The 57,083-nt window shown below is 68.1% G+C and carries 48 protein-coding genes (1 of these 48 running past the window's edge); 20 read left to right on the forward strand and 28 right to left on the reverse strand.

Translation table 11 applies throughout. From position 1 onward, the window contains the following. Nucleotides 1-1,053 (forward strand): electron transfer flavoprotein-ubiquinone oxidoreductase (locus DIE12_RS29760; RefSeq protein WP_148092722.1); only part of this gene is annotated, 1,053 nt, incomplete at its 5' end. 118 nt (nucleotides 1,054-1,171) lie between these two features. Here the strand turns inward: DIE12_RS29760 and DIE12_RS29765 are convergent. The 3 genes from DIE12_RS29765 to rbsK form a co-directional block, all read right to left on the reverse strand. Continuing rightward, nucleotides 1,172-2,119 carry a dihydrodipicolinate synthase family protein gene (locus DIE12_RS29765; protein ID WP_044846060.1) on the reverse strand — a complete coding sequence of 316 codons (948 nt, stop codon included), beginning with the start codon at nucleotides 2,117-2,119 and terminating at the stop codon, nucleotides 1,172-1,174. Nucleotides 2,120-2,164: 45 nt separating this feature from the next. Further along, nucleotides 2,165-3,484, reverse strand: a complete 1,320-nt coding sequence (locus DIE12_RS29770) for an MFS transporter (protein WP_124488978.1) — start codon at nucleotides 3,482-3,484, stop codon at nucleotides 2,165-2,167. A gap of 61 nt (nucleotides 3,485-3,545) precedes the next feature. Continuing rightward, nucleotides 3,546-4,472 carry a ribokinase gene (gene rbsK / locus DIE12_RS29775; protein WP_409333440.1) on the reverse strand — a complete coding sequence of 309 codons (927 nt, stop codon included), beginning with the start codon at nucleotides 4,470-4,472 and terminating at the stop codon, nucleotides 3,546-3,548. 241 nt (nucleotides 4,473-4,713) lie between these two features. On the opposite strand from rbsK, the gene DIE12_RS29780 reads away from it, so the two are divergent. Further along, nucleotides 4,714-5,784: a LacI family DNA-binding transcriptional regulator gene (locus DIE12_RS29780; RefSeq protein WP_124523062.1), complete on the forward strand. Its 1,071-nt coding sequence runs from the start codon at nucleotides 4,714-4,716 to the stop codon at nucleotides 5,782-5,784. A gap of 78 nt (nucleotides 5,785-5,862) precedes the next feature. Here DIE12_RS29780 and aroC read toward each other — a convergent pair whose 3' ends face one another. The 3 genes from aroC to DIE12_RS29795 all read right to left on the reverse strand — a co-directional run bounded on the left by aroC (nucleotide 5,863) and on the right by DIE12_RS29795 (nucleotide 9,755). Next, nucleotides 5,863-6,963, reverse strand: a complete 1,101-nt coding sequence (aroC, locus tag DIE12_RS29785) for a chorismate synthase (RefSeq protein WP_124523060.1) — start codon at nucleotides 6,961-6,963, stop codon at nucleotides 5,863-5,865. Between the two features lie 262 nt (nucleotides 6,964-7,225). Beyond that, the gene (locus tag DIE12_RS29790) at nucleotides 7,226-9,160 is read right to left on the reverse strand and encodes an MFS transporter (protein ID WP_124523058.1); all 1,935 of its coding nucleotides are present in this window, start codon (nucleotides 9,158-9,160) and stop codon (nucleotides 7,226-7,228) included. A 139-nt stretch (nucleotides 9,161-9,299) separates the two neighbouring features. Then, nucleotides 9,300-9,755 carry a CBS domain-containing protein gene (locus DIE12_RS29795; RefSeq protein ID WP_044846066.1) on the reverse strand — a complete coding sequence of 152 codons (456 nt, stop codon included), beginning with the start codon at nucleotides 9,753-9,755 and terminating at the stop codon, nucleotides 9,300-9,302. A gap of 158 nt (nucleotides 9,756-9,913) precedes the next feature. On the opposite strand from DIE12_RS29795, the gene DIE12_RS29800 reads away from it, so the two are divergent. Continuing rightward, nucleotides 9,914-10,231 (forward strand): Mpo1-like protein, encoded by a 318-nt coding sequence (locus DIE12_RS29800; RefSeq protein ID WP_044846067.1) that lies wholly within the window; start codon nucleotides 9,914-9,916, stop codon nucleotides 10,229-10,231. A gap of 18 nt (nucleotides 10,232-10,249) precedes the next feature. Here the strand turns inward: DIE12_RS29800 and DIE12_RS29805 are convergent, their stop codons facing one another. Beyond that, nucleotides 10,250-11,578 (reverse strand): YihY family inner membrane protein, encoded by a 1,329-nt coding sequence (locus DIE12_RS29805; RefSeq protein WP_124523056.1) that lies wholly within the window; start codon nucleotides 11,576-11,578, stop codon nucleotides 10,250-10,252. A 148-nt stretch (nucleotides 11,579-11,726) separates the two neighbouring features. Here DIE12_RS29805 and wrbA point away from each other — a divergent pair, with 148 nt between their 5' ends. Genes wrbA through DIE12_RS29825 form a run of 4 tightly spaced genes read left to right on the forward strand, consistent with a single transcriptional unit; the run spans nucleotide 11,727 to nucleotide 15,038 of the window. Next, nucleotides 11,727-12,347, forward strand: a complete 621-nt coding sequence (gene wrbA, locus DIE12_RS29810; protein ID WP_044846069.1) for an NAD(P)H:quinone oxidoreductase — start codon at nucleotides 11,727-11,729, stop codon at nucleotides 12,345-12,347. Continuing rightward, nucleotides 12,344-12,745 (forward strand): DUF2069 domain-containing protein, encoded by a 402-nt coding sequence (locus DIE12_RS29815; protein WP_044846070.1) that lies wholly within the window; start codon nucleotides 12,344-12,346, stop codon nucleotides 12,743-12,745. Before wrbA ends, DIE12_RS29815 begins: the two co-directional genes overlap by 4 nt. Nucleotides 12,746-12,764: 19 nt before the next feature. After that, nucleotides 12,765-14,186, forward strand: a complete 1,422-nt coding sequence (locus DIE12_RS29820; protein WP_124488970.1) for an FAD-binding oxidoreductase — start codon at nucleotides 12,765-12,767, stop codon at nucleotides 14,184-14,186. Between the two features lie 24 nt (nucleotides 14,187-14,210). After that, on the forward strand, nucleotides 14,211-15,038 hold the full coding sequence (locus tag DIE12_RS29825) for a metallophosphoesterase (protein ID WP_124523054.1): 828 nt from the start codon (nucleotides 14,211-14,213) through the stop codon (nucleotides 15,036-15,038). A gap of 56 nt (nucleotides 15,039-15,094) precedes the next feature. Here DIE12_RS29825 and DIE12_RS38235 read toward each other — a convergent pair whose 3' ends face one another. Together DIE12_RS38235 and DIE12_RS29830 are read right to left on the reverse strand one after the other, a co-directional pair. Then, on the reverse strand, nucleotides 15,095-15,253 hold the full coding sequence (locus tag DIE12_RS38235) for a hypothetical protein (RefSeq protein ID WP_185500318.1): 159 nt from the start codon (nucleotides 15,251-15,253) through the stop codon (nucleotides 15,095-15,097). A 125-nt stretch (nucleotides 15,254-15,378) separates the two neighbouring features. Next, nucleotides 15,379-16,320, reverse strand: a complete 942-nt coding sequence (locus tag DIE12_RS29830; RefSeq protein WP_044846073.1) for a LysR family transcriptional regulator — start codon at nucleotides 16,318-16,320, stop codon at nucleotides 15,379-15,381. A 157-nt stretch (nucleotides 16,321-16,477) separates the two neighbouring features. On the opposite strand from DIE12_RS29830, the gene DIE12_RS29840 reads away from it, so the two are divergent. The 4 genes from DIE12_RS29840 to DIE12_RS29855 are packed head-to-tail and all read left to right on the forward strand — an operon-like array spanning nucleotide 16,478 to nucleotide 21,396. Further along, the gene (locus tag DIE12_RS29840; RefSeq protein ID WP_124488968.1) at nucleotides 16,478-18,091 is read left to right on the forward strand and encodes an efflux transporter outer membrane subunit; all 1,614 of its coding nucleotides are present in this window, start codon (nucleotides 16,478-16,480) and stop codon (nucleotides 18,089-18,091) included. Nucleotides 18,092-18,106: 15 nt separating this feature from the next. Next, a complete protein-coding gene (locus DIE12_RS29845; protein WP_124523052.1) occupies nucleotides 18,107-20,308 on the forward strand; it encodes an FUSC family protein in 2,202 nt (733 codons plus the stop codon). After that, entirely contained in the window at nucleotides 20,305-20,508 is a 204-nt protein-coding gene (locus DIE12_RS29850) for a DUF1656 domain-containing protein (RefSeq protein ID WP_011351756.1), read from the forward strand. Before DIE12_RS29845 ends, DIE12_RS29850 begins: the two co-directional genes overlap by 4 nt. Nucleotides 20,509-20,520: 12 nt before the next feature. Beyond that, complete coding sequence (locus DIE12_RS29855; RefSeq protein WP_044846076.1) at nucleotides 20,521-21,396, forward strand: HlyD family secretion protein; 876 nt, start codon at nucleotides 20,521-20,523, stop codon at nucleotides 21,394-21,396. Nucleotides 21,397-21,414: 18 nt separating this feature from the next. Here the strand turns inward: DIE12_RS29855 and DIE12_RS29860 are convergent, their stop codons facing one another. Beyond that, on the reverse strand, nucleotides 21,415-23,088 hold the full coding sequence (locus DIE12_RS29860; RefSeq protein WP_124488966.1) for a methyl-accepting chemotaxis protein: 1,674 nt from the start codon (nucleotides 23,086-23,088) through the stop codon (nucleotides 21,415-21,417). 410 nt (nucleotides 23,089-23,498) lie between these two features. On the opposite strand from DIE12_RS29860, the gene DIE12_RS29865 reads away from it, so the two are divergent. Then, nucleotides 23,499-24,734, forward strand: coding sequence for an MFS transporter (locus DIE12_RS29865; RefSeq protein WP_124488965.1), 1,236 nt, complete (start codon nucleotides 23,499-23,501; stop codon nucleotides 24,732-24,734). A 71-nt stretch (nucleotides 24,735-24,805) separates the two neighbouring features. On the opposite strand, the gene DIE12_RS29870 is transcribed toward DIE12_RS29865, so the two are convergent. The 3 genes from DIE12_RS29870 to DIE12_RS29880 form a co-directional block, all read right to left on the reverse strand. Beyond that, nucleotides 24,806-25,078 (reverse strand): hypothetical protein, encoded by a 273-nt coding sequence (locus DIE12_RS29870; protein ID WP_124523050.1) that lies wholly within the window; start codon nucleotides 25,076-25,078, stop codon nucleotides 24,806-24,808. 249 nt (nucleotides 25,079-25,327) lie between these two features. Next, on the reverse strand, nucleotides 25,328-26,137 hold the full coding sequence (locus DIE12_RS29875) for a 5'-methylthioadenosine/adenosylhomocysteine nucleosidase (RefSeq protein ID WP_124523048.1): 810 nt from the start codon (nucleotides 26,135-26,137) through the stop codon (nucleotides 25,328-25,330). After that, on the reverse strand, nucleotides 26,134-28,497 hold the full coding sequence (locus DIE12_RS29880) for a UvrD-helicase domain-containing protein (protein WP_124523046.1): 2,364 nt from the start codon (nucleotides 28,495-28,497) through the stop codon (nucleotides 26,134-26,136). Before DIE12_RS29880 ends, DIE12_RS29875 begins: the two co-directional genes overlap by 4 nt. Nucleotides 28,498-28,711: 214 nt before the next feature. On the opposite strand from DIE12_RS29880, the gene DIE12_RS29885 reads away from it, so the two are divergent. Beyond that, nucleotides 28,712-31,579: a valine--tRNA ligase gene (locus DIE12_RS29885; protein WP_124523044.1), complete on the forward strand. Its 2,868-nt coding sequence runs from the start codon at nucleotides 28,712-28,714 to the stop codon at nucleotides 31,577-31,579. 87 nt (nucleotides 31,580-31,666) lie between these two features. Then, nucleotides 31,667-32,551, forward strand: coding sequence for a UTP--glucose-1-phosphate uridylyltransferase GalU (gene galU / locus DIE12_RS29890; protein ID WP_124523042.1), 885 nt, complete (start codon nucleotides 31,667-31,669; stop codon nucleotides 32,549-32,551). 59 nt (nucleotides 32,552-32,610) lie between these two features. Here the strand turns inward: galU and DIE12_RS29895 are convergent, their stop codons facing one another. The 7 genes from DIE12_RS29895 to DIE12_RS29925 form a co-directional block, all read right to left on the reverse strand. Further along, nucleotides 32,611-33,225 (reverse strand): DUF4136 domain-containing protein, encoded by a 615-nt coding sequence (locus DIE12_RS29895; protein ID WP_124523040.1) that lies wholly within the window; start codon nucleotides 33,223-33,225, stop codon nucleotides 32,611-32,613. Between the two features lie 37 nt (nucleotides 33,226-33,262). Beyond that, entirely contained in the window at nucleotides 33,263-35,650 is a 2,388-nt protein-coding gene (locus DIE12_RS29900) for a CHASE2 domain-containing protein (protein ID WP_124523038.1), read from the reverse strand. Between the two features lie 10 nt (nucleotides 35,651-35,660). Next, the gene (locus DIE12_RS29905; RefSeq protein WP_124523036.1) at nucleotides 35,661-37,022 is read right to left on the reverse strand and encodes a FecR domain-containing protein; all 1,362 of its coding nucleotides are present in this window, start codon (nucleotides 37,020-37,022) and stop codon (nucleotides 35,661-35,663) included. Further along, nucleotides 37,019-37,723, reverse strand: a complete 705-nt coding sequence (locus tag DIE12_RS29910; RefSeq protein ID WP_006402120.1) for a response regulator transcription factor — start codon at nucleotides 37,721-37,723, stop codon at nucleotides 37,019-37,021. Before DIE12_RS29910 ends, DIE12_RS29905 begins: the two co-directional genes overlap by 4 nt. 229 nt (nucleotides 37,724-37,952) lie before the next feature. Next, a complete protein-coding gene (locus tag DIE12_RS29915) occupies nucleotides 37,953-38,378 on the reverse strand; it encodes a peptidase (protein WP_124523034.1) in 426 nt (141 codons plus the stop codon). A 290-nt stretch (nucleotides 38,379-38,668) separates the two neighbouring features. Next, complete coding sequence (locus DIE12_RS29920; protein WP_006753156.1) at nucleotides 38,669-38,896, reverse strand: sulfurtransferase TusA family protein; 228 nt, start codon at nucleotides 38,894-38,896, stop codon at nucleotides 38,669-38,671. Between the two features lie 162 nt (nucleotides 38,897-39,058). Further along, nucleotides 39,059-39,994, reverse strand: coding sequence for a LysR family transcriptional regulator (locus DIE12_RS29925; protein ID WP_124523032.1), 936 nt, complete (start codon nucleotides 39,992-39,994; stop codon nucleotides 39,059-39,061). Nucleotides 39,995-40,109: 115 nt separating this feature from the next. On the opposite strand from DIE12_RS29925, the gene DIE12_RS29930 reads away from it, so the two are divergent. After that, nucleotides 40,110-41,630 (forward strand): CoA-acylating methylmalonate-semialdehyde dehydrogenase, encoded by a 1,521-nt coding sequence (locus tag DIE12_RS29930; RefSeq protein WP_124523030.1) that lies wholly within the window; start codon nucleotides 40,110-40,112, stop codon nucleotides 41,628-41,630. Nucleotides 41,631-41,692: 62 nt separating this feature from the next. Here the strand turns inward: DIE12_RS29930 and DIE12_RS29935 are convergent, their stop codons facing one another. The 8 genes from DIE12_RS29935 to DIE12_RS29970 form a co-directional block, all read right to left on the reverse strand. Then, nucleotides 41,693-42,577 carry a MurR/RpiR family transcriptional regulator gene (locus DIE12_RS29935; protein WP_124488956.1) on the reverse strand — a complete coding sequence of 295 codons (885 nt, stop codon included), beginning with the start codon at nucleotides 42,575-42,577 and terminating at the stop codon, nucleotides 41,693-41,695. A 307-nt stretch (nucleotides 42,578-42,884) separates the two neighbouring features. Next, the gene (locus DIE12_RS29940) at nucleotides 42,885-44,057 is read right to left on the reverse strand and encodes a Gfo/Idh/MocA family protein (protein WP_124488955.1); all 1,173 of its coding nucleotides are present in this window, start codon (nucleotides 44,055-44,057) and stop codon (nucleotides 42,885-42,887) included. Between the two features lie 66 nt (nucleotides 44,058-44,123). After that, the gene (locus DIE12_RS29945; protein WP_124488954.1) at nucleotides 44,124-45,050 is read right to left on the reverse strand and encodes a TIM barrel protein; all 927 of its coding nucleotides are present in this window, start codon (nucleotides 45,048-45,050) and stop codon (nucleotides 44,124-44,126) included. Between the two features lie 85 nt (nucleotides 45,051-45,135). Then, entirely contained in the window at nucleotides 45,136-46,149 is a 1,014-nt protein-coding gene (locus tag DIE12_RS29950; RefSeq protein ID WP_124523025.1) for a Gfo/Idh/MocA family protein, read from the reverse strand. Between the two features lie 74 nt (nucleotides 46,150-46,223). Beyond that, on the reverse strand, nucleotides 46,224-47,138 hold the full coding sequence (locus tag DIE12_RS29955; protein WP_124523023.1) for a sugar phosphate isomerase/epimerase family protein: 915 nt from the start codon (nucleotides 47,136-47,138) through the stop codon (nucleotides 46,224-46,226). 37 nt (nucleotides 47,139-47,175) lie between these two features. After that, nucleotides 47,176-48,201, reverse strand: a complete 1,026-nt coding sequence (locus tag DIE12_RS29960; RefSeq protein ID WP_014722872.1) for an ABC transporter permease — start codon at nucleotides 48,199-48,201, stop codon at nucleotides 47,176-47,178. A 27-nt stretch (nucleotides 48,202-48,228) separates the two neighbouring features. Then, nucleotides 48,229-49,803, reverse strand: a complete 1,575-nt coding sequence (locus DIE12_RS29965) for a sugar ABC transporter ATP-binding protein (protein WP_044846094.1) — start codon at nucleotides 49,801-49,803, stop codon at nucleotides 48,229-48,231. A gap of 68 nt (nucleotides 49,804-49,871) precedes the next feature. Continuing rightward, nucleotides 49,872-50,798: a sugar ABC transporter substrate-binding protein gene (locus tag DIE12_RS29970; protein ID WP_044846095.1), complete on the reverse strand. Its 927-nt coding sequence runs from the start codon at nucleotides 50,796-50,798 to the stop codon at nucleotides 49,872-49,874. 317 nt (nucleotides 50,799-51,115) lie between these two features. Here DIE12_RS29970 and iolC point away from each other — a divergent pair, with 317 nt between their 5' ends. The 5 genes from iolC to DIE12_RS29995 all read left to right on the forward strand — a co-directional run. Continuing rightward, on the forward strand, nucleotides 51,116-53,074 hold the full coding sequence (gene iolC, locus DIE12_RS29975; RefSeq protein ID WP_124523021.1) for a bifunctional 5-dehydro-2-deoxygluconokinase/5-dehydro-2-deoxyphosphogluconate aldolase: 1,959 nt from the start codon (nucleotides 51,116-51,118) through the stop codon (nucleotides 53,072-53,074). Nucleotides 53,075-53,120: 46 nt separating this feature from the next. Continuing rightward, entirely contained in the window at nucleotides 53,121-55,004 is a 1,884-nt protein-coding gene (iolD, locus tag DIE12_RS29980) for a 3D-(3,5/4)-trihydroxycyclohexane-1,2-dione acylhydrolase (decyclizing) (protein ID WP_124488951.1), read from the forward strand. A 61-nt stretch (nucleotides 55,005-55,065) separates the two neighbouring features. Next, a complete protein-coding gene (iolE, locus tag DIE12_RS29985) occupies nucleotides 55,066-55,995 on the forward strand; it encodes a myo-inosose-2 dehydratase (RefSeq protein ID WP_124523020.1) in 930 nt (309 codons plus the stop codon). A 31-nt stretch (nucleotides 55,996-56,026) separates the two neighbouring features. Beyond that, on the forward strand, nucleotides 56,027-56,845 hold the full coding sequence (iolB, locus tag DIE12_RS29990) for a 5-deoxy-glucuronate isomerase (protein ID WP_044846099.1): 819 nt from the start codon (nucleotides 56,027-56,029) through the stop codon (nucleotides 56,843-56,845). An 84-nt stretch (nucleotides 56,846-56,929) separates the two neighbouring features. Next, a protein-coding gene (locus DIE12_RS29995) for a heme-degrading domain-containing protein (RefSeq protein ID WP_124488948.1) crosses the window boundary here: on the forward strand, nucleotides 56,930-57,083 show its start. Its footprint extends 341 nt past the window's final position; only the first 154 of its 495 coding nucleotides appear in the window; its start codon is at nucleotides 56,930-56,932; its stop codon lies off the right edge, out of view.

The raw sequence follows: 57,083 nt of genomic DNA on the forward strand, positions 1-57,083 counted from the left end.
TCGAAGTTCAAGCTCGACGCGAACGCCGATCCGCAGGCGTACGGGATCGGCATCAAGGAACTGTGGGAAATCGATCCGGCGAAGCACAAGCCGGGCCTCGTGATCCACACGGCCGGCTGGCCGCTGAAGTCCGATACGTACGGCGGCTCGTTCCTGTATCACATGGACAACAACCAGGTCGTGGTCGGCTTCGTGGTCGGCCTGGGCTACACGAACCCGTACCTGTCGCCGTTCGAGGAGTTCCAGCGCTACAAGACGCACCCGTCGATCCGCGCATTCCTGGAAGGCGGCAAGCGTGTGTCGTACGGCGCGCGGGCGATCACGGCCGGCGGCCTGCTGTCGCTGCCGAAGACGGTGTTCCCGGGCGGCGCGCTGATCGGCGACGACGCGGGCTTCCTGAACGCATCGCGGATCAAGGGCAGCCACGCGGCGATCAAGACCGGCATGCTGGCGGCGGACGCCGCGTTCGACGCGTTGCAGGCCGGTCGCCAGAGCGATGAGCTCAACGCGTATCCGGACGCCTTCAGGCAATCGTGGCTGTACACGGAGCTGTACCGCGCGCGCAACTTCAAGCAGTGGATGGCGAAGGGTCTCTACCTCGGCACGCTGATGGTCGGGCTCGAGCAGAAGTTGATGGGCGGCAACGTGCCGTGGACGCTGCACCACAAGCATGCGGACCACGAGATGCTGAAGCCGGCATCGCAGTGCACGCCGATCGAGTACCCGAAGCCGGACGGCAAGCTGACGTTCGACCGGCTGTCGTCGGTGTTCATCTCGAACACGAACCACGAGGAGAACCAGCCGGCGCACCTGACGCTGAAGGACGCGAGCGTGCCGGTGAACGTGAACCTGCGCACCTACGCGGGACCGGAGGCGCGCTTCTGCCCGGCGGCCGTGTACGAGTTCGTGAAGAACGACGACGGCAGCGACCGCCTCGTGATCAACGCGCAGAACTGCGTGCACTGCAAGACCTGCGACATCAAGGACCCGACGCAGAACATCGTGTGGGTCACGCCGGAAGGCGGCGGCGGGCCGAATTATCCGAACATGTAACTGCCGAAGAACGCCGCCTCGCGCGGCGTTTTTTTTCGTCGGTTCGACGTTCGACATTCGACGCCGCCCGGCTCTCCATCGGGCGCGCGACTCATGCACCGCGCCCGTATCGGCTGCGCTAACGCGCCGCGATCCGCCGACGGAAATGCTCGGTACCGGACACGATCTTGTCGAGCACCGCGTCGAGCGCCCAGAAGCGCTCGCGCACGTCGTAGTCGATCGCACGGCAACGAATCGATCCGAACGTGCCGATCCGTTGGTGATAGATCTTCGCAAGCGCCGGGTAGCCCAGCGCTTCCGACACCGCCGAGAGCACCAGGAACGTCGACAACTCGTCGGCCAGCGCCGGATCCGAGCCGCCCTGCGTGCGCAACCATCGGTACAGGTCGGGATGGAAGTTGGTGAACACGCCGTTGAAACCGGCCGAACCCGCCTTCATCGCATCCCATGCGATCGCGGCGTTCGCATTGAGGATCTTCAGCGGCGACCCCGCGGCGAGTGCGACGCGTCGCTTCACCGTCTCCAGATCGCAGCTCACGTCCTTCAACATCACGAAGCGGCCGGTGTCGATGCACGCACGCAGTTCGTCATCGGACAGCAGTCGCCGATAAGGCGCCGGACATTCGTACAAACCGAGCGGCAGATCCGACGGCAACCGGGCGAGCAGCTTGTGAAGATGGTCGAGAAGCGCCGCGCTGCCCTTGCGCTGCGGATCGAGGCGGTTGGTCACGAGCACGACGCCCTGCGCCCCCGATTCCGCCGCGGCACGCAGCTCGGCGACCTGCGCATCCAGATCGTCGCTGATGTGCCCGGACGCGACGACGGGCACGCGCCCGGCCACCCGCTCGACCACGAAACGCGCGAGTTCCGCACGCTCGGCAAGACTCAGGAATTGCATCTCGCTCGATTGCGCGACCGCGAACAGCGCATCCGAGCCGTGCGCCAGATACCATTCGACGAGTCGCTCGAGGCCCGCGTAGTCGATCGCGCCGGCGTCGTCGAACGGCGTCAGCATCACCGGTACGATCCCCTCGATGGTTGCGCTCGATTGCCGATGTGGTTGCATCTGTTTCTCCTTCCTTCAGTGAATACGGGGGTGTAGCCGACGGACTCAGGCCGGCAGCGGTCCGGGCGCGGCGCTCGCGGACTGCTCGGGAATCGGTTTGCGCACCAGCAGCAGGTAAGCCATCGCGCCGGCGAATGCGATTGCCGCCGCCGTCAGCAGCGCGGGCACGAACGACCACCTCTGCGCGATGACCCCCGTCAGGATCGGCGCGAGCGCACCGCCGATGAAACCGCCGAAATTCTGGATCGCGCCGAGCGATGCGACACGGCTCGGCGGGGCGGCCGCCGTCGCGAGCGCCCACGAGCATGCCGACGCCGCATTGGCGAGAAAGATCACGACCGAGATGCATGCGAGCGCGACCGTGTTGCTCTGCACGAGCGCGGCCGGAATCGTGAACGCGACCATCCCGAGCATCGCGACGACCACCGCGTTGCGCCGGCTCACGACCGGCGAGCGGCTGCGGCGCGTCACCAGATCCGAGAGCCAGCCGGCAACGAGCGAACCGACGAACCCGCACAGGAACGGCACGGATGCCGCAAACCCGGTGCGCACGAGGCTCATGTGACGCTCCATCGTCAGGTACCCCGGCAGCCAGGTCAGGTAGACCCAGTTCAGATACACGGAACCGAAGAATCCGAGCAGCATGCCCCAGGTCGTGCCGTGCGAAAACAGGCTGCGCCAGTCGGCGAAGGTCAGTTTCGGCATCGCGACGGCCGTCTGCGCATCGGTATCGAGATACGCGCGTTCCGCCGCGGTCAATTGCGCGCGCGCCGGATCGCGGTACAACGCAAACCAGACGACGGCGACGACGAGGCCGAGCGCACCCGTCACGACGAATGCCCAGCGCCAGTTGAACGATGCGACGAGCACCGCGAGCAGCAATGGCGCGAGTGCGGTGCCGAGCGGCGACGCCGCGTTGAAGATCCCGGTCGGCGTACCGCGCGCGCGCAACGGAAACCAGTTGCTCACCACCCGCGCCGCCGACGGGAACTGCGGCGCCTCGCCGATGCCCAGCACGATGCGCGCGACGATGAACCAGCCGAAGGTGGACACGATGCCGCCCGATGCCTGCGCGAGCGACCAGACGATCAGCCCGATGCCGAGCAGCCGGCGCGGCCCGATGCGATCGACGAGTCCGCCGACCGGGAACTGGCACAGCGCGTAGCTCCACGAGAACGCCGACAGCAGCAAGCCCATCTGCGAGAGCGACAGCCCGAGATCGCCCCGGATTGCCGAACTCGCGACGGCCAGCGTGCCGCGGTCGAGATAGTTGACGATCCCGCTCGCCATCAGCAGCGCGAGCGCAATACGTTGTCCGCGCCGGATACGTGGCGGCGCAGTCGGAACAGCATGATTCTCGTTCATTGCGTTTGTCTCCATGTCCTGAATGGTTTCCGGGCCTCGGTCTGTTCCGTCTTCGCGGAATCTATGCGGCCCCACGCTCCACTTCCTCGCGTGTCGGAATCGACGTCTGCGCGCCGTGGCGCGTGACGCTGATCGCGGCCGCACGCTGTCCGAACGCGATCGCGTCGTCCATCGACGCGCCGCTCGCCCGGGCGGCCGCGAAGCCGCCGACGAAGGTATCGCCGGCCGCCGTCGTATCGACGGCGACCACCGCCATCGCCCGATGGCGGCCGCTCCCTGCACTTCCGCGCCAGCAGACGCCGCGCGCGCCCAGCGTGACCAGCACGTTGCCGACACCCTTCGCGCGCAGCGCGTCGGCGGCCCGCACCGCCGACGCGTCGTCGCCGACGGCAATGCCGGTCAGCGACTCCGCTTCCGTTTCGTTGACGACGAGATAGTCGATGCGGGCCAGCAATGCGTCGAACAGCGGCCGGGCCGGCGCCGGATTGAGCAGCACCGGCGTGCGATGCGCGATCGCATTGCCGATGGCGCGCGCGACGGTCTCGATCGGCACCTCGAGCTGGCACACCATCAGCGCCGCGCCGGCGATCGCGTCGCGCGCCCGGTCGATCAATTCGGCATCGAGGCGCGCGTTTGCACCGGGCACGACGACGATGCTGTTCGCGCCGTGCGCATCGACCGTGATCGTCGCGACCCCGGTTGCCTCGCCGTCGATCCGGTGCAGATGCGTCACGTCGATGCGCTCCGCCGCCAGCGCGTCGTGCAGACGTGCGCCGAACGCATCGTTGCCGACGCAGCCGATCATCGCGACCGACGCACCGAGGCGCGCGGCGGCCACCGCCTGGTTCGCCCCCTTGCCGCCGTGAACGGTCTGGAACGTGGTGCCGAGCAGCGTTTCGCCCGGCACGGGCAGCCGCGGCGCATGCGTGACGAGGTCGACGTTGACGCTGCCGACGACAGCGATCCAGGGTGGTCTGGTGTGGATCATCATCGAATGTAATCGCTTACATTTTCGACGTACAAAATGGCCTGATCGGCCTTCGTCGACGAAAACTTCACGATGCGGTTGAAATCTGTGTCTGACATAATACGGAGTAGCATCAAGATAGCGCTTACATTCTCACAGGCGAGACCGGGATTGCAAGCGGGACCACGATGAATCGAGGGTAAACGATGGCGTTTTTGACCACGCGCGGAGCCTGCAGGGCAGCCGCGCCCGGGGATAACCGATGAGTACGCCTTCATCCGGCGGTGGCGCGGCTCGCGCGCGCCGCGGCAGCGGCCGGTCGGTGCTCGGCGACGTCGCGAAACTCGCCGGCGTGTCGACCGCGACCGTTTCGCGCGTCTACAACGATCCCGGCAAGGTCTCGGCCGACGTGCAGCAGCGCGTGCGCGACGCGGCACGTGCGCTGAACTGGATTCCCAACGCAGCCGGCCGCGCACTCGCCTCCACGCGCACCCACATCACCGGGGCGATCATTCCGACGCTCGACGACCAGGTGTTCGCATCGCAGGTAGCGGGCATGCAGGCGGTCATGGCCGAGCATGGCATCACCCTGTTCCTGGGCTGCTCGAATTACGATCCGGCGCAAGCGCTCGCGCAGGTGCGCGCGATGCTGTCGCGCGGCGTCGAAGCGGTGTCGCTGGTCGGCGAAGCCTATCCGCCGGAAGTATTCGAACTGCTCGACCTGCATCGGGTGCCGTATGTCGTCACCTATGCTTACCGCGACGACAGCCCGCACTGCTGCATCGGCTTCGACAACCGCGCGGCATTCGCGCGACTGACCACGCACCTGCTCGAGCTCGGGCATCGCGATTTCGCGATCATCATGCAGCCTTCGGCCGACAACGACCGCGTGCAGGCCCGCCTGCGCGGCATTCACGAGACGCTCGCCGCGCGCGGGCTCGCGGTCAGGCCGATCCACCAGCACGAGGGCGCGGCCACGATCGCGTTCGGGCGGGCGAGCCTGCGCGCGATTGCCGACAGCGGCGCGACGCGCCCGACGGCCGTGATCTGCGGCAACGACGCACTCGCGCTCGGCGCCCTGCTCGAGGCCCAGGCACTGGGCCTCGACGTGCCTTCGCAGCTGTCGATCACCGGGTTCGACGATGTCGCGCTGGCTCGCGAAATCCGGCCGGCGCTGACGACGATGTGGGTCGACACCGATGCGATCGGCCGCAAGGCCGCCCGCGCGTTGCTCGACGCACTCGAAAACGGCGCAGCCGGGCCCGGTTGCGCGGTACTGCCGGAGCTGCGGGTACGCGAATCGGCCGCGCCGCCGGATGCGGCGGCCCAATGAAAACGGGGCGCCGCAGGCGCCCCGTTTCGCATCGAATCGGCCAAATCGGTCGAACCGGCGAGTGCCGGCTCCGCTGCATCAGGTCGCGCTGCCCGCGATCTTCGGCGTCGGCGTCTCGACGTCGCCGCACTGTGCGCGATGGCGCAGCGCGTGGTCGATCAGCACCAGCGCGAGCATCGACTCGGCGATCGGCGTCGCGCGAATGCCGACGCACGGGTCGTGGCGGCCGAAGGTTTCGACGGTCGCTTCTTCACCGGACTTCGTGATCGAACGGCGCGGCGTGCGGATGCTCGAGGTCGGCTTGATCGCGATCGACACGGTGATGTCCTGCCCCGTCGAAATCCCGCCGAGCACGCCGCCTGCATGGTTGCCGACGAAACCGGCCGGCGTCAGTTCGTCGCCGTGCACCGAGCCGCGCTGCGCGACGCTGTCGAAGCCCGCGCCGATCTCGACGCCCTTCACCGCGTTGATGCTCATCATCGCCTTCGCGATGTCCGCGTCGAGCCGGTCGAATACCGGTTCACCCCAGCCGACCGGCACGCCCGACGCGACGACGTCGATGCGCGCACCGATCGAATCGCCGTCCTTGCGCAGCGCGTCCATGTAGGCTTCCAGCTCCGGAACGATCGCCGCGTTCGGCGAGAAGAACGGGTTCTCGCGGACGTGCGACCAGTCGACGAACGGGACGTCGATCTCGCCGAGACCGCTCATGTAGCCGCGCACTTCGACGCCGAAGCGCTCGCGCAGCCACTTCTTCGCGACCGCGCCCGCGCCGACGAGCGGCGCGGTCAGGCGCGCGGACGAGCGGCCACCGCCACGGTAGTCGCGGATGCCGTATTTCTGCCAGTAGGTGTAGTCGGCGTGGCCGGGGCGGAACGTCTCGACGATGTTGCCGTAATCCTTGCTGCGCTGGTCGGTGTTGCGGATCAGCAGCGCGATCGGCGTGCCGGTCGTCACGCCTTCGAACACGCCGGAAAGGATCTCGACCTCGTCGGCTTCCTGGCGCTGCGTCACGTGCCGCGACGTGCCGGGCTTGCGGCGATCGAGCTCGACCTGGATGTCGGCTTCGGTCAGCCCCATTCCCGGCGGGCAGCCGTCGATCACGCAGCCGATCGCGGGACCGTGCGATTCGCCGAAGGTCGTGACAGTGAAAAGCGTGCCGAGGGTATTGCCGGACATGATGGAACCGCCCAAAGAGAAATGGACAAACCGATGCGCTGCCGGGGCCGCTGGCAGGCCGATCGTTTGCCGGTCGAGAAAAGAGGTAAACCGCTATTATGCCAGCCGTCCCGGACCCGCGGGCCGCGTGAACCGTTCAGACCATACTGGCCGGCCACGCAGACGGCCCGGCGCGAGAATCGTCGACCTGCGCCGTTCCGGTCGAACCGGCCGGTTTGCAGCCGCCCGCTGCCCGATACGAAGCCGCCGGGGCCCGCCCTGCCTACTTCCGCGCGCCGCGCAGCTCGGTCACCGCCGCCTGCAACGCCTCGGGCGTCGCGACCGAGGCCGCGATCGGCTCGCCGACCGCGAGCGTCAGCCGGCTCATCACGCCGCGCTTGATGGGCCGCGGCATGCGCGCATCGGCATGACGGGAGAAATAGCTGCCCCACAGCCCGCGCAGCGCCATCGGGATCACGGGCGCCGGCGTGCGGCCCAGGATCTCGGTGATGCCGTGGTGGAAGGTGTTGATGTCGCCCGTCTTGGTCAGCTTGCCCTCGGGGAAGATGCACACGAGTTCGCCGTCCTTCAGCGCGGCCTCGCATGCGTCGTACGCGCGCGCGAGCATGTCGGGATCCTCGTGGCGCGGCGCGATCGGAATCGCCTTCGCATGCCGGAACACCCAGCTCGCGAAGCGCGCCTTGAAGATCCGGTGATCCATCACGAACCGGATCGGCCGCGGGCTCGCAGCCGCCAGCACGAGCGCATCGACGTAGCTCACGTGGTTGCATACGAGCACGGCCGCGCCCTCTTCCGGGATCCGCTCCGCATGGACGAGACGAATCCGGTAGAACGTGTGCACCAGCACCCACGCGACGAAACGCAGCAGGAACTCGGGGACGAGCAGGTAGATGTACGTCGCGACCACGACGTTCAGCAGCGCGGTGACGAGGAACAGGCCGGGGATGTCGACCCCGGCCTTGGTCAGCCCCATCGCCATCAGGGCCGACAGGATCATGAACAGCGCGTTCAGGATGTTGTTCGCGGCGATGATCCGCGCACGGTGGGTCGGCGCGCTGCGGCTCTGGATCAGCGCATACAGCGGCACGCTGTAGAAGCCGCCGAACATCGCGAGCAGGAACAGGTCGGCCAGGATGCGCCAGTGACGCGCGCCGCCCAGGAATTCCCCGACCGACAGCAGATGCCCGGGCGATGGCAGCGAGCGGCTCGCGAAATACAGCTCGATCGCGAACACGCTGATGCCGATCGAGCCGAGCGGCACGAGGCCGATCTCGACGCGCCGCTGCGACAGCCGCTCGCAGAGCAGCGAGCCGAGGCCGATCCCGACCGAGAACGTCGCGAGCAGGACCGTGACGACGTCGGGGCTCGCGGACAGCACGTCCTTCGCGAAATTGAAGAACGACGTGAGGAACGTCGCGCCGACGAACCACAGCCACGAGATGCCGAGCAGGCTCAGGAACACGGTGCGGTTCTGCCGCGCGAGCCCGAGGTTGCGCCACGTTTCGCTGAACGGATTCCAGTTGATCACGAGATCGGGCTGCGGCGCGGGCGTCGACGGCACGCGCTGCGCGACGAGCCGCCCCGCGAGCGCGATGACGACGACGCTCACCGCGAGCACGCGCTCGCCGCTGCCTTCGATGCCCGCGGCCGCGCCGCCGATGATCGTCCCGATCAGGATCGCGATGAACGTGCCCATCTCGACGAGGCCGTTGCCGCCGACCAGTTCGTGGTCGCCGAGATGCTGCGGCAGGTACGAATACTTGACGGGGCCGAACAGCGTCGAGTGCATGCCCATCATGAACGTGCACAGATACAGCAGCGTCGCGCTGTGCGTGACGAAACCGGCCGCGCCGACCAGCATCAGCACGATCTCGAAGGACTTCACGAAGCGCGTGAGCGTCGCCTTGTCGTATTTGTCGGCGATCTGGCCGGAGGTGGCCGAGAACAGCACGAACGGCAGGATGAAGATCGCGGAGATCAGGAACGCGGCCGTCTTCGCGTCGACGCCGGAAAAGCGCGCGGTGTGATAGGTGACGAGCGACGTGAAGCCGATCTTGAACACGTTGTCGTTCAGCGCGCCCAGGAACTGGGTCGTGAAGAACGGCGCGAAACGGCGCTGGCGCAACAGGTCGAACTGCGACGCGTGGGCGCGCCGATCGCCGCGCGACGCGGAAGAGACTTGCGTGTGATCGCTCATGCGGAATACGCGCGAATCGTCTGGGCGAAGCTGCGCGGACCTTGGGTTGTTGTCGAAAAAACGGCGGCGCAGGCTGAACCTGCGCCGCCGTACGCCGAATGGCAGCGCCCGCGCGTCATGGCACCGGGCGCGACGCGATTCACGGCTTCTGCGCTTCGGCTTCCGATTCCGGCCAGTCGCGGATGTACGCCTTCAGCATCCGGTTCTCGAAGCTCTGCGCCTCGACGACCGTCTTCGCGACGTCGTAGAACGAAATGACGCCCATCAGCACCTTCTTGTCGAGCACCGGCATGTAGCGCGCGTGGCGCTCGAGCATCATCCGGCGCACTTCGTTGACGTCGGTTTCCGGCGTGCACGTAAGCGGCTCGTCCATCACCTTGCGCACCTGCACGTCGCCGATCGCGCCGCCGTTCACGTGCAGGCGCAGGATGATCTCGCGGAACGTCAGCATCCCGACGAGATCACCGTACTCCATCACGACGAGCGAACCGATATCGTGTTCGGCCATCGTATCGACCGCTTCGCGCAGCGGCTTATCGGGCGTCACCGTAAACAGCGTGTTGCCCTTCACTTTCAGAATATCGCTGACGCGCATCGTAGTCCCCTCATGCTTGAATGCAAAACCTTTTTCGATCCTATCGGAAAGCCTGTCAAAAGGAAAGCTCAGCCCCGCGCGGCGCGGCGGCCGCCGCTTGCGGACCCGGGCCGGCCGCCGCAAAATGACTCCATGGACGGCGGCCCGAGGAGACGGCCATGGCACATACGCATACGGAGCAATTCGCCAGCTTCGCCGATTTCTACCCGTACTACCTGAACGAACACCAGAACCTGACGTCGCGCCGGCTGCACTTCATCGGCTCGCTCGGCGTGATCGGCTGCGTCGCGATGGCGATCGCGACGGGCCACTGGCCGTGGCTGCCGGCGGCGGTCGTGTGCGGCTACGGATTCGCGTGGGTCGGACACTTCTTCTTCGAGAAGAACCGCCCCGCCACGTTCCGGCACCCGATCTACAGCCTGATGGGCGACTGGGTGATGTTCAAGGACATCTGCACCGGCAAGATTCCGCTGTAAGGCCCGCCCGGCACCGCGTCACGCCGTTTTCGGCGGCCGCGCGTGCGGGTCGGGCGCCCCGCCGGGCACCGGCCCGGGCACGGTCGCGGCCGGCGCACCCGCAAGCCGGTGCGCGGCGATCAGCGACGCAAGCGATACTTCGAACCGGTCGTTCGACAGCACCTCGAGCAATGCCGCGCCTTCGACGTGGCTGCTGCGTCGCTGCAGCTGGTACGTCAGTTCGGTGCGGTCGATCACAAGGACGTCGAACAGCTGCGCCAGCGTCAGCTGCTCCGGATTCGCCAGCAGGATGTAGCACGGCGCGCGATCGCCGCTGTCCAGCCGCGCGATCCACTCCCGCTCCTCCATCGTCGACAGCAGCCGCTGCGCGGTTTCCATGTCGCAGCGCAACATGGCCGCAAGCCGCATCGCCGTATAGCCCGCCTTGCCGACCGCGCGCGCCTCGGCCAGCCGCGCGAGCAATTCGAGCGCGTCGAGCAGGTCGCTGCCCGCATAGTGGATGCGATGGAACTGGCCGACGCGGATCGCCGGCAGCGCGGACGCCACCATCGCGCCGAGCAGCGCGATGAACCAGCTCAGATACACCCACAACAGGAACACCGGCAGCGCCGCGAACGCGCCGTAGACGGCCGTATAGGTCGGAATGCGCCGCACGTAATAGCCGAAGCCGCGCTTCGCGAGCTCGAACGCGATGGCCGCGAACAGCCCGCCGATCACCGCGTCGCGCCATGCGACCGTGCAGTTCGGCAGATACACGTACAGCAGCGTGAACGCGAGCACGGTCAGCGGCAGCGACACGAACGCGAGCAGCCATTCGACGATCGACGTCGACGGCGCGGCGCCGGTGAACGCCAGCGATTGCGTAAACAGGTACGACGAGATCGACAGGCTCACGCCGAACAGCAAGGGCCCGAGCGTGATCAGCGCCCAGTACGCGAGCACGCGCTGCGCGAACGGCCGCGGCTTGCGCACCCGCCAGATCAGGTTGAACGCGGACTCGATCGTCATCATCGTCATCACGGACGTGACGACGAGCACGATCAGGCCGGCCGTCGTCAGCCCCTTGGCCTTCGACGCGAACTGGTTCAGGTACTTGAAGATCTGGACGTTGAACTGCGCGGGCATCAGGTGATCCGCGAGGAACCCCTGCAGCGAGATCTGGAACGACGCGAACATCGGGAACGCGGTAAACAGCGCAAACGCGACCGTCACGAGCGGCACGAGTGCCAGCATCGTCGTGAACGTGAGGCTGCCCGCCACTTGCGGGATGCGATCCTCGGCGCTGCGCCGGGCCGCGAACTGCGCGAGGCGCTTGAGGGTGTCGAGATCGACGCTCAACTTCGGCAAACGGCTTCTCCTTCTCTGCTGACGCCGCGCGCCCGACGGCGCGCCGCCGCCGCGCTGCGCGACGACTTCAGCCCCTATAATAGCCGCTCGATCCAGCAGGGGCCGACTGCACCGGGCATCCGCGCGGCCGCATGCGGCCCCGTCGCCCATGAAAGACATCCTCGTCCTCTATTACAGCCGCCACGGCGCCACGCGTGATCTCGCACTCGCAATCGCGAACGGCATCGACAGCGTGCCCGGCATGCAGGCCCGCATCCGTACCGTGCCGCCCGTCTCGACGGTCTGCGAAGCCACCGCCTCCGATATCCCCGACGACGGCCCGCCGTATGCGGAGTTGCGCGATCTCGAGGAGTGCGCGGGCCTCGCGCTCGGCTCGCCGACCCGCTTCGGCAACATGGCCGCCTCGCTCAAGTATTTCCTCGACGGCACGACGCCGCAATGGCTGTCGGGCGCGCTGACCGGCAAGCCGGCCTGCGTGTTCACGTCGACCGGCAGCCTGCACGGCGGCCAGGAGTCGACGCTGCTGTCGATGATGCTGCCGCTGCTGCATCACGGGATGATGATCGTCGGCATCCCGTACACGGAATCCGCGCTCAGCACGACGCGCACCGGCGGCACGCCGTACGGCGCGTCGCACGTGTCGCAGCACGATCGCAGCGGGCCCGCGGGGCTGTCGGCGGACGAAAAGGCGCTCGCGGCCGCGCTTGGCGTGCGGCTCGCGCGTGCGGCAGCGGCCCTCGCCGACGCCCGGGCCGCCGAGGCCGCATGAACGCGCCTGCCCGCCCCGCCCGTCCCCCCGTCGCCGCCCGGCCGCGCTACGCGCTGGCCGCGGCCGCGTGCCTCGTCGCGCTGATCGCGCTGTCGCTCGCGTGGGAACTGTGGCTCGCGCCGCTGCGCCCGGGCGGCTCGGCGCTGATGCTCAAGGCCGTGCCGCTCGCGCTCGCGCTGCCCGGCGTCTGGCGGCGTAACATCTATACGATGCAGTGGGCGAGCATGCTCATCCTCGTCTATTTCGCCGAAGGCATCGTGCGCGGCATGTCCGACCGCGGATTGTCCGCGACGCTCGGCTGGTGCGAGACCGCGCTCGCCGTCGGCTTCTTCGTGGCCGCGCTGGCCTACGTCGCGCCGTTCAAGCGCGCGGCGAAGCAGCAGCGCGCCGCGTCCTGACCCTTACGCGACCGAACGTATGAATTCTTCCGAAGCCTTCGTATCCGCCTGCCGAGACGCGATCGGCGCCACCTACGTGCTGACCGAGCCGCACGACACCGAACCGTTCCTGACCGACTGGCGCCGCCGCTACAAGGGCAGCGCGTGCGCGGTGCTGAAACCGGCCGATACGGCGGAAGTCGCGGCGCTCGTCCGGCTCGCCAACGCGCACGGCGTCGCGCTCGTGCCGCAGGGCGGCAACACGGGGCTCGCCGGCGGCGCGACGCCCGACGCGAGCGGCAGCCAGGCCGTGCTGAGCCTCGCGCGCCTGAACCGCGTGCGGGCCCTCGATCCGCACAACAACACGATCACGGTCGACGCCGGCGTGATCCTCGCCGACGTGCAGGCGCGCGCCCGCGAAGGCGGCCGGCTGTTCGCGCTGAGCCTCGCCGCCGAAGGCAGCTGCACGATCGGCGGCAACCTGTCGACCAACGCGGGCGGCACCGCGGTGCTGCGCTACGGCAACGCACGCGAGCTGTGCCTCGGGCTCGAGGTCGTGACGCCGCAGGGCGAGATCTGGGACGGCCTGCGCGGGCTGCGCAAGGACAACACCGGCTACGACTTGCGCGACCTGTTCATCGGCGCCGAAGGCACGCTCGGGATCATCACGGCCGCCGTGCTGAAGCTGCATCCGCTGCCGGCCGCGCAGGTCACGGCGCTGGCCGCGCTCGAGTCGCCGCACGCGGCGCTCGACTTCCTCGCGCTCGCGCAACGCGCGGCCGGCCCGCTGCTGACCGGCTTCGAGCTGATGTCCGACTTCTGCATGCAGCTGGTCGGCAAGCACTATCCGCAACTGCGCTATCCGTTCGACCGCACGCATGCGCAGACGGTGCTGCTCGAACTGTCGGACAACGAAAGCGAAACGCATGCGCGCACGCTGTTCGAAAAACTGATGGAAGAGGCGTTCGAGGCCGGGCTCGTGGTCGACGCCGTCGTCGCGGAAAATCTCGCGCAATCGCGCGCGTTCTGGGACCTGCGCGAACACATCCCGCTCGCGCAGGCCGACGAGGGTCTCAACATCAAGCACGACATCGCGGTGCCGATCTCGTCGATCGCGCGCTTCATCGACGAAACCGACGCAGCGATCCAGCAGGCCGCGCCGGGCGCGCGGATGGTCACGTTCGGCCATCTCGGCGACGGCAACCTGCACTACAACGTGCAGACGCCCGAAGGCGGCGACCCGAAGGCGTTCCTCGCGGCATTCCAGAAGCCGATCAACCGCATCGTCTACGACAACGTGCACCGTCACCACGGCACGATCAGCGCGGAGCACGGGATCGGCCAGCTGAAGATCGACGACGCGCAGCGCTACAAGTCGCCGGTCGAAACGGCGCTCATGCGCACGCTGAAGACCGCGCTCGACCCGCGCGGGCTGATGAATCCCGGCAAGGTCCTGCACTGAAGCCCCCGTCCCGGAACGATGCCCATGAGAGTCCGCGTCCTGTCCGACCTGCATCTCGAATGCAACCAGCCCGACACGATCGCGCATGCCGACGCGGATCTCGTCGTGCTAGCCGGCGATATCCACAATCACGCGGAAGGCCTGCGCTGGGCCGCGGAGACGTTCGATCCCGACGTGCCGGTGATCTACGTGCCGGGTAATCACGAGTACTACGACGGGGAATTCGGCGCGCTCGAAACCGCGATGCGCGACGCCGCGCACACGATCGACCACGTGCATTACCTGAACAACGGCGTGTACGTCGATCCGGCGCAGCGCTTTCGCGTGCTCGGCACGACGCTGTGGGCCGATTTCTCGCTGTTCGGCGCCGACCAGGCGAGCGTCGCGCGCGCGATCGACGCGGCCATGCGCGTGATGCTCGATTTCAAGGGATTGATCCAGGTGACGTGGCCGCACGATGCGTCCGTGCATGCGGCGGCAGCCCCGGAGCGGGATTTCACGCCGGCCGACGCGATCGCGCTGCACCGGCAAGGCCGCGCGTGGCTGGAAGCACGGCTCGCGACACCGTTCGCGGGCCGCACGATCGTCGTCACGCATCATGCGCCGCACCTGCCCTCGCTGGCGGAGCGTTATGCGGAAGACCTGGCGTCGGCGGGATTCGTCACGGACATGGCGGAACTCGTGCGGCCGCCCGTGGACCTGTGGATCCACGGCCACACGCATACTTCATTCGATTACGTGACCGACAGCGGCACGCGCGTGGTGTGCAACCCGCGCGGCTATATCCGCCGGCGCACCGGCGAACTGGAGAATCCCGCGTTTGCGTGGGACAAGGTGGTCGAGCTCGGCTGAGCGCCACGCCATCGGGCCGCGTGATGCGGCCCTACCCGAGCTGAAAGGCCGCCCGATCAGCGATCGGCGCGGCGCGAGCCGTTCGACGACGGGCGCACCCGCACCGGCACCGGCTTCACCCGCGCCTTCATCGCGCGCAGCAGATCGCGCGTCGCCGCGGCGGCAGCAGCCGCACCAAGCAAAACTCCAAGGCCGATCATCAGTTGCGTATCCATTGCGACTCCGGGTGTGGGCAGTTCCAAATCTCGATGATTGAAACAGTATCAAACTGTCCGCGGTCCGTTGGTAAAAAAATGTTGCGTGAAGGACAAATCTCGTCAGATTGCACTCGACCGCGCGCTCATGTCGCAGCCGTGAACTGCGCGAGCGCGGCCTCGTCGGCTTCCAGCGTGGCCGGCAGCTCGTCGCGCAGGAAATCGACCCAGGTGCGGATTTTCGCGTCGAGGTACTGGCGCGACGGATACAACGCGTAGATGTTCATCACGTGCGACCGGTATTCGGGCATCACGCGCACGATGTGTCCGCTGCGCAGCCCGCCGATCGCCGAATAGAGCGGCAACCCGCCGATTCCCATCCCTTCCCGCACGGCCACCGCGAGCGCCTCGGCGACGTTCACGCGGAACGGCGGCGCCGTGACCGGAACCACCTCGTCGCCGCGCGGCCCCGACAGCGACCATTCGTCGAAGTGAAAGCCCGGCGCGACCATCCCGAGACAGACGTGCTGCTCGAGATCGGCCGGGGTCTGCGGCACGCCGTGAGCGTCGATATAGCCCGGCGACGCGCACACGACGCTGTAGCTCTCGCCGAGCCGCTGCGACACGAGCCCCGAATCCGGCAGGTCGCGGCCGACCACGATCGCGACGTCGTACCCCTCGTCGAGCAGGTCGGGCATCCGCTGCGCGAGCGTCAGCTCGACGTGCACGTCCGGATAGCGCTGCCGATAGCGCGCGATGGCCGGCACGAGGTAGTGCTGCCCGAGGCTCGTGAAGCAATGCACCTTCAGCTTGCCCGACGGCCGCGCGTGCGCGTCGCCCGCTTCGGCTTCGGCCTGGTCGACGTACGCGAGGATCTGCTCGCAGCGCTGCAGGTAGCGCTCGCCCGCTTCGGTCAGCGCGATCCGGCGTGTCGTCCGGTTCAGGAGGCGCGTGCGCAGGTGCGCCTCGAGATCCGACACGGCGCGCGATGCATAGGCGGTGGTCGAATTCATCTGCTGGGCGGCCGCGGTAAAGCTGCCCGCGTCGACCACGCGGACGAAGACCCGCATGTTTTGTAACGTATCCATCCCATTACCCGTATGAATCCGGAGGGATTGTTGCACAGGGGCCAACAAATATTATCTCAGGATTCGTAAAAATGACTTGCACCGTTGTCCATTTATTCAGGAATCACTGAAAAATATAATCGCATCCGACTCATCTATATCCGAAAGGGAGAAAATCGTGCGGTCTCCGGCAACAAAAGGGACGCTGGCACTGGCGGTTCTTGCAGTCTCATTAATAATGGCCGGATGCGCGAGCATGGGCGACAACAAGCCGCAGTCCGCCCGCATCGAAGCGAACACGCTCGACGCCGGCGCCGCGATCCGCGCGGCGGACCACGATGCAGGCTGGCCCGCGTCCGACTGGTGGCGCGCGTACCGCGATCCGCAGCTCGATGCGTGGATTGCCGCCGCGCAGGCCGGCAACCCGAGCCTGGCGGCCGCCGAGGCGCGCGTGCGCGAAGCGCAGGCGATGGCGCGCGTGGCGCGCTCGGCGGAACTGCCGCAGATCAACGGCAATCTGTCGCTGATGCGCCAGCACTGGCCGGACAACGTCTACTACGGCCCGGGGCCGCTCGCCGATACCGACACCTGGAACAACACCGGCACGCTCGGCCTGTCGTACCACCTCGACCTGTGGGGCAAGGACAAGAACGCGACCGAGCGCGCGCTCGACACCGCGCATGCGACCGCGGCCGACGCACGGGCGGCGAAGCTCGAGCTCGAGGTCAACGTCGTGCGCGCGTATGTCGGCATGTCGATGAACTACGCGCTGCTCGACCTTGCGCACGAAACGTTCGAACGCCAGCGCTCGCTGGCCGATCTCGCGCGCAAGCGCCTGCAGGCCGGCCTCGGCACGCAGCTCGAAGTCAGCCAGGCCGAATCGACGCTGCCCGACTACGAGCGCCAGATCGACAGCTACGAAGAAGCGATCCAGCTCGCGCGCCACCAGCTCGCCGCGCTCGCGGGCAAGGGCCCGGGCGCCGGCGACGCGATCAAGCGGCCGAGCCTGTCGCTCGATGCGCCGGCCGGCCTGCCGTCCGCGCTGCCGGCCGACCTGCTCGGGCGCCGCCCGGACGTCGTCGCGGCCCGCTGGACGGTCGACGCGCAGGCTCGCGGCATCGATGTCGCGAAAGCCGCGTTCTACCCGAATATCGATCTGCTCGCGACGGTCGGCGGCTTCGGCGTGACCGCGCCGTTCACCGACTTCCTGCGCGCGATGAATGGCGGCTGGACGGCCGGCCCAGCGCTGTCGCTGCCGATCTTCGAAGGCGGCCGGCTGCGCGCGCAACTCGGCGCGGCCGACGCCGGCTACGACCAGGCGGTCGAACGCTACAACCAGACGGTCGTCGGCGCGCTCAAGGACATCGCCGACCAGGTCGTGCGGATCCGCTCGCTCGACACGCAGAAGAAGGACGCCGCGCGCTCGGTGGCCGCCAACGACCGCAGTTACCAGCTGTCGCGCGAAGGCTTCCGCCGCGGGCTGACCGATTACGTGAACGTGCTGGTCGCGCAACAGCAGCTGCTGCGCGCACAGGAAACGGCGGCCCGCATCGACGCGGAACGCCTCGCCGCACACGCGCAGTTGATGGCCGCGCTCGGCGGCGGCGTCGAGACGGAGACGCAGACGGATGCGGACGTGCGGGGCGGCCATCCGCCGCGCGACGCGTCCGCCGCGGGTGCCGCCGCGCCGGCAGCCGCATCGGGCGCGAAGCCCGCCGCGGCCGTCGCCCGCCCCGCGCAGGTCGCGACGGCCGGTTCGGCGGGTGCAGCCGCCACGCCGGCCGCACGGTAACGCGGAGCGACCGTCATGTCAGCCTCCTCCCCCGCTTCCACGCACGCCGGCGGCGCGCTCGCGGCCTGGTACGCCGCCTTCGGCGACTGGGCCCGCAGCGACGGCGCCGCGTGGCTCTACCTGTTCAAGGCGCTGCTCGCCGCGTTCATCGCGACCGGCGTGTCGATGCGGCTCGACCTGCCGGCCCCGAAGACGGCGATGACCACGGTGTTCATCGTGATGCAGCCGCAAAGCGGCGCGGTGCTCGCGAAGAGCTTCTACCGGGTCGCCGGCACGATCTTCGGGCTGATCGCGACGCTCACGTTCGTCGGGCTGTTCCCGCAGCAGCCGCAGCTGTTCCTCTTGGCCGTCGCGCTGTGGGTCGCGCTGTGCACGGCCGGCGCCGCGCGCAACCGCAATTTCCGCAGCTACGGCTTCCTGCTCGCCGGTTACACGACCGCGCTGATCGGGCTGCCGGCATCGCAACACCCCGACGGCGCGTTCATGAGCGCGATGACGCGGGTCGCCGAGATCATGGTCGGGATCGTGTCGGCAGGCGTCGTCAGCGCGCTGGTGTTTCCGCAGTACACCGGCGAGCAGATGCGCACGACGGTGCGCAAGCGCTTCAGCAGCTTCGTCGACTACGTCGCGGCGGCACTGTCGGGCCAGCTCGACCGCGCGCACATCGAAACCATCCATACGCGCTTCGTCGCGGACGTGGTCGGCTTCGAAGCGGCGCGCAGCATGGCCGTGTTCGAGGATCCGGACACGCGGATGCGCAGCGGCCGTCTCGCGCGCCTGAACAGCGAGTTCATGAGCGTATCGAGCCGCTTCCACGCGCTGCACCAGTTGATGAACCGACTGCGCGCGGCCGGCGCGCAGGCCGCGATCGATGCGATCGAGCCGTACTTCCGCGAAATCGCGCCGCTTCTGACGCGCAACGGCGAGCCGGTGCGCTCGTCGGCCGACGCCGCGCTCGCCGCCGAACAGTTGCTCGCGTGGCGCGACGCGCTGCCGCGCCGCATCCGCGCGACGCGCGCCGCGCTCGAGACGCAGCCGGATTTCCCGCTGCTCGACTTCGACACGGCCACCGAGCTGCTGTACCGCTTCATCACGGACCTGCACGAATACGCGGCGACCTACGCGTCGCTGTCGACCGCGACGCACGAGCGCGAGCGCTGGATCGAGCGCTACGAGCCGCGCACCAACCTGACGGCGATGGTGATCGCCGCGATTCGCACCGCGACCGTGATCCTCGTGCTCGGCGCGTTCTGGATCGCGACCGCGTGGCCGAGCGGCGTGACGCTGACGCTGACGGCGGCGGCCACCTGCGCGCTCGCGTCGTCGACGCCGCGCCCGACCGCGATGTCCGCACAGATGGGCATGGGCACCGCGCTGGCCGTCTGCACGGGCTTCCTGCTGACGTTCGGCATCTACCCGCACATCGACGGCTTCCCGCTGCTGTGCGTGGCCCTCGCGCCGCTGCTCGCGATCGGCATCTTCATGACGCTGAAGCCGAAGCTCGCCGGCTACGGGATGGGCTATCTGATCTTCTTCAGCTTCCTCGCCGGCCCCGACAACATTACGCACTACGACCCGACGAGCTTCATGAACGACGCGCTCGCGCTAGTGCTGTCGATGCTCGTCTCGGCGATCGCGTTCGCGGTGCTGTTCCCGCCGACCGCGCCGTGGCACAAGAAGCGGCTGTTCGCCGACCTGCGCCACCAGGTGGTCGCGGCGTGCCACGCACGGCTCGCCGGCTTGCGCACGCGCTTCGAGAGCGGCGCGCGCGACCTGATGTACCAGGCGCACACGCTGTCGGCCGACCAGCCCGACGTGCAGCGCGACGCGCTGCGCTGGATGTTCGCGGTGCTGGAAACGGGCAATGCCGCGCTCGACCTGCGCGCGGAGCTGGCGACGCTGCCGTCCGACCCGCGCTATGCGCCGACGACACCGTGGCGCCGCGCGATCGAGACGCTGCGCGCCGCGCTGTCCGCGCTGTTCCGCAAGCCGGACGCGGCGCGCTTCGACGCGGCGCTCGCCGCGGTCAACGCCGCGATCGACGCGACCCGGCAAACGCTCGATGCGTTCACGCCGTCGCGCGAGGAGCGCCACCGGCTGCAGCGCATCCTGAGCCATCTGCATTTCGTACGCACGGCGCTGCTCGATCCGGAATCGCCGCTCGAGCCGCTCAACCGCAACCGCCCCGTGCGTCCCCAACAAGGAGCCTCGTCATGATGCCGCGTGAAATCGCCATTCTCGATGCCTACATGCCCACGGTGGTCCTGATGTTCGTCCTGGGCGCGCTTGCGACCTGGGCCGTCGACCGCCTGCTCGCCTACACGGGCCTCTACCGTCTCGTCTGGCACCCGTCGCTGTTCCGCGCGTGCCTTCTCGTCTGCATTTGCGGCGGACTGAGTCTTGCCGTTTACCGTTGATTCCGAACCATCATGATTCTCAGAAAACTCTTCGGCTTCGTCGCGACCGCCATTATCCTTCTCGTCGCGATCCTGATCGGGCGCTCGCTGTGGGTGCACTACATGGACGATCCCTGGACGCGCGACGGGCGCGTCCGTGCCGAAATCGTCAACGTCGCACCGGACGTGTCGGGCGCGATCGTCGAGCTGCCCGTGCATGACAACCAGCTCGTGAAAAAGGGCGACCTGATCATGCAGATCGACCCGTCGCACTACCAGATCGCGGTCGAGCAGGCGCAGGCGGCCGTCGCCGCCCGCCGCGCGGAACTGCAGATGCGCCGCGACGACGCGGCCCGTCGTGCCGACCTCGACGCGCTCGTCGTGTCGAAGGAAAACCGCGAGAACGCGGCGCACAGCGCGTCGAGCGCCGATGCGCAGTACCAGCAGGCGATCGCCGCGCTCGACGCCGCGAAGCTCAACCTCGAACGCACGCGCGTGGTCGCACCGGTCGACGGCTACATCACGAACCTGCAGACGTTCAAGGGCAACTACGCGGTGGCCGGCCAGGCGAAGCTCGCGATCGTCGACAGCCATTCGTTCTGGGTCTACGGCTACTTCGAGGAAACCAAGCTGCCGCGCGTGAAGGTCGGCGCGCCGGCCGAGATGCGGCTGATGAGCGGCGGCGTGATGAAGGGCCACGTCGAGAGCATTTCGCGCGGCATCTACGATCGCGACAACCCGCAAAGCCGCGACCTCGTCGCGGACGTGAACCCGACCTTCAACTGGGTGCGCCTCGCGCAGCGCGTGCCGGTGCGCATCCGCATCGACGAGGTGCCGGCCGACGTGGTGCTGTCGGCGGGCACGACCTGCACGGTCATCATCGATCCGGACCAGCGGAAGAAGTCGTAAGCGCCGACGGCCGGACGCCTACGCCGCGATGCGAAAGCGTCCGACCAGCGACTTGAGCGCCTGCGCCTGTTCGTCGAGCGCATTCGCCGCGGCGGCCGCCTGCTCGACGAGCGCGGCGTTCTGCTGCGTGCCGGCATCCATCTGCGTGACCGCGCGGCCGATCTCGTCGATCCCGGCGCTCTGCTCGTCCGACGCCGCCGAGATCTCGCCGATGATGTCGGTCACGCGCTTGACCGCCCGCACCACGTCGTCCATCGTGCGGCCCGCATCGTGCGCGAGCGCCGCGCCGTTCGCGACGCGCTCGACCGACGCGCCGATCAGCGTACGGATCTCCTTCGCCGCGGTCGCCGCGCGCTGCGCGAGCAGCCGCACCTCGCCCGCGACCACCGAAAAACCGCGCCCCTGCTCACCCGCGCGCGCCGCCTCGACCGCCGCGTTCAACGCGAGAATGTTGGTCTGGAACGCGATCCCCTCGATCGTGCCGATGATGTCGCGAATGTTCTTCGCGCTGTCGTCGATCTCGCTCATCGTCGCGACCACGCGACCGACGACTTCGCCGCCCGCCTCCGCGACGGCCGACGCATTGGCCGCGAGCGCGCTCGCCTGACGCGCGTTCTCGGCGTTCTGCCGCACGGTCGACGTGAGCTCTTCCATGCTGGCCGCGGTGCGCTCGAGCGCGACGGCCTGCTGCTCGGTGCGCCGCGACAGGTCGAGGTTGCCGGTCGAGATCTCGCCGGATGCGGCAGCGATCGCCTCGGCGCTGACGGCGATCTCGCCGACGGTCGCCGCAAGCCCGGACTGCATGTCGGACAGCGCGCGCACCATGCTGTCGCGGTCGTGCCGGCCGAGCGGAATCGGCCGCGTCAGGTCGCCGCGCGCGATGTCGGCGGCGATCGCCTTCGCCTCCGCGGGCTCGCCGCCGAGCTGCGACGCGAGGCGGCGCACGACCCGCTCGGCGATCGCGATCGCCAGCACGATCAGCGCGGCCGTCATCGCCGCGATCATCGCGAACGACGACGAGAAGATCGTTGCGGATGCATCGAGCGTCGCCTTCGACTTCGCGCCGCGCGTCTTCACGAGCATCGCGACGAGCTTCTCGAGCTTGCCGGTCTCGACCAGCAGCGACACGTCCTGCGTGCCGACCTGCCAGTTCATCTGCGACAGGTCGAGCGGCTGCGCCTGCACGAGCGCGACGAAATCGCGCAGATGGCCGCTCCACGTGCCGACCGCCAGCGAGAATGCGCGCAGTCGCGCGGAATCGTCCGCATCGGCCGGATCCGCGTAATGCTGCAGCGTCGCGAGCGCCTGGCCGATCGACGCGAGCCCCGCGCCGACTTCGGCGCCCAGGTCGTCGCGTTCCTTCGCAGTGGTGGCGGTCAGCAGCATCTTCTGCGCGCGGCTCGCGCGCAGCACCTCGGCGCGCACTTCCTCCGCCGCCCGGCTCGCGACGTGCCCCTGCTCGTAGACCGACGCAATCGACGCGTTCAGCCGGCTGATCTGCCACAGCGAGAACACGCCGATCGCGAGCGTGCCGGCCAGCAGGATCGCGAACGCGGCGCGCAGCGTCGCCTTGACGGTCCACGTCCGGCGTTCGCGCCGGGCTGCGCGCGCGTGCCGCGAGGCGGGCCTGGCGGCTGCGTCGGCCGCGGCTGTGGCCGCAACCGGCCGCGGATGCAATGAAGCTGCTTTCATCGATATTTCCCCGTATTGATCGTGCCGCCGGAAAGGTCGGTTCCGGCGGCCGGCATTCCCGCAATGGCCCGTCATGCCGCGCGTCCTGCACCCGTCCGGCTCGTGGCCTGTGCCGGGCGCGGCGCGCCTGTGTTGTCGTTGCGTCTTCTACGGCCTCGATCGGCACGCCTTGAGTCCGGACAAACACCGATCCGGTCCCGCGCGGCGCGACGAAAGGCGGACACGCCGCAGCGTTATACCCGGCCAAAAAAGGGGGCAATGGGTCGAATCGTCGTAGCAATGTCCGAATCGCGACAAAACTTGGCCGGACATTCTCGATACGCCACATTAGACTTCTTTGACGCAACAACGATTCGAACGCGCCGATCCCCATCAGAGCGCGTCCCGTCACCTCAACTCGCTCAGCTCACATGGAAACCAGCCTCGATACGGGCGCCGGCACCGCCGCCGCCCAGCCGTCTGCTCCACGCGCCCCGCGTACCGTCTACCCGGTGCTCGGCGCGATCAGCTTCTCGCACATGCTCAACGACATGATCCAGTCGTTGATCCTCGCGATCTATCCGATGCTCAAGAGCCAGTTCGCGCTGTCGTTCGCGCAGATCGGCCTGATCACGCTGACCTACCAGATCACCGCGTCGCTGCTGCAGCCGCTCGTCGGCCTGTATACGGACAAGCGGCCGAAGCCGTATTCGCTGCCGGTCGGGATGGGCTTCACGCTCGCGGGGCTGCTGCTGATGTCGGCCGCGCCGAACTTCGCGACGCTGCTGGCGGCGGCGGCGCTGGTCGGCTGCGGCTCGTCGGTGTTCCATCCGGAATCGTCGCGCGTCGCGCGGATGGCGTCGGGCGGCCAGCACGGGCTCGCGCAGTCGCTGTTCCAGGTCGGCGGCAACGCCGGTTCGGCACTCGGGCCGCTGCTCGCCGCGCTCGTGATCATCCCGCACGGCCAGCACAGCATCGCGTGGTTCTCGGCGGCCGCGCTCGTCGCGATGGTCGTGCTCACGCAGATCGGCCACTGGTACAAGAAGCATCCGTCGATGAAGAAGAAGGCGGCGCCGGCCGGCCATCCGACGCTGTCGCCGGGCCGCGTGCTCGCCGCGATCGGCGTGCTGGTGCTGCTGGTGTTCTCGAAGTACTTCTATCTCGCGAGCATCAACAGCTATTTCACGTTCTACCTGATCGACAAGTTCCACCTGTCGGTGCAGGCCGCGCAGATCCACCTGTTCGTGTTCCTCGCGGCGGTCGCGGCCGGCACGCTGATCGGCGGGCCGGTCGGCGACCGGATCGGCCGCAAGTACGTGATCTGGGTGTCGATCCTCGGCGTCGCGCCGTTCACGCTGCTGCTGCCGTACGCGAACCTGTTCTGGACGAGCGTGCTGAGCGTGATCATCGGCGTCGTGCTGGCGTCGGCGTTCGCCGCGATCCTCGTCTATGCGACGGAGCTGATGCCCGGCAAGGTCGGGATGGTCGCGGGTCTGTTCTTCGGCTTCGCGTTCGGCCTGGGCGGCGTGGGCGCCGCCGTGCTCGGCCAGCTCGCCGACGCGACGAGCATCACGTTCGTCTACAAGGTGTGCTCGTTCCTGCCGCTGATCGGCGTGCTGACGGTGTTCCTGCCGAACCTCGAAAGCAGCCGGCGCAAGAAGGCGTGACGAAACGGCCGCGGCTTGGGTGCCGCGGCCGTTGGCTCAACAACTTTGCGAAACGTTTCGTCGAGCGGTTATCAGTGCCGGGGTTCTCGTGTGCCGCGACCGAACATTCGCGCACCCAGCCAGACGAGCGCGATCGCGATCACGAAGCTGACGCCGAGCATGGTGCTGATCAGGATGTCGCCCTGGCCGTGAACACCGAGCGTTTCGAACACGCGGAACAGCGGCTCGAACGCTCGCCACCCCGCCCCGCTTTGAAACCATTCATCCAGCGGGGAATTCGCCAGGCCGAGATAGACCGGGATCGTCAAGACGATCGCTGCAAGCAGGCGGACAAGCACTTTCATTGGACGATCACTCGACCGTAGTACTTCATCCCGGTGCCCGGAATCGTGCCGCCGCTCTGCGACTTCAGGAACCTGCGAAGCGCATTGAATTGGGTCGACAGGCATTCGGGGCCTCTCATTTTCGTTATTTTTTGATACGACTGCGTGCAGCACGCTGTCGTCCCCGCTGCTACGACACCCCGGCAGCCGCGAAAGCTCAAGCCATCACGGCCTCGTCGTCATCGCAGTGCCCGTGCCCGACATACTTGGCTACACGATGGCTGCACCATTCTCCGTCGCATGCAACGTCAGGAACCGCTTGAGGATGCCGGACGAATAGCTGCTCGCGATCGCCGACAGGAAGTGCGAGAACGACTGCGTCGCGTGATCGTCGGCCGTATCGGAGATCGTGCGCACGATGGCGAACGGCACGTCGTGTTCGGCGCATACCTGCGCGATCGCCGCGCCTTCCATCTCGACCGCGAGCGCGTCCGGCAGCGCGTCGCGCAGCGCGACGACTTCCCGCTCGCTCGACACGAAGCGGTCGCCGCTGATGATCAGCCCGCCATGCAGCGTCCCGCCGGCGAGCCCGAAACGCGCGGCGAACTGCGCGCCCTCCTCGGCGACGAACAGCGTGCACGCGGCCTTCAGGCGGGCCGTCAGCGCCGCGTCGGTCGTGAACCGCGTGATGCCGAGCAGCGGCACCTCGTAGCGCGGAAACAGCGGCGACGCATCGAGATCGTGCTGCAGCAGCGTATCGGCGACGACGACGTCGCCGATACGCACCGTGCGCGACACGCCACCGGCGACACCGGTGAACACGACGCCGGACACGCCGAACACATGGATCAGCGCACTGACGGTGGCGGAGGCCGCGACCTTGCCGACCCGCGCGAGCGTGACGACGCAGGCCGCGCCGTGCACGGTGCCGACGTGGTAATCGCGGCGGCCGAGCGTGATCGTCTTCATCACGCCGTCGGCGCGCATCGCGGCGATCAGGTCGCCGAGCTCCTCGGGCAGCGCGGCCAGAATGCCGAGCGGACGCGTCGATACCGTTTCAACCATGTCGATGCTCATCATTCCACCGCCTGCAGTTTCGCGACCGCCAGCGCGAGCCACTTCTCGCCGTGCCGCTTGAACTTCACCTGCGCCTTCGCATCGGCGCCGTTGCCTTCGAGCGCGGTGACCGTGCCCTCGCCGAACTTGGTATGGAAGACCTGCTGGCCGACGCGGAACCCGGTGTCGGCCGCGCGCTGCTTGTTCGCGAAGGCCGGCAGCGGCGCGGTGACCGCCGCGTCGACCACCTGCTCGCGGCTGCCGCCGCCCGGCCGCGCGAACCAGTCGCGCCCCCAGCCGGCGTTGTCCGAGCGGCCGCCCCAGCGCGAGCCGGCCTCGACCTTCGGCGTGAGCCACTTCAGCACGTGCTCCGGCAGTTCGTCGAAGAAGCGCGAGCGCACGTTGTAGCGCGTCTGGCCGTGCAGCATCCGGCTCTGCGCGAACGACAGGTAGAGCCGCTCCTTCGCGCGCGTGATCGCGACGTACATCAGCCGGCGCTCTTCCTCGAGGCCGTCCGATTCGAGCACGCTGTTCTCGTGCGGGAACAGCCCTTCCTCGAGGCCGGTGATGAACACGGCCGAGAATTCGAGGCCCTTCGCCGCGTGCACCGTCATCAGCTGCACCGCGTCCTGACCGGCCTGTGCCTGGTTGTCGCCGGCCTCCAGCGATGCGTGCGACAGGAAACCCGCGAGCGGCGTCATCGTGTCGGGATTCTGCGCGGGGTCGCCGAGCGGCGCCGGGTCGAGCACGTCGACCGACGGATCGCCTGCGTCCACGCCGAGCTCCGGCGCCGCGATCGCACCCGCGCGCAGCGGAATCGAGCGGGCCGGTGCGTCGAGCCCGTAGCCTTCCTCGCTGACGAACGCGGTGGCCGCGTTCACCAGTTCCTGCAGGTTCTCGAGGCGGTCCTGGCCTTCGCGCTCGCCCTGGTAGAAATCGGCGAGGCCGCTCGCGCGCACGACGTATTCGACCGTCTCAGGCAGGCTCATCTGCTGCGTCTCGGCGCGCATCTTCGCGATCAGCGTTGCGAACGCGCCGAGGCTCGTGCCGGCCTTGCCGGTCACGTACGGAATCGCGGCGGCCATCGAGCAGTCGTACAGGCGCGCGGCGTCCGCGAGCTGCTCGATCGAGCGCGCGCCGATCCCGCGCGTCGGGAAATTCACGACGCGCACGAACGCGGTGTCGTCGTTCGGATTGTCGATCAGCCGCAGGTACGCGAGCGCGTGCTTCACTTCCTGGCGCTCGAAGAAGCGCAGGCCGCCGTACACGCGATACGGAATGCCCGACGTCATCAGCGTGTGCTCGATCGCGCGCGACTGCGCGTTGCTGCGATACAGGACGGCCACCTCGCTGCGCGACATCCCGGTGTTGATCAGCGAGCGGATCTCCTCGACGATCCAGCCGGCTTCCTGCGCATCGGTGCTCGCCTCGTACACGCGCACGGGCTCGCCATGGCCGGCGTCGGTGCGCAGGTTCTTGCCGAGGCGATGCGCGTTGTTCGAGATCAGCTGGTTCGCCGCATCGAGGATGTTGCCGTGCGACCGGTAGTTCTGCTCGAGCTTGATCAGGTTGCGCACGCGGAATTCGTCTTCGAAGTCGCGCATGTTGCCGACGTTCGCGCCGCGGAACGCGTAGATCGACTGGTCGTCGTCGCCGACCGCGAAGATCGCGTTCTCGCCGCCCGCGAGCATCTTGAGCCACGCGTACTGCAGCTTGTTGGTGTCCTGGAACTCGTCGACGAGGATGTGCCTGAAACGCGCCTGGTAGTGCGCGCGCAGCGGCGCGTTGTACGCGAGCAGCTCGTAGCAGCGCAGCAGCAGCTCGGGGAAATCGACGACGCCCTCGCGCTGGCACTGCTGGTCGTACGCCTGGTACAGCTCGACGAACTTGCGGTTGAAGTTGTCGGACGCGTCGACCTTGTCGGGCCGCAGCCCCTGCTCCTTCGCGTTGTTGATGAAGTACTGGACGTTCTTCGGCGGGTATTTCTCGTCGTCGACGTTCGCCGCCTTCATCAGCCGCTTGATCGCCGACAGCTGGTCGGCCGTGTCGAGGATCTGGAAGGTCTGCGGCAGGCCGGCGTCGCGCCAGTGCGTGCGCAGCATCCGGTTGCACAGCCCGTGGAACGTGCCGATCCACATCCCGCGCGTGTCGATCGGCATCATCGCCGACAGCCGCGCCATCATCTCGCGCGCGGCCTTGTTCGTGAAGGTGACGGCGAGCACGGTGGCCGGCGATGCGTAGCCCTGCTGGATCAGCCACGCGATACGCGTGATCAGCACGCGGGTCTTGCCGCTGCCCGCCCCCGCGAGGATCAGCGCCGGTTCGTTCGGCAGCGTGACGGCGGCGTATTGTTCAGGGTTCAGATTGGCGAGCAGATCGGGCATGGAGCGGCAGCGGACGTGCGAGAAAAATGCGGACCCGCCATTATAAGTCGGCCGCGCGGTGCCGTTTCCGATCCGTTGTGCCGCGGGCCGTCGCCCGTGCTGCACGCCCCTTGCGACCCGCCCGCGCGGGCAAGCGATGGCTGGCCGATGTGCATCCATTTATAATTGTCAGATTCGGCATCCAATTCACGCATTTTTCGGCAGATTTCCAACCATGAGCGACAGCACGCTTGCGAAGAGTTTCGAGCCCCACACCATCGAGTCCCAATGGGGGCCGGAGTGGGAAAAACGCGGCTATGCCGCCCCGGCATTCGACCCGGCGCGTCCCGATTTCGCGATCCAGCTGCCGCCGCCGAACGTCACCGGCACGCTGCACATGGGCCACGCGTTCAACCAGACGATCATGGACGGCCTCGCCCGCTACCACCGGATGCTCGGCGAGAACACGCTGTGGGTGCCCGGCACCGACCACGCGGGGATCGCGACCCAGATCGTCGTCGAGCGCCAGCTCGACGCGCAGGGCGTATCGCGCCATGACCTCGGCCGCGAGAAGTTCGTCGAGCGCGTGTGGGAGTGGAAGCAGCAGTCCGGCTCGACGATCACGGGCCAGGTGCGCCGCCTCGGCGCGTCGACCGACTGGTCGCGCGAATATTTCACGATGGACGACAAGATGTCGGCCGCCGTGCGCGACGTGTTCGTCACGCTCTACGAACAGGGCCTGATCTACCGCGGCAAGCGCCTCGTGAACTGGGATCCGGTGCTGCTCACCGCGGTGTCGGATCTCGAAGTCGCGAGCGAGGAGGAAAACGGCCACCTGTGGCACATCCGCTACCCGCTCGTCGACGGTTCGGGCTCGCTGACCGTCGCGACCACGCGTCCGGAAACGATGCTCGGCGACGTCGCGCTGATGGTCCACCCGGAAGACGAGCGCTACGCGCACCTGATCGGCAAGCTCGTCACGCTGCCGCTGACGGGCCGCGAGATCCCGGTGATCGCCGACGACTACGTCGACCGCGAGTTCGGCACGGGCGTCGTGAAGGTCACGCCCGCGCACGACTTCAACGACTACCAGGTCGGCCTGCGCCACAACCTCGCGCCGATCGAGATCCTGACGCTCGACGCGAAGATCAATGACAACGGCCCCGAGCAGTATCGCGGCCTCGACCGCTTCGACGCGCGCCGTGCGATCGTCGCCGACCTCGATGCGGAGGGCTTCCTCGACTCCGTGAAGCCGCACAAGCTGATGGTGCCGCGCGGCGACCGCACGGGCGTCGTGATCGAGCCGATGCTGACCGACCAGTGGTTCGTCGCGATGACGAAGCCGGCGCCGGAAGGCACGTTCAACCCGGGCAAGTCGATCACCGAAACGTCGCTCGACGTCGTGCGCAGCGGCCAGATCAAGTTCGTGCCGGAAAACTGGACGACCACCTACTACCAGTGGCTCGAGAACATCCAGGACTGGTGCATCTCGCGCCAGCTCTGGTGGGGCCACCAGATTCCCGCCTGGTACGGCGAGAACGGCGAGGTGTTCGTCGCGCGCGACGAGCAAGAGGCGCGCGCGCAGGCCGCCGCGAAGGGCTACACCGGCGCGCTGAAGCGCGACGAGGACGTGCTCGACACGTGGTTCTCGTCGGCGCTCGTGCCGTTCTCGTCGCTCGGCTGGCCGAACGAAACGCCTGAACTCCAGCACTTCCTGCCGTCGTCGGTGCTCGTCACCGGCTTCGACATCATCTTCTTCTGGGTCGCCCGGATGGTGATGATGACGACGCACTTCACCGGCAAGGTGCCGTTCCACACCGTCTACGTGCACGGCCTCGTGCGCGACGCGGAAGGCCAGAAGATGTCGAAGAGCAAGGGCAACACGCTCGACCCGATCGACATCGTCGACGGCATCGACCTCGAAACGCTGGTCGCGAAGCGCACGACCGGCCTGATGAACCCGAAGCAGGCCGCGACAATCGAGAAGAAGACGCGCAAGGAATTCCCGGACGGCATCGCCGCGTTCGGCACCGACGCGCTGCGCTTCACGATGGCGTCGATGGCGACGCTCGGCCGCAACGTGAACTTCGACCTCGCGCGCTGCGAAGGCTATCGCAACTTCTGCAACAAGCTGTGGAACGCGACGCGCTTCGTGCTGATGAACTGCGAAGGCCACGACTGCGGCACCGACAAGCCGGAAGTGTGCGGCGCGGGCGACTGCGGCCCCGGCGGCTACCTCGACTTCTCGGCGGCCGACCGCTGGATCGTGTCGCTCCTGCAGCGCACCGAGGCCGACATCGCGAAGGGCTTCGCCGATTACCGCTTCGACAACATCGCGACCAGCATCTACAAGTTCGTGTGGGACGAGTACTGCGACTGGTACCTCGAACTCGCGAAGGTGCAGATCCAGAACGGCACGCCGGAACAGCAGCGCGCGACGCGCCGCACGCTGCTGCGCGTGCTGGAAACGGTGCTGCGCCTCGCGCACCCGATCATCCCGTTCATCACCGAAGCGCTCTGGCAGAAGGTCGCGCCGCTCGCCGGCCGTTATCCGCAAGGCAAGGCCGAGGGCGAAGCGTCGCTGATGACGCAGGCGTATCCGGTCGCGAACCTGCAGAAGATCGACGAGGCGTCCGAACAATGGGCGGCCGACCTGAAGGCGATCGTCGACGCGTGCCGCAACCTGCGCGGCGAGATGAACCTGTCGCCGGCGACCAAGGTGCCGCTGCTCGCGGCCGGCGATGTCGAGCGCCTGCGCTCGTTCGCCCCGTACGTGCAGGCGCTCGCGCGCCTGTCGGAAGTGCAGATCCTGGCCGACGAAGCGACCCTCGACAAGGAAGCGCACGGCGCGCCGATCGCGATCGTGGGCCCGAACAAGCTGGTGCTGAAGGTGGAAATCGACGTCGCGGCCGAACGCGAGCGCCTGTCGAAGGAAATCGCGCGCCTGACGGGCGAGATCGCGAAGTGCAATGCGAAGCTCGGCAACGAGGCGTTCGTCGCGAAAGCCCCGCCGGCCGTGGTCGAGCAGGAGCAGAAGCGCGTCGCCGAATTCCAGAGCACGCTGGAAAAACTGCGCGCTCAGCTCGATCGGTTGCCTGCGTAACAAACGGTAAGGTCGTTTGCGTTCACTATAATCGGAACGTGAACATAGGCTGTCTGACAAGTCGATTACAGAAATAAAGGTTCGATCATGTTGAAAGTCACCAAGGCGGTATTCCCCGTTGCCGGTCTCGGCACGCGGTTCCTCCCGGCAACGAAGGCGAGCCCGAAGGAAATGCTGCCCGTCGTCGACAAGCCGCTGATCCAGTACGCAGTCGAGGAAGCGATCGCCGCGGGCATCACCGAGATGATCTTCGTGACCGGGCGCAGCAAGCGCGCGATCGAGGATCACTTCGACAAGTCGTACGAGGTCGAGGCCGAACTCGAGGCGCGCGGCAAGGAAAAGCTGCTCGAGCTCGTGCGCAGCATCAAGCCGAGCCATGTCGACTGCTTCTACGTGCGCCAGCCGGAAGCGCTCGGCCTCGGCCATGCGGTGCTGTGCGCGGAGAAGCTCGTCGCCGACAACCCGTTCGCGGTGATCCTCGCCGACGACCTGCTCGACGGCAACCCGCCCGTGATGAAGCAGATGGTCGACGTGTTCGATCACTATCACAGCTCGGTGATCGGCGTGGAAGAGATCCCGCCGTCGGAGACGAAGTCGTACGGCATCGTCGACGGCAAGGAGTGGGAAGAGTCGATCGTCAAGATGTCGGCGATCGTCGAGAAACCGGAGCCGGAAGTCGCACCGTCGAACCTCGGCGTGGTCGGCCGCTACATCCTGAAGCCGCGGATCTTCGAACACCTGCGTGCGCTGAAGCCGGGCGCGGGCGGCGAGTTGCAGCTCACCGACGCGATCCAGGCGCTGCTCGCCGACGAACAGGTGCTGGCCTACAAGTACCAGGGCACGCGCTATGACTGCGGCAGCAAGCTCGGCTACCTGAAGGCGACGGTCGAGTTCGCGCTGCGCCACCCGGAAGTCGGCACCGAGTTCGACGCATACCTGCGTGCGCGCGGCAACGGGCAACCGGCTGCCTGAACGCGGCACGGGCCGGCCTCGCCTCCCCGGCGGGCCGCCCTCGCCTCACGGCCGGCGCGTCAGCGCGTAGCGGCCGGCTTCACCGAGACGACGCCCGGCATTGCGCCCGCGTCGTCTTTTTTCGTCTTCACGAGCCAGCCGTCGCCCTGCTCGAACGGCAGCTTCGCGAGCGCGCTCTTCACGAGCGTCGGCGCGGCCTGCTGCGTGAGCGCATCGCGATCGCGCAGCGACGCCGACACGCGATAGACGTCGGCGCCCGTCGTCGCATCGACGAAACGCAGCGTCAGCACGTGGCGGTACACCTTGCCCGCGAACGGCAGTGCGAACGGCGCCGGTCCGTCGACGGTCACGCACGCGCTGCTTGCCGCGCCGCACCGGTCGGCCGTCGCCGCGACCGACGCCGGCTGCGTCGCATACGCGATCGACAGCCGGTAGCGCGCGGCCTGGCCAGGCTGCGCGTCGAAGCCGCGATGCGCGAGCTCGTCGCGCACGAGCGTCTCGATCTGCCGGTATTCGGCATCGTCGACCTGAGCGGCCGTGCGAACGAAATCGTAGCCGTGCGCACCGGATGCGAACGCATTCGGCTGCCCGAGCGCGCTCACGCCGGTCGTGACGCCGGCGCAACCCGTCAACAGCGACGCCGCCAGCGCGGCCGCTGCCCATTCCTTTCTCATGACTTCCCCCAAATGCCTGCCGTCGTGCCCGGCCCTGTCAGGCGGACGGCTCGTCGATCGCGGGCAGCGACACCGTCACCGCGGTGCCGACACCCACTTCGCTGTCGACCGTCACGCTGCCGCCGTGGCGCGTGACGACCGTCTTCACGAATGCCATGCCGAGCCCGGAACCCGAGATTTCGGGCCGCTCGCCGGCATGGAACCGCTTGAAACGCTCGAACAGATGCTGCAGATCTTCCGGCGCGATGCCGTACCCCTGATCGCGAATCGTACAGAAGATCCGCTTCGATGCATGCTCGACCGTCAGCGTACACGCGATCACCGTGTCGGACGGACTGTATTTGACTGCGTTGTTCAGCAGGTTGACGAACGCGCGCGTGATCAGTGAGCGGTCGGCGCGCGTCCAGCACATGTCGGTCCCGACGTCGGTCTCGATGCGGATGCGCTTTGCCTGCGCCTGCGGCCAGACTTCGTCGCTCGCGTCGATCAGCACGTCGACCAGGCTCGTCGGTTCGAGCTGGTAAGCCTGCGACTCCGCGCGCGCCAGCTGCACGAACTCGTCGGCGAGCGACAGCGCACGGTGCGCATAGCGCTCGATCCGCGCGAGCAGCCCGCGCATCGCGTCGGTTTCGACGCGATCGCGCTCGATCTCGACGAGCGCGAGGATCGACGACTGCGGCGAGCGCATGTCGTGCGACAGCAGGTGCAGCGCCTCCTCGCGCTGCCGCTCGGCCGCGTGCAGCTCGGTCACGTCGACGAGACCGGCGATCCAGCCCGTCACGCGGCCCTGCGCGTTCGTACACGGGGCGTAGCGTAACAGATGGTCGAGCCCGTCGCGATCGCGCACCTCGATGCCGCGCGCCATCGCTTCGTCTTCAGCCCCGAGCGTCGGATCGAGCGCGGCCGGCCAGTGTGCGCGGATCGTGACGTCGTGTTCGGCGTTGCCGTCGACGGTCTTCATGAAGGTCAGCTCGCCGAGCGCGGCGCGCAGCGGCCGCCCTTCCGGCACCGGCAGCGCGAGCCGCGAACCGTAGCGCTTCGCCGCATGGTTCGCGATCAGCACGGTGCCGGCCAGGTCGGTGACGAAGATCGGCTCCGGCATGCTGTCGAGGCTGTCCCACACGAAACGCTTCATGTCCTGCACGCGCTGCGCGGCCTGCGCCATCAGCGCCATCTGCCGTTCGAGCACGTCGCCGCCGACGCTGCGCGTGCGCGGCGCCTCGGGCAGCAGGTGCGGCTCGTCGGCGAGCCGCTGCAGCTCGCGGCGCAGGTACGACATCGTCATTTCCAGGCGCCGCCAGTTCCAGATCGGGTAGACGGCGACCAGCCCGAAGATGGCCGGCGCGGGCGACAGCCACATGCGCGCCTCGAACAGCAGCGCCAGGCTCGCGACGACGGCCAGCGCGGCCAGGCTCAGCGTCAGCAGCAGCGCACGCCATGGCGACAGCATCAGGAAGCCGCCCAGCAGCACGGCGAGCGGCAGCAGCGATGCGGCGAAGAGTCCGGCACGCGACGCAGGCAGGATCGCGCTGCCGGTCGTCAGCATGTCGAGCACGTTCGCATGGATGTACACGCCGGCGAGCGGACCGAAGTCGCCCGACACCGGCGTCGCGAAGCGGTCGTAGAGGCCCGACGCCGTCACGCCGACGACGACGATCTTGCCGCGCAGCGCGTCGGGTTTCACGCGCCCTTCGAGCACGTCGTCGAACGACAGCGTCGGATACGCGGGCGTGTTGCGGCTGAACGGAATCAGGTAGCGGCCGTCGCCGGTCGCGTCGCGCGACAGGTCGTGCGCTTGCGCGCCGGGCGTGCCGCCGACCGGATGCAGCCGGCCGGCCTGGATCGCACGGTAGACGGGCACCATCAGCTGCGGCCAGCGCACGCGGCCGTCGCTTTCGAACAGCGCGACGCTACGCACGATGCCGTCGGGATCGACTTCGAGATTGATGTGGCCGAGCCCCATCGTGCGCGCCGACAACTCCGCCACCGGCGGATCGACGGTGCGCGTGCCGTCCGCCTGTTCGGGGCTCAGCAAGACGGGCAGGAAGGTCGGCACACGGGCCATGGCGTCGGCGAACGCGCGATCCTCCGGCGACTGCTCGGTAAACAGCACGTCGTAGACGACCGCGGCCGGCTGCGCACGCGCCAGCGTGTCGAGCAGCCGCGCGTGCACGCTGCGCGGCCACGGCCAGCGGCCGAGTGCGGACACGCTCTGGTTGTCGATGTCGACGACGACGACGTCGGGCGACAGCGGCAGGCTGCGCAGCATCAGCAGCCGGTCGTAGATCAGCCCGTCGACGCTCGACGACAACCGGCCGAGCGCGCACGCGAGAATCACCGCGATCCCGAGGCAGCCGATCGCGATCCACTCGATCAGGAAGCGGCGGCCGAGGCGCCGCCGCGGGGAAACGGAGTCGGTTTTCATGCGCCGCCGGTCAGCGCGACAACGTGAACGCGCTGACCGGACTCGTCTTCTGATAGAACTTGCCGCCCTCGAACTCCTCGACCGTCACCGCCCAGTAGTAGTCGCCGGGCGGCAGGTGGGCGACCGTGATCCGGCGCGCGTGCAGGCCCATCTGGTCGACGACCGGCGCGCGCAGGTCCTTCGAGCGCGACAGCACGAACCGATAACGCGCGTCCTTGGCCGCGTCGTTCGGCGCCCAGCGGAACTCGTAGCCATCCGGGCCGGGCGACGCGCTCGCATCGAGCCCCATCAGGCGCCGCTCGAACGCGTAAATGTGCGGCATGCCTTCGAGGCCGTTGTCGTCGATCGCGGAAATCCGGACGAAGTACGTGCCGTTCGGCACCTCGCGGAACACCGCGCGCGACGAGACCGTGCGCGTTTCGCTGAACAGTTCGAGCATGCCCGCGTCGCGCGCGAGTTGCAGGTGATAGGCATGCGCATGCTCGAGCGGCGCGACGTCGAACGTGAGGTCGGGCTCGTCCTGCACCTTGTCCGGATGCGTGAGCGTGGGCGCCGGCAGCAGCTGCACGGGTGCGCCGACCGCGCCGGACGACGTCGTGACGCTGCCGAAGTTCGCATGCACGAGCGTCGGGTCGGCCGGCTGCTGCTTGCCCGCGACGCCGACGGTGCCGTCGAGCACCTCGACACGCGTCGCCGCGTTGCCGGCGGCGTCGTAGTTCACGCGGAACCGCGTGCCGCGTACACCGGCCACGACCGACGGCGAGCGGATCTGGAAGCGGTCGTCGCCCTTCTTCAGATGCGTGACCTCGCTGTCGACCGAACCGCGCGTGAGCTCGAACTCGCGATCGAGCGTGCCGGTCAGCACGGTGCGGCGCAAGGTCTTCAGGTCGAGCTGGCTGTCGGGCGGCAGGCTCATGTGCGTGCCGTCGGCCAGTTCGAGCGTCAGGAAACCGTTCGCGCCCGTGCGCACGCGGTCGCCCTCGGTCAGCGTCGCATCGTTCACGAGCGGCGCGTACGCGCCGCCGGACGCGCGCTCGGCCGTGCCCTGCACCGCGACGACGCGCGCGGTCAGCTTTTCCTTGCGCAGCCGTGCGACCGGCAGCTTCAGCGCGATGTCGGGCTGCAGGTGTTTCGGCGCAGGCACGCCGTTGATCCGTTGCAGCAACTGCCAGTCGTCCGGGCCCTGCAGGTAGCGCGCGGCGACGTCGTACAGCGTGTCGCCGGCATGCGTGCGGTAGACGACCATCTTGCCCGCGGCAGCGCTCGGCTGCGCGACGGCCTGCTGCGCCGCGAACGCAAACGCGACCGCGTACGCCGCATGCAGTGCCGCCGTGCGCAGGCTCGCCGTGCGCTGCGTGATGCGCCGGGTCACTCCGGCTCTCCCTGGCCGACCCGCTCGAGCCGGTAGCCGTAGCCGTAGATCGGCGCGAGGCGATAGCCGTTTTCCGGCCGCAGGCCGAGCTTCGTGCGCAGCATCGAGATGTGCGTGTCCATCGTGCGCGACGGGATGTCGGTCGCCTGCTTCCACACGAGATCGAGAATGTGCGCGCGCGACAGCGGCCGGTCGAGGTGCTGGAACAGCAGCAGCGCGAGCTCGAATTCCTTCTGCGTGAGGCTCACGGCCTTGTCGCCGACATAGGCCTGCTTCAGGTTCACGTCGAAGCGGAACTGGTCGAACTCGCGAACGGTCGCCTCCGCGTTGACCGGATACGCGCGGCGCAGCAGCGAGCCGATGCGCGCGCGCAGGATCGGACCCGACACGGGCTTGACCACGTAATCGTCCGCGCCGGCGTTGAGGATCTGCGTGATCCCCGCCTCGTCGTCGCGGCTCGTCATGAAGATGATCGGCAGGCTGTGCTCGGTCTGGTTCGCACGCACCCACTTGAGCACTTCCTCGCCGGACATGTCTGGCACGTTCCAGTCGAGCACGAGCAGATCGAACGTCTCGCGCTGCAGACGCTTCTTCAGGGCCTTGCCTTCCTTGAACGCATAGCACGTGTGGCCGGCGGCCGTCAGCGTTTGACTGACGAAATCCGTCTGGGCCGGATCATCATCCAGTACAGCAATTCTCATAGCACCCCGCAAATCGAAATCGATTCGTCCAGTTCAGCTCCCCGCACTCATCCCGCCGCACAGCATGCGCGCGGCGTCCGACACCGGCCGGCGAGCCGTCGTTTGCCGAGCGCGCAACCTGCGCGATACGGCGCCCCGGCAACCCATCTCAAAAACAGGGCACGGACGAACCGGCGATTTCATCATAGTAGTATGAAATTCGCCAAGAAATTGCGCGGACTACGGTCCTTTATTCGAATAATCCTTCCCGTCGCGCAACTGGCGGCGCCTCCGGCTGCCCCAGCATGGGCTGCCCCAGCGTGGGCTGCCCCAGCATCCGCTCCAGCTGGCTGCGCACGCGCTCCCACGCCGGCGCCGCATAGTCGGGCTGGCTCGCCGCCCACGCCTGCGCGAGATCGAACACGCGCCCGATCGTCGCGCCGCAATACGTGAAGCCCGCGCCGTCGTCCTGCGCGGCGCCGCGCAGCCGTTCGTCGAGCGATTCGGCCAGCCACGGCATCTCGGCCGCCGCCGAATCGGCATACGCCTCGAGCGCGGCACGCGCGTGGCGATCCCGTTGCGGGTCGAGCTCGATCCGGCTCAACCCCGCCGCACGTGCGGGCGCGATGCATTCCGCTGCGGACGGACTTCGAATGGTCCCTGGTCTGAAGGACATGTCCTCTCCCCGTTTGTACGACGGCAGCGTCAGGCATGGCCCCCGTGCCCGCCTCGTATGACGTACCGTGGCCGGTGCATCCATCCGAGACGGACGACCGGCCGGGTCAGTATACGCAGCCGGTCGTGCGGCGAGGTTTAAGAATTGTCAGAGGCGTCAGACAAGCGCTTTCCCATGGAACAGGCGCCTGGGCGAGGGTCTGTGCTGGCGCTCGTGTCGCGCCGTTGGCGCGGCGGACCGCAGCGGGCGGTGCGCGAGCGGGCGCCGCAAGGGGCGCGAGATGCGGGCCGTCAGCGGCGGCGCATCAGGAACACGAAGGTCTTGTCCTGCGTCGTCACTTCGACGATCTCGTTGCCCGTCTGCTTCGCGAACGCGGCGAAATCGCGCTGCGAACCCGGATCGGTCGCGAGCACCTTGAGGATCTGCCCGCTCTCCATATCGGCGAGCGCTTTCTTGGCGCGCAGGATCGGCAACGGGCAATTGAGCCCGCGCGCGTCCACTTCCTTGTGAATCTGCATCGGCTGTCGACCTTCGAATGACGCGCCACACGGGCGCGGGAGGAAGCGGCGATTTTACCGCAGCGCGGCCGCCCCTGCCCGCGCGGCCCGGGCCCGGCCGCGCGACGCGGCGCGCCCGCGCTCGGCACGCGCTCGTCATGCCAAGCGCCCGCCGAGCGCCCGTCAGGCGCCCGAGAACCCGCCCGCGAGCCGCTCGCGCAGGTGCCGCACGAGCGCGCGCACCGCGCTCGGCACGACCGGGCTGTACGGCCGCAGCGCGAAGATGTGGTCGCCGAACGCGCCCGACGGCCGCCAGCCGTCCAGCAGCGCGACGAGCCGGCCGGCGTCGAGATCGCGCTGCGCGCTGAAATCCGGCAGCAGCGCGATGCCGAGCCCGCCGAGCGCGGCCTCGCGCATCGCCTCGCTGTTGTTGGCCGCGAAGCTGCCGCGCACCGGCACGCTCACGCGCTGGCGCCGCCGGCCGTCCGGCTCGAAGCTCCAGGCGGCCGGTTCGTTGTCGCGCAGGTAGCACAGGCAGCTGTGGTCGACGAGTTCGCTCGGGTGGCGCGGCGCACCGCGCGCGTCGAGGTAGTCGCGGCTCGCGACCAGCAGCGAACGCGTGTCGCACAGCTTCCACGCGACGTGGGTTTGCGGCGCGGTCGTCGTATGGCGGATCGCGAGGTCGAAGCCCTCCTGCGTCAGCGAATGCAGCCGGTCGGACAGGTCGAGTTCGATGTGCACGCCCGGGTGCTGCCGCAGGAAATCGGGCAGGTGCGGCACGACCTGCTGGCGCCCGAGCGCGACCGGCGCCGTCACGCGCAGCAGCCCGCGCGGCTCGCCGGCGAGCTCCTTCACGCGCGCGAAGTGCTGGCCGATCGATTCGAACGCGTCGCGCGTGCTGTCGACCAGCGTCTGCCCGGCGTCGGTGAGCCGCACGCTGCGCGTCGTGCGCCGCACGAGCGGCACGCCGGCCGCCTTCTCGAGATCGGCGATGCGCTGGCTCATCGCGGCCTTGCTGATGCCGAGCCGCTGCGCGGCAGCCGTGAAACTGCCGGCCGCGGCGAGGACCGTCAGCGAGTGGATATGCGGCCAGAGCGCCTGGACATTTTGCTGATTCATCCGTCGATTATTCAGAATTCTGAACAGTGAATCAAGCTGCGCGGCCTTCTCCCGGCCCGCCGCTTTGCCTAGACTAGGTTCCGTCCATCCCCATTCCCATCCCCAGGAGACACGCATGACCACGGTTCCCGCCTATACGTCCGACGCCGACGTCGGCCACTACATCGACGGCGCACCCGTCGCCGGCCGCAGCGGCCGCTTCCAGGACGTCTTCAATCCGGCGCTCGGCCGCGCGGTGCGCCGCGTCGCGCTCGCCGGCGACGACGAAGTGCAGCGCGCCGTCGCGTCCGCCCGTGCGGCGTTCCCGGCCTGGGCCGACACGCCGCCGATCCGCCGCGCCCGCGTGCTGCACCGCTTCCTGCAGTTGATGAACGAACACCGCGACACGCTGGCCGCCATCATCACGGCCGAGCACGGCAAGGTGTTCTCGGATGCGCAGGGCGAAGTCGCGCGCGGCATCGACATCATCGAATTCGCATGCGGCGTGCCGCAACTGCTGAAGGGCGACTTCACCGACCAGGTCAGCACCGGCATCGACAACTGGACGATGCGCCAGCCGCTCGGCGTCGTCGCGGGTATCACGCCGTTCAACTTCCCGTGCATGGTGCCGTGCTGGATGTTCCCGGTCGCGCTCGCGACGGGCAACACGTTCGTGCTGAAGCCGAGCGAACGCGACCCGTCGGCGGCGCTGTTCATCGCGGACCTGCTCACGCAGGCAGGCCTGCCCGCCGGCGTGTTCAACGTCGTGCAGGGCGACAAGGGCGCGGTCGATGCGCTCCTCGACCACCCGGACGTGCAGGCCGTCAGCTTCGTCGGCTCGACGCCGATCGCGGCCTACGTGCAGCAGCGCGCGGTGCAGTCGGGCAAGCGCGTGCAGGCGCTCGGCGGCGCGAAGAACCATCTCGTCGTGATGCCGGACGCGAACATCGAGCAGGCGGTCGACGCGCTGATCGGCGCCGCGTACGGCTCGGCCGGCGAACGCTGCATGGCGATCAGCATCGCGGTGCTGGTCGGCGACGTGGCCGACAAGATCGTGCCGTTGGTCGCCGAGCGCGCGCGCAAGCTGGTGATCGGCGACGGGATGTCGCCGGAAGTCGAGATGGGCCCGATCGTCACCGGCGACGCGCTCAAGCGCATCGAAGGTTATATCGAGCAAGGCGTCAGCGAAGGCGCGCAACTGGTGGTCGACGGCCGCGGGCTGCGCGTGCCGGGCCGCGAGGAAGGCTTCTTCACCGGCGGCACGCTGTTCGATCACGTGAGCCCCGACATGCGCATCTACAAGGAAGAGATCTTCGGGCCGGTGCTCGGCTGCGTGCGCGTGAAGGACTTCGGGGAAGCGGTCGACCTGATCAACGCACACGAATTCGGCAACGGCGTCGCATGCTTCACGAGCGACGGCGGCATCGCGCGCGAATTCGCGCGGCGCATCCAGGTCGGCATGGTCGGCATCAACGTGCCGATTCCGGTGCCGATGGCCTGGCACGGCTTCGGCGGCTGGAAGAAGAGCCTGTTCGGCGACATGCACGCGTACGGCGAGGAAGGCGTGCGCTTCTACACGCGCCAGAAGTCGGTGATGCAGCGCTGGGCGTCGAGCATCGGCAAGGGCGCCGAATTCGCGATGCCGACCGCGAAGTAAGCGGGGTCGACGCGCCGCCCGGCGATGGAATGCGCGGGCGGCCGGCGAATCGAAGGCCGGCGTCAGCCGGCCTGCGTACCGTGTACGCCGTCGGCGGTCGGCAGGTACGACAGCTCGAGCCGGTACGCGAGCGCGACGAACAGGCTCTGCGCGAGGCCCATCGTCGCGGTCAGCGCACGGAACCCGAACGTCTCGCTGTCCTGCACCATCAGCGTCACCTCGGCCTCGCGCGCGAGCGGGCTCATCCGGCTGTCGGTGATCGCGATCAGGCGCGCGCCGCGCTGCACGGCCTGCTGCGCGACCTGCACCGTCTCTTCCGCGTACGGCATGAACGAGATCACGATCATCACGTCGCCCTCGCGCACCGAGCGGATCTGGCCGAGATGCATGCTGCCGAGCGCGCTGAACAGGCCGATGCGCTTGTCGGTGTGCTGCAGCGCATAGTCGAGATACACGGCGATCGGAAACGCGCGGCGCGAGCCGGCGATCCAGATCGCCTGCGTGTCGGCGAGCAGGTCGACGGCCCGTGCGAGCGCGTGCGGGTCGAGCGTCTGCCGCAGCTGCTGCATGCCGGCAATGCTGCCCTTGATGAATTCGTCGGCGATCTGCTCGGGCTGCAGGCTCGACTCGCCCGATTCGATCACGTCGCGCAGCCGCAGGTTGTACGCGCGGCCCGGCGCGATCTGCTGGGCCAGCCCCTCGCGGAACAGCCGCTGCATCTCGGAGAAGCCCGAAAAGCCGAAATGCTTCGCGAACCGGACGACGGCCGACGGCTGCACGCCGCACGCCTCCGCGAGCGACTGGATGCCTTCCAGGCCCAGCTGGTCCCGATGCGTTTCCACGTGACGCGCAATCACCTTCAGGCGATTGCTGAGGCCGTCGTACTCCTGCGTCAGATGCTGCAGGAACGCCTCGACGGTGGCGGGTGGTTTCTCGGATGAACTCATCGGATAGCGCGAAGTTGACGGCCCCGATCCGCGCGCCGCCTGCGCGTGCGCCCGGGACTCACCTATGGACATGCATGAAGGGCGAATTTAATCACGTTTGCGGCACGGCCCGCGCCGCACGCTCGCTCCCACGCGCTCGATCATCACCTACACACGCTCCACGGCCGGAATGGAAACGATTTTCCAACGCCGTCGCCGAGCCGTAAAGATTAGGGCGTCTACCGACGCCGATGCGAACGGTGACGCCGAGGGTCGCCGGCAGCCGCCCTGGGCCGCCGGCCGACGCCGCGCATCGGCCGCCGCTGGCTCACCGATAGTCGACCCATACGCCGCCCGCATCGGCGGACCGCACGCAGTTCTCGACCCACCGCACGCCTTCGACGCCCGCATGGACATCCGGAAAGCGGATGCTCTTCAACGCCTGCGCGTCGCCGCGATCGGCCGCGTCCATCGCGAGCGCGAAGCGCGCGTACAGATTCGACCACGCTTCGAACAGCCCTTCCGGATGCCCGGCGCCGATGCGGTCCTCGCGCAATGCGTGCGGATGCAGATAGCCCATTCCGCGATCGAGCACCTGCGCGGGCTGCCCCTGTATCTCGTAGCGCAACTGGTTCGGATGTTCGTCCCACCATTCGACGCTCGCCTTCGAGCCGATCACGCGCACCTTCTGCCCGTGCATCGAGCCCGCGTTCACCGCGCTCGACCACACGTAGCCGATCGCGCCCGTGTCGTATTCCATGATCGTGAACGCGTTGTCCTCGAGCGGCGCGCGACTCTTCACGAAGCTCTGCCGCGAGCACATCAGCCGTTTGATCCGCAGTTCCGGCGCCATCACTTCGGAGATGTACAGCGGATGCGTGCCGATGTCGCCGAGCACGTAGCTCGGCCCCGCGAACTTCGGGTCGACGCGCCAGCGCGCGGCGGCGCTCGCGGCTTCGACGCCCTCGCTGTGAAAGCCGTGCGCGAACTGCATCTGCACGATGCGGATCTCGCCGAGATCGCCGCGCGCGATCATTTCGCGCGCCTGCTCGATCATCTGGTGTCCGGAATAGCCGTACGCGACGCCGACGATGCGGTTCTTCTCGACCGACAGCCGCTGCAGCGCCTCGGCCTCCTCGGTCGTGAAGCACAGCGGCTTTTCGCAGACGACGTGCAGCCCCGCGTTCAGCGCCGCGCGACAAATTTCGAAGTGCGTGTTGTTCGGCGTCGCGATCGACACCGCGCGGATGCCGTCGGCACGCTTCGCCTCGGCGTCGAACATCGTCCGGTAGTCGGGATAGCAGCGCCCGGCGTCGACACCGAGCTTCACGCCGAATTGCCGCCCGCGTTCGGCATCGATGTCGAATGCGCCGGCAACGAGCTGGAAGCTGCCGTCTCGCAATGCGGCCGACCGGTGGCTGTAGCCGATCTGGCTGCCGAGCCCGCCGCCGACCATGCCCCAGGGAATCGAATGTCCGAGCAGAATCTGTCCGTCGATCATGATTGTCGTGTTCCTGTCCGTGTTCAGGTGTTCAAAGTGTGTGCAGAGGGTCGGGCCGACGGCCGATTACGCGAACCCGGCCGATGCGAGAAACTCGCGGCTCGCCGCGACGTCGCGCAGGCTCGTGCCGGCATTGCGCGGATCGCGCTCCTGTTCGATCGTGATGTATCCCGCATAGCCGATGTCGTCGAGCGCGCGACGGATCGCGCGGTAGTCGAGCACGCCGGTGCCGATCGGGCACATCACGCCACGCGCGCACGCCGCGAAGAAGGCGATGTGTTCGCCCATCACCGCGTCGTACACGGCCGCGTCGATATCCTTGAAATGCACGTAGTCGAGCCGCGCCGCGTGACGGCGCAGCCATGTCTCGGGATCCATCCCCGAGTAGTAAAGGTGGCCGGTGTCGAGACAGAGGCCCGCCGTATCGGCCGCGACGTCGGCGACGATCCGGTCGATCTCGTCCGCGAACTCGATGTAGCCGCCCGCATGCGGATGGATCACCGCGCGCACGCCGAATTCGTCGCGCGCGATCGTCGCGATTTCGCGAATGTGGTCGACCATGCGCGCCCAGCGTTCGGCGGACAGGCGCGGCGCGCGATCGGCGTGGCCGGCCGCGTAGTCGCGTTCGTCGTGCCCCCAGTCCATCACGACCAGATACGGCGCCGCATGGCGCTGGCCCGGCTGCGTCGGCAGCTTCGGCAAGCGCGTGATCAGCGCGCAGATCTCGCGCGTCTGGCGCAGCAGGTTCGGGAGATTCTCCGGCGACACCAGGTCGTCGAAGATCGTGCCGGCGGTGATGCTCAAACGCTGCCGCTCGAGCTCGGCGCTCACCACGTCGAGCTCGAGCGGGATGTAGCCGTACGGCCCGAGCTCGATGCCCGAATAGCCGGCCTGCGCGGCCTCGGCGAGCACCTGCCGCCACGGCGGCAGGTGCGGGTTCTTCACGTCGTCGACGCCCCAGCAGCAGGGCGCGCAGCCAATCTTCATCGTCATGTCGGTCAGTCCAGCAGGAAAGCGGCGCGCGGCCGCGAGCATGGCCGCGTGGACACGCGGCCCGGTGTCGGCGTGTTCAGCCGGTTCAGCCGCGATAGAACGCCGGGCGTTCGGCCATCGCGATCGGCTCGACCGCCCCGCTCTGCTGCGCGCGCACGCACGCGTCGGCCGCGACCGCCGCCGCATAGCCGTCCCACGCGGACGGCCCGGTCAGCGCACCCTGCCGCACGCCGTCGATGAACGCCTGCAGCTCGACGTCGTACGACGCGATGAAGCGCTCCTTCCAGTCGGTCATGATCTCGACCGACTGCCGCGCCGCGTGCTTGAGCCCGACCGCGGGCGGATCGGGCAGCTTCGCGATGCCGTTCTCGCCGACCACCTCGCACTGGATGTCGTAGCCGTATTGGCAATTCACGAAGATCTCGACGTCGATGCGCACGCCGCTCGCGGTTTCGAGCAGCACGATCTGCGGATCGGCGAGATGCGCGGACGCATGGCGCGTCTTCTTCGGATAGACGACCTGCGCGCTCGCATAGTCCTCGCCGAGCAGCCAGCGCAGCACGTCGAGCTCGTGGATCAGCGTGTCGGTGATCGCCATGTCGGTCGTATAGCGCTCGCCGACCGACTGGTTGCGGTGCGCGCAATGCAGCATCAGCGGCGCGCCGATCTCGCCGCCGTCGATCACGCGCTTGAGCGCGCGATAGCCTTCGTCGTACGGACGCATGAAGCCGACCTGCACGAGCCGGCGGCCGTGCGCGACCTCGGCTTCGACGATCCGCATGCAGCCGTCGGCCGTGACGGCCAAAGGCTTCTCGCAGAACACCGGCTTGCCGTGCGCGATCGCGTCGAGCACGAACGCCTCGTGCGTCGGCCCCCACGACGTGACGAGCACGGCCTCTACGTCGGCTGCCGCGACCACTTCGTGGCCGTCGCCGTAGATTTCCGCGTCGAGCCCGTACTTCGTCACCGCGTCGCGCGCCTGCTGCGGATCGATGTCGTTGACGGCAACCACGCGCGCGCCGGACAGCGTGCGCGTGAGCCTGCGGATATGGTCCTGGCCGATCGCGCCGCAGCCGATCACGCCGATTTGCAAGGTCATCCGGATATCTCCAGTCTCTGGTTCAACGACGGCGCGGCCCGTGCCGCGCCGGTCGGCAATGGTTCCAAAACGGGTCAGCGCGCGGCCGCCCGTTCGAAATGGCGTTCGACGTAGCGCTGGATCGTGTCGCGCATGTAGCGCGACGACGCTTCCGCGCGGTCCTCCCACGCGAACACGCACGACGACATCACGCCGTCGAAGCCGGCGCTGCCGAGTGCGCGGAAAAACACGTCCCAGTCGATCTCGCCCTGCCCGATGTCGAGATGCTGGTGCACGCGGATCTGGTTCGAGCCCGGCGGGTTCACGATGTAGCGCAGCTGGCTGCTCTTGCGGTGATCGAACGTGTCGGCCACGCGCACGTGCGCGAGGATCGGCGCGGCGGTCGCGATCATCGCGGCCATGTCGTCGCCGTAATAGAACGTGTGCGGCGCGATGTACGACAGCTTCAGCGACGGCGAGCCGATGTTCGTGACGATGTCGATCGCCGGCTGCAGCTGCTCGATCCAGTCTTCCGGATGCGGCTCGACCGACAGCACGATGCGTTCGCGCTCGAGGATCGGCAGCAGCTCGTCCATCGAACGGAACCACGCGGCTTCGCACAGCTCCTTCGGGTTCGCGCCCGGTCGTTCGCCGACCGAGCGCTCCGGCGACGCGCCGCGCCCGAATTCGGACACCATCAGCGGGCATTCCATCTCGATCGCGACCTCGATCGCCTTCTTCCAGCAGCGCACCGCCCACTGCCGCTCGTCATCGAACGGGCTGGCCCAGCGGTACATCGGCTGCAGCGACGCAAGGCCCACGCCGCTTGCGCGCAACGCTTGCCGGAACGCGGCCATGCGCTCGCGCGTCGCGCGCGGCATCACCCACCAGTCGAGAAAGTCGCTGCGCGGCGACAGCTCGATCTGGTCGTAGCCGAGCTCGGCCACCGCGTGCGGCAGCCGGTCGAGCGGAAGGTGGCGAATCATGTAGGGATCCAAAGCGATCTTCATTTTCTTCCCGATCGGTTGTGTGTTCGATCTCGGCCGGTCAGCGGCGCGACTTCTTGTTGCGATACTGGTCGGCGATCACGGCCGCGACGATGATCGCGCCCTTGACCATCTCCTGGTAGTACGCGTCGATCCGGATGAACGTGAAGCCCGACGTCATCACGCCGAGGATCAGCACGCCGATCACGGTGCCCGTCACGCGCCCGAGGCCGCCCGACAGCGACGTGCCGCCGATCACGACGGCCGCGATCGCGTCGAGCTCGTACATCACGCCCATGCCCGACTGGCCGGAGATCGCGCGCGCGGCCGTCACGGTGCCGGCGATCCCGCTCAGCAGGCCCGCAATCGCGTAGACGAACACCAGATGGCGTGTCACGTTGATGCCCGACACGACGGCCGCGTGGCGATTCGCGCCGATCGCATACGTGTACTTGCCGAAGCGCGTGTAGCGCAGCACGACGTGGAAGATCGCGGCCACCACGACGAAGATGATCACCGGATTCGCGCCCGCGCCGATCGCCGCGAACTGGTCGGTCAGCATCGATACCGGCATCCCGTTGGTGAACCACTTCGCGAAGCCGCGCGCGGCCACCATCGTGCCGAGCGTCGCGATGAACGGCGGGATGCCCGTCAGCGCGATCAGCGAGCCGTTCAGCAGGCCGACCAGCAGCCCGACGCACACGCCGGCCAGCACCGGCCAGATGATCGGCAGGTCGGTCAGGTGCGGGAACACCGCGCGCGGAAAATCGGACACCTGCGCGAGGCTGGCCGACACGACCGCCGCCGCCGCGACGACCGACCCCGACGACAGGTCGATCCCGCTCGTGATGATCACGAGGTTCACGCCGACCGCGATGATGCCGATCACGGCCATCTGCAGCACGATGATCTCGAGCCGCTCCGCGTTGAACAGGAAGCTCTGCCCGACGACGAGCCAGCCGATCACCTCGAAGAACAGGCTGATGCCCACCAGCACCAGGAAGATGCTCAGTTCGGGCGGCCACTTCGCGTGCCGCGTCTTGATCGTCATGGACTGCGCGTCCGCGACCGGATTCAGGTTGCCCATTTCAGTTGTCTCCATGCTTGTTGCGGCTCAGCGCGAGGCCAGGTCCATGATGCGGACCTGGTCGGCGTCCTTGCGTTCGACGATGCCGGTCATCCGGCCTTCGTGCATCACCATCACGCGATCGCTCATGCCGAGCACCTCCGGCATCTCCGACGAGATCATCAGCACCGCGACGCCCTTGCCGGCGAGCGCGCTGACGAGCCGGTGGATCTCGGCCTTCGCGCCGACGTCGATCCCGCGGGTCGGCTCGTCGAGGATCAGGATGCGCGGTTGCGTGAGCAACCATCTGCCGATCAGCACCTTCTGCTGGTTGCCGCCCGACAGGTTCTGGATTTCCTCGTGCAGCCCGGGCGTCTTCACGCGCAGCATCCGGCTCATTTCCTCGCAGTCGCGTTTCAACTGCGCCTGCCGCACGAAATTGAACTTCACGTAGCGGTTGCTGAGCACCGCCGCTTCCATGTTCGCGAGCAGGTCGAGATTCAGGAAGCAGCCGGTGTCCTTGCGGTCCTCGGTGAGGAACGCCATCCCGTGCTTCATCGCCTGCGCGGGCGTGGCGATGCGCACCGGCTTGCCGTCGATCAGGATCTCGCCGGAGGTGGCCGGCACGACGCCGAACAGCGCCTCCGCGACGTTCGAGCGCCCCGAGCCGACGAGGCCCGCGACGCCGAGGATCTCGCCCGCGCGCAGCTCGAAGCTGACGTCGCGGAACACCCCGTCGACGCCGAGGTTCTTCACGGCCAGCACGACGTCGCCGATCGGCACCTCCTCCTTCGGGAACATCTGCGTGATCTCGCGGCCGACCATCATCCGGATGATGTCGTCGCGCGTGACGTCGCTCGACGCGTGCGTGCCGATGTACTTGCCGTCGCGGAACACCGAGAACTCGTCGGCGATCTCGAACAGCTCGTTCATCTTGTGCGTGATGTAGACGATGCCCTTGCCCTGCTCGCGCAGCTGGCGAATGATGCGGAACAGGTGCGTGACCTCCTTGTCGGTCAGCGCGGAAGTCGGCTCGTCCATGATCAGCACGTCGGAGTCGAACGACACGGCCTTCGCGATCTCGACCATCTGGCGGCTCGCGACCGTCAGCGTGCGCACGTCGGCTTCCGGGTCGATGTCGATCGACAGCCGCTCGAACAGCGCGGCGGTGCGGCGGCGCAGCTCGGCGTGATCGATCAGGCCGAAGCGGTTCTTCGGTTCGCGGCGGATCCAGATGTTCTCCGCGACCGTCATGTACGGCATCAGGTTGAGTTCCTGGTGGATCATCGCGATCCCGCGATCGAGCGCGTCGAGCGGGCCGTTCAGCACGACGGGCTCGCCGTTGATCAGGATCTCGCCCTGGTCGGGCGTGTAGACGCCGGCGATGATCTTCATCAGCGTCGACTTGCCGGCGCCGTTCTCGCCCATCAGCGCATGCACGGTGCCGCGCCGCACGCGGAACTGCACGCCGTCGAGCGCGACGACGCCGGGAAACGACTTGCCGACGCCGCGCACCTCGAGCACGCAGTCGGCGGCGGGCACACCGGACGAACCCGGTGCGGCGGACGAGGCGGCCGGCGCGCTTTCGCTCGCCATCGAGCGCGCCATCCTGGCTGTAAACATGGACGTTCCTCGAAAGTCACACGCGAACCCGGACACGCCGGGCCCGCGCAGTTCAGCGGAAAAACCGGTCAGTGCTTCGCGTACTGGTTCATGTTCTCCGGCGTGACGAGTTCGAACGGCACGTTCACGAAGCGCTCGACGGGCTGCTTCTTCGCCAGCTTGAGCGCGGCCGCGACGGCCTGCGCGCCCTGCCCGGCCGCGTTCTGGTACACCGACACCTTCAGCTCGCCGCTCTTCATCGCCGCGAGCCCGTCCGGCGTCGCGTCGATGCCCGCGACGACCGTCTTCGGCGTCAGCTTGCGCGCGGCCTTCAGCGCGTTGATCGCGCCGATCGCCATTTCGTCGTTGTTCGACACGATCGCGTCGAACTTCGTCCCGGAGCTCAGCCAGTTCATCGTGATGTCCTGGCCCTGCGTGCGGCTCCACTTGCCTTCGCGCTTGTCGACGATCTTCATGCCGGCACAGTCCTTGGTCGCGATCACGTCCTCGATGTCCTTGGTGCGCGCGCGCGCCGACTCGTTGGACAGCTCGCCCATCAGCACCAGGATGTCGCCCTTGCCGCCGAGCAGCTTGCACACCTGGCGCGCCTGCAGCGTGCCCGACTGTTTCTCGTCGGAGGCGACCACGGCGACGCCGGCCGGCAGCTTGTCGAAATCGACCGGCTTGCGGTTCACGTAGACGAGCGGAATCTTCGCGGCGGTCACCATCTTGGTGATCTTCGGCGTCGCGTCGGTGTCGACCGCATTCACGATGATCGCGTCGACCTTCTGCGCGATCATGTTCTGGACCTGGCTCAACTGCTTGCCGACGTCGTTGCCGCCGTCCTCGATCTGCACGGTCGCGCCGTCCTTCTTCGCCGCATCGCCGATGCTGTTGCGCAGGATCGTCAGGAACGTGTCGTCGAACGATGCCATCGTCACGCCGATCTTCTCGGCATGCGCGAGCGGCATGGCCAGGATTGCGGCGGCCGCGGCGGCCATCAGCTTGGTCTTCATGATCACTCTGTCTCCTCATCTCCGGGGGCGGAAAAACGGCGCGTTGCGCGCCGCCGGGCCGAGTCCGATCGGATCCGATTCGGACTGAAGCATCCGGATGAAACTGTAGATCACTTCTTCGAAAATTTGGAAATTTATTTCTACGTGATTTCACCTAGGGAACTGGATTTCCAAAAAGTCTAGACTCCGTTCCGTAGCCCGATTCCTTGCGGCAGGCGTTCCCGTGTCGTGCCGCGCACGTGACGGACCACCGTCGCAGGATCGGTCCCTCAATCCGCCGGCAGGGTCGAACGCCGGCCGCGAGCGTGATACGTGATATGAGCCCGTTGAACTTTCCGACTGACCGCCCCATCGATCTCGCCTGCCTCGGCCGCGTCGCCGTGGACCTTTACGCGCAACAGTACGGCAGCCGCCTGGAGGATGCGCGCAGCTTCCAGATGTATCTCGGCGGCTCGTCGGGCAACGTCGCGTTCGGCGTCGCCCGGCTCGGGCTGAAGACCGCGATGATCTCGCGCGTCGGCGACGAGCAGATGGGCCGCTTCGTGCGCGAGACGCTCGAGCGCGAAGGCTGCGACACGAGCCAGCTGCAGACCGATCCGGAACGCCTGACCGCGCTCGTGCTGCTCGGGCTGAAGGATCGCGACACGTTCCCGCTGCTGTTCGTGCGCGAGAACTGCGCGGACATGGCCGTGCGCGCCGACGAGATCCGCGAGGATTTCATCGCCGGCTGCCGCGCGCTCGCGATCACCGGCACCCATCTTTCGACGCCGGGCACCCGCGAGGCGTCGCTGACCGCGCTCGGCTACGCGCGCCGCCACGGCGTCGTGCGGATCCTCGACATCGACTACCGGCCGGTGCTGTGGGGGCTGACCGCGCGCGGCGCGGGCGAGAACCGCTACGTGCCCGACGCGCAGGTCACGCGGCAACTGCAGCAGGTGCTCGGCGAGTTCGACCTGCTGGTCGGCACCGAGGAGGAATTCCTGATCGCGGGCGGCGTGCCTCACGACCTGATCGCGTCGCTGCAGGCCGTGCGCCGCGCGAGCGGCGCGGTGCTGGTGGTCAAGCGCGGCGCGCTCGGCTGCTGCGTGATCGAGGGCGACATCCCCGCGCACATCGACGATGCGCCGACCTTCCACGGCGAACGCGTCGAAGTCCTGAACGTGCTGGGCGCGGGCGACGCATTCCTGTCGGGCCTGCTGTCCGGGCTGCTGCGCGGGCACGGCTGGGCGCAAGCGACGCGCATCGCGAACGCGTGCGGCGCGATCGTCGTGTCGCGCCACGCGTGCTCGGCCGCGATGCCGACGCCGGCCGAGCTCGCGCACTGGTTCGGCGGCAGCCGCAATCCGCAGGTGGACGCCGATCGCGCGCTCGCGCACCTGCATCGCGTGACGGTGCCGCGCCGCGCATGGGACGACCTGTGCGTGATGGCGTTCGACCATCGCAGCCAGTTCTACGAGCTCGCGGTGCAGGCCGGCGCGGACGAAGCACGGATCAAGACGCTCAAGCGCCTGCTCGTGCGCGCGGCCGAACAGGTCGAGCGCGATCGCCGGATCGAAGGCCACGTCGGCGTGCTGATCGACGGCGGCGCATATGGCCGCGACGCGCTCGCGTCGGCCACCGGCCGCGGCTGGTGGGTCGGCCGCCCGGTCGAGCTGCCCGGCTCGCGGCCGCTGTGCTTCGACGACACGCGCTCGGTCGGCTCGTCGCTCACGCACTGGCCGACCGAACAGGTCGTGAAGTGCCTCGTCCACTACCACCCCGACGACGACGTCGACCTGCGCGTCGCGCAGGAGCAGCGCGTGCTGGAGCTGTGGGAAGCCACGCGCGCGAGCGGCAACGAGCTGCTGCTGGAAATCATTCCGCCGCGCGCGGTCACGCCGCCCGGCACCGAGGACGACGCGGTGCTGCGCACGGTCGCGCGCTTCTACAACCTCGGCGTGATGCCGGAGTGGTGGAAGCTCGCGCCGATGAGCGCCGACGGCTGGGCGCGGCTCGAGACGCTGGTGGCCGAACGCGACCCGCACTGCCGCGGCGCGGTGATCCTCGGGCTGAACCAGCCGTTGCAATATCTGGTCGACAGCTTCCGCTCGGCGACCAACCCGATCGTCAAGGGCTTCATGGTCGGCCGCACGCTGTGGGCCGACGCGTCGCTGCACTGGCTCGCCGGCCGGATCGACGACCAGGCGCTGATCGACGAAGTGGCCGGCAATTTCGCGCAGCTGGTCGACGCGTGGCTCGGCCGCCGTACCGCCGCGCGCGCCGCCGCAGCCGCCTGATGCAGATATCCGTGATGACCACCCGATTCCTCCTGATCGACAGACGATGACCACCACCGTGAGACTGACCGTCAGCCAGGCGCTCGTGCGCTACCTGGCCGCCCTGCGCGCCGAAGTCGTCCAGCCGGACGGCCGCACCGAGATCCTGCCGTATTGCGGCGGCGTGTTCGCGATCTTCGGCCACGGCAACGTGGCCGGGCTCGGCGAAGCGCTGCATGCCGAAAAAGAACGGCTGCCGACGTTCCGCGCGCACAACGAGCAAGGAATGGCGAATGCGGCCGTCGCGTTCGCGAAAGCGAACTTCCGCCAGCGGATGATGGCCGCGACGTCGAGCATCGGCCCCGGCGCGACCAACATGCTGACCTCCGCGGCACTCGCGCACGTCGGCCGGCTGCCGCTGTTGCTGCTGCCCGGCGACGTGTTCGTGTCGCGGCTGCCCGACCCGGTGCTGCAGCAGGTCGAGGACTTCGAACAGGGCGACGTCAGCGCGAACGACTGCTTCCGGCCGGTGACGCGCTACTTCGACCGGATCACGTCGCCCGAGCAGCTGCTGGTCGCACTGCCGCGCGCGATCCAGGTGATGACCGACCCCGCGCAATGCGGCCCCGTATGCCTCGCGCTGCCGCAGGACGTGCAGACCTTCGCTTACGACTGGCCGGAGGATTTCTTCGCGCCGCCGGTGATCCGGATGCGCCGCCCGCCTGCCGACACGCTCGAACTCGCGGATGCGCTCGACGTGTTGAAAGCGGCGAAGAAACCGCTCATCGTCGCCGGCGGCGGCGTGCTATACAGCCAGGCGTGGGACGCGCTGCGCACGTTCGCCGACACGCACGGCGTGCCGGTCGCCGAATCGCAGGCCGGCAAGGGCAGCCTCGCGTGGGACCACCCGCTGAACCTCGGCTCGATCGGCGTGACGGGCTCGCCCGCCGCGAACCGCGCGGCCGCGCAGGCCGACGTGGTGTTCGCGGTCGGCACGCGCCTGCAGGATTTCACGACCGGCTCGCACGCGCTGTTCGGCAATGCGACGCTGCTGAGCCTGAACGTGCAGCCGTTCGACGCGGGCAAGAAGCGCGGCCGGCAATTGATCGCCGATGCGCGCACGGGCCTCGGCCAGCTGTCGGCCGCGCTCGCGGGCTGGCGCGCGGATGCGGCCTGGACGGCCGCGAACCAGGATCAGGCCGCCGCGTGGAACGCGCGCGTGACCGAGCTGACTACGCGCGTGCCGAAGGACACGCTGCCGTACGACGCGGAAGTGATCGGCGCGGTGCGCGACTCGGCGGCCGACGCGGGACGCGACAGCGCGCGCGACGATCTCGTCGTGTGCGCGGCCGGCACGCTGCCGGCCGAACTGCACAAGCTGTGGCGCAGCGGCGTGCCGGGCAACTACCACATGGACTACGCGTACTCGTGCATGGGCTACGAGGTCGCGGGCGGCCTCGGCGCGAAGCTCGCGCGGCCCGAGCGCGAAGTGATCGTGATCGTCGGCGACGGCTCGTACATGATGCTCAACGCCGAACTCGCGACGTCCGTGATGCTCGGCCGCAAGCTCATCGTCGTGATCCTCGACAACCGCGGCTACGGCTGCATCGAGCGGCTGCAGATCAATTGCGGCGGCGCGAGCTTCAACAACATGCTCGACGACTGCGTGCCGGAAGGCGGCGAACGCTCGACGATCGACTTCGCGATGCATGCACGCTCGATGGGCGCCGAAGCCGTGCACGTGCGCGACGTCGGCGAGCTGCGCAGCGAAATGAAGCGTGCGCGCGCGGCGAAGACGAGCCAGGTCATCGTGATCGACACGACGCACGAGCGCACGACCGCGGACGGCGGCGCGTGGTGGGAAGTCGCGGTGCCGCAGGTATCCGCGCGCGCCGGTGTCGAACGCGCGCACCGGACGTATCTCGACGAGAAAACCCGGCAGCGGCGTTGATCCGTTTCCCCATTCAATCCGCCGCTCCGCGAAAACAACATTCGAACCAAGGAAGCACGTCATGAGCTGGAACGTTCGCATCGGTATCAATCCCCTGTCGTGGATGAACGACGACCTGCCGTCGCTCGGCGGCGAGACGCCGCTCGAGACGGCACTGAAGGAAGGCGCCGAAATCGGCTACGCGGGCTTCGAGCTCGGCAACAAGTTTCCGAAGACGGGCCCCGAGCTGAAGGCGAAGCTCGCCGAGTTCGGGCTCGTGTGCGTGTCGGGCTGGTATTCGGGCTTTCTGGCGGAAGTCGCGCCGGGCATGAGCGACGCCGATGCCGTCGAGGCCGAAATCGAGCGCTGCCGCGCGCACATGACGAAGCTGCAGTTCAACGACGTGAAGGTCGTGGTGTACGGAGAATGCGCGGGCACGATCCAGGGCAGCATCGACACGCCGGTCGCCAAGCGCCCGCGTTTCGTCGACGATGAAACCTGGCGGCGCTATGCGGCGCGCCTCGACGCATTCGGCGCGCACCTGCTCGAGACCTACGGGATCAAGCTCGCCTACCATCACCACATGGGCGCGTACGTCGAATCGCCGGACGACGTCGACCGGCTGATGGCGCTGACCGATCCGGCGAAGGTGTTCCTGCTGTTCGATACGGGCCACGCGTATTTCGGCGGCGCGGCCGATCCGGTCGCGCTGCTGAGGAAGCACGTGGCGCGCGTCGTGCACGTGCACTGCAAAGACGTGCGGCCGCAGGTCGTCACGCAGGCGCGCAACGGCGGCTGGAGCTTCCTGAACGGCGTGATCAACGGCACCTTCACGGTGCCGGGCGACGGCGCGCTCGATTACGAAGCGACGCTGCGCACGCTGAAGGACGCCGGCTACGAAGGCTGGCTCGTGGTCGAGGCCGAGCAGGACCCGGCCGTCGCGCCGAGCTATCAGTATGCGAAGAAGGGCTACGAATCGCTGCGCGCGATCGTCGACCGGTTGAGCGCGTAAGCCCCGTCATCTCATCGAGGAACCTCACGCCATGACGATTTCTCCCCTGCTGGTCAAGGCATCCGCCGACCGCGAAATCTGCAACGTGACGCCCGAGTCGGCCGGCTGGAAACACGTCGGCTTTCGCGCGCTGCGCCTGAAGGCCGGCGACACCGAAACGCTCGACACGGGCACGCGCGAACTGTGCGTCGTCGTGCTCACGGGCACGCTGCGCGCGCAAGTCGACGGCGAGACCTACGACGCACTCGGCAAGCGCGACAGCGTGTTCGAGGAAGTGTCGCCGGACGCGCTGTACGTGCCGGGCGGCAAGACCGTCACGCTGGTGGCGACGCGCGACGCGGAAGTCGCGCTGTGCACCGCGCCTTACGCGAGCGGCGACAAGCGCGTGCAGCGCCTCGACGGCGAACGGATGCGGCGTGCGGTGCGCGGGCAAGGCACCAACACGCGCTACGTATGCGACATCCTGATGGGCGACAACCCGGCCGCGGACCGGCTGCTGGTCGTCGAAGTGATCACGCCCGCGAGCCACTCGAGCAGCTATCCGCCGCACAAGCACGATCGCGACGCGGCGCCCGACGAAACGTCGCTCGAGGAAACCTATTACCACCGGATCGATCCGCCGCAGGGTTTCGCGTTCCAGCGCGTGTACACGGACGACCGCAGCCTCGACGAGGCATGCGCGGTCGAGAACCACGACGTCGTGATGGTGCCGCGCGGCTATCACCCGGTGGTCGCGCCGCACGGCTACAACCTGTACTACCTGAACGTGATGGCCGGACCGAGCCGCGCGTGGGCGTTCAAGAACGACCCCGCGCACGAATGGATGCTCGACGCGGCGCCCGGGCGCTGATGCATTGACGCGCTGAACGATCGACGGCCGGCGCGCGACGCAGGACGCGCGCACGGGCCGAACTTGCGACGACACGGAGCTGCCATGCCGATCCCCTTCCCGCGCTGCGCGCCCATGCCCTTCGGCGACACGGCCTCAACGCCGATGCTGGCGCACTTCGATGCCGACGTCGCGCGCCGGCTCGGCGACATCGCGGTCAATCTCGCGTCGCGCCGCGGGCTGCCGATCGCGGTCGGCA

Source organism: Burkholderia sp. Bp9015 (assembly GCF_003853505.1).
Lineage (GTDB): Bacteria > Pseudomonadota > Gammaproteobacteria > Burkholderiales > Burkholderiaceae > Burkholderia.

What these genes read in the sequence shown, in the direction of transcription:
- DIE12_RS29885 (WP_124523044.1), top strand. Translation starts at nt 28,712, where the DNA reads ATGAGCGACAGCACGCTTGCGAAGAGTTTCGAGCCCCACACCATCGAG.
- DIE12_RS29825 (WP_124523054.1), top strand. Translation starts at nt 14,211, where the DNA reads ATGAGAGTCCGCGTCCTGTCCGACCTGCATCTCGAATGCAACCAGCCC.
- DIE12_RS29870 (WP_124523050.1), bottom strand. Translation starts at nt 25,078, where the DNA reads ATGAAAGTGCTTGTCCGCCTGCTTGCAGCGATCGTCTTGACGATCCCG.
- galU (WP_124523042.1), top strand. Translation starts at nt 31,667, where the DNA reads ATGTTGAAAGTCACCAAGGCGGTATTCCCCGTTGCCGGTCTCGGCACG.
- DIE12_RS29875 (WP_124523048.1), bottom strand. Translation starts at nt 26,137, where the DNA reads ATGATGAGCATCGACATGGTTGAAACGGTATCGACGCGTCCGCTCGGC.
- DIE12_RS29925 (WP_124523032.1), bottom strand. Translation starts at nt 39,994, where the DNA reads ATGAATCAGCAAAATGTCCAGGCGCTCTGGCCGCATATCCACTCGCTG.
- DIE12_RS29915 (WP_124523034.1), bottom strand. Translation starts at nt 38,378, where the DNA reads ATGTCCTTCAGACCAGGGACCATTCGAAGTCCGTCCGCAGCGGAATGC.
- DIE12_RS29845 (WP_124523052.1), top strand. Translation starts at nt 18,107, where the DNA reads ATGTCAGCCTCCTCCCCCGCTTCCACGCACGCCGGCGGCGCGCTCGCG.
- DIE12_RS29895 (WP_124523040.1), bottom strand. Translation starts at nt 33,225, where the DNA reads ATGAGAAAGGAATGGGCAGCGGCCGCGCTGGCGGCGTCGCTGTTGACG.
- DIE12_RS29765 (WP_044846060.1), bottom strand. Translation starts at nt 2,119, where the DNA reads ATGCAACCACATCGGCAATCGAGCGCAACCATCGAGGGGATCGTACCG.
- DIE12_RS29850 (WP_011351756.1), top strand. Translation starts at nt 20,305, where the DNA reads ATGATGCCGCGTGAAATCGCCATTCTCGATGCCTACATGCCCACGGTG.
- DIE12_RS29780 (WP_124523062.1), top strand. Translation starts at nt 4,714, where the DNA reads ATGAGTACGCCTTCATCCGGCGGTGGCGCGGCTCGCGCGCGCCGCGGC.
- DIE12_RS29910 (WP_006402120.1), bottom strand. Translation starts at nt 37,723, where the DNA reads ATGAGAATTGCTGTACTGGATGATGATCCGGCCCAGACGGATTTCGTC.
- DIE12_RS29950 (WP_124523025.1), bottom strand. Translation starts at nt 46,149, where the DNA reads ATGACCTTGCAAATCGGCGTGATCGGCTGCGGCGCGATCGGCCAGGAC.
- DIE12_RS29935 (WP_124488956.1), bottom strand. Translation starts at nt 42,577, where the DNA reads ATGAGTTCATCCGAGAAACCACCCGCCACCGTCGAGGCGTTCCTGCAG.
- wrbA (WP_044846069.1), top strand. Translation starts at nt 11,727, where the DNA reads ATGAAAGACATCCTCGTCCTCTATTACAGCCGCCACGGCGCCACGCGT.
- DIE12_RS29945 (WP_124488954.1), bottom strand. Translation starts at nt 45,050, where the DNA reads ATGACGATGAAGATTGGCTGCGCGCCCTGCTGCTGGGGCGTCGACGAC.
- iolD (WP_124488951.1), top strand. Translation starts at nt 53,121, where the DNA reads ATGACCACCACCGTGAGACTGACCGTCAGCCAGGCGCTCGTGCGCTAC.
- iolB (WP_044846099.1), top strand. Translation starts at nt 56,027, where the DNA reads ATGACGATTTCTCCCCTGCTGGTCAAGGCATCCGCCGACCGCGAAATC.
- DIE12_RS29820 (WP_124488970.1), top strand. Translation starts at nt 12,765, where the DNA reads ATGAATTCTTCCGAAGCCTTCGTATCCGCCTGCCGAGACGCGATCGGC.
- DIE12_RS29815 (WP_044846070.1), top strand. Translation starts at nt 12,344, where the DNA reads ATGAACGCGCCTGCCCGCCCCGCCCGTCCCCCCGTCGCCGCCCGGCCG.
- DIE12_RS29940 (WP_124488955.1), bottom strand. Translation starts at nt 44,057, where the DNA reads ATGATCGACGGACAGATTCTGCTCGGACATTCGATTCCCTGGGGCATG.
- DIE12_RS29800 (WP_044846067.1), top strand. Translation starts at nt 9,914, where the DNA reads ATGGCACATACGCATACGGAGCAATTCGCCAGCTTCGCCGATTTCTAC.
- DIE12_RS29900 (WP_124523038.1), bottom strand. Translation starts at nt 35,650, where the DNA reads ATGAAAACCGACTCCGTTTCCCCGCGGCGGCGCCTCGGCCGCCGCTTC.
- DIE12_RS29930 (WP_124523030.1), top strand. Translation starts at nt 40,110, where the DNA reads ATGACCACGGTTCCCGCCTATACGTCCGACGCCGACGTCGGCCACTAC.
- DIE12_RS38235 (WP_185500318.1), bottom strand. Translation starts at nt 15,253, where the DNA reads ATGGATACGCAACTGATGATCGGCCTTGGAGTTTTGCTTGGTGCGGCT.
- DIE12_RS29865 (WP_124488965.1), top strand. Translation starts at nt 23,499, where the DNA reads ATGGAAACCAGCCTCGATACGGGCGCCGGCACCGCCGCCGCCCAGCCG.
- DIE12_RS29880 (WP_124523046.1), bottom strand. Translation starts at nt 28,497, where the DNA reads ATGCCCGATCTGCTCGCCAATCTGAACCCTGAACAATACGCCGCCGTC.
- DIE12_RS29960 (WP_014722872.1), bottom strand. Translation starts at nt 48,201, where the DNA reads ATGGGCAACCTGAATCCGGTCGCGGACGCGCAGTCCATGACGATCAAG.
- DIE12_RS29830 (WP_044846073.1), bottom strand. Translation starts at nt 16,320, where the DNA reads ATGGATACGTTACAAAACATGCGGGTCTTCGTCCGCGTGGTCGACGCG.
- rbsK (WP_409333440.1), bottom strand. Translation starts at nt 4,472, where the DNA reads ATGATCCACACCAGACCACCCTGGATCGCTGTCGTCGGCAGCGTCAAC.
- DIE12_RS29795 (WP_044846066.1), bottom strand. Translation starts at nt 9,755, where the DNA reads ATGCGCGTCAGCGATATTCTGAAAGTGAAGGGCAACACGCTGTTTACG.
- DIE12_RS29970 (WP_044846095.1), bottom strand. Translation starts at nt 50,798, where the DNA reads ATGAAGACCAAGCTGATGGCCGCCGCGGCCGCCGCAATCCTGGCCATG.
- DIE12_RS29955 (WP_124523023.1), bottom strand. Translation starts at nt 47,138, where the DNA reads ATGAAGATCGCTTTGGATCCCTACATGATTCGCCACCTTCCGCTCGAC.
- DIE12_RS29790 (WP_124523058.1), bottom strand. Translation starts at nt 9,160, where the DNA reads ATGAGCGATCACACGCAAGTCTCTTCCGCGTCGCGCGGCGATCGGCGC.
- DIE12_RS29860 (WP_124488966.1), bottom strand. Translation starts at nt 23,088, where the DNA reads ATGAAAGCAGCTTCATTGCATCCGCGGCCGGTTGCGGCCACAGCCGCG.
- iolC (WP_124523021.1), top strand. Translation starts at nt 51,116, where the DNA reads ATGAGCCCGTTGAACTTTCCGACTGACCGCCCCATCGATCTCGCCTGC.
- DIE12_RS29770 (WP_124488978.1), bottom strand. Translation starts at nt 3,484, where the DNA reads ATGAACGAGAATCATGCTGTTCCGACTGCGCCGCCACGTATCCGGCGC.
- iolE (WP_124523020.1), top strand. Translation starts at nt 55,066, where the DNA reads ATGAGCTGGAACGTTCGCATCGGTATCAATCCCCTGTCGTGGATGAAC.
- DIE12_RS29920 (WP_006753156.1), bottom strand. Translation starts at nt 38,896, where the DNA reads ATGCAGATTCACAAGGAAGTGGACGCGCGCGGGCTCAATTGCCCGTTG.
- DIE12_RS29855 (WP_044846076.1), top strand. Translation starts at nt 20,521, where the DNA reads ATGATTCTCAGAAAACTCTTCGGCTTCGTCGCGACCGCCATTATCCTT.
- aroC (WP_124523060.1), bottom strand. Translation starts at nt 6,963, where the DNA reads ATGTCCGGCAATACCCTCGGCACGCTTTTCACTGTCACGACCTTCGGC.
- DIE12_RS29965 (WP_044846094.1), bottom strand. Translation starts at nt 49,803, where the DNA reads ATGTTTACAGCCAGGATGGCGCGCTCGATGGCGAGCGAAAGCGCGCCG.